Origin of the sequence: Limnospira sp. PMC 289.06 (assembly GCF_032350395.1) — a bacterium.
Taxonomy (GTDB): Bacteria; Cyanobacteriota; Cyanobacteriia; order Cyanobacteriales; family Microcoleaceae; genus Limnospira; species Limnospira platensis.
On sequence record NZ_JARPLC010000033.1, the window covers coordinates 1 to 43,855 of the forward strand.

General features: G+C 44.4%; 29 protein-coding genes, 1 tRNA gene, 1 pseudogene and 1 riboswitch. Of the genes and pseudogenes, 17 read left to right on the forward strand and 14 right to left on the reverse strand.

Annotation, left to right across the window (positions count from 1 at the left end):
- Nucleotides 1-131 precede the first annotated feature (131 nt).
- Both P5674_RS09495 and P5674_RS09500 read right to left on the reverse strand, forming a co-directional pair.
- Nucleotides 132-204: transfer RNA gene (locus P5674_RS09495), tRNA-Phe, on the reverse strand.
- A gap of 104 nt (nucleotides 205-308) precedes the next feature.
- On the reverse strand, nucleotides 309-2,075 hold the full coding sequence (locus P5674_RS09500) for a fibronectin type III domain-containing protein (protein WP_006617812.1): 1,767 nt from the start codon (nucleotides 2,073-2,075) through the stop codon (nucleotides 309-311).
- Between the two features lie 203 nt (nucleotides 2,076-2,278).
- Here P5674_RS09500 and P5674_RS09505 point away from each other — a divergent pair, with 203 nt between their 5' ends.
- From P5674_RS09505 to P5674_RS09520, 4 genes are all read left to right on the forward strand, one after another.
- Entirely contained in the window at nucleotides 2,279-4,102 is a 1,824-nt protein-coding gene (locus tag P5674_RS09505) for an aspartate kinase (RefSeq protein ID WP_315669957.1), read from the forward strand.
- A gap of 206 nt (nucleotides 4,103-4,308) precedes the next feature.
- On the forward strand, nucleotides 4,309-5,397 hold the full coding sequence (locus tag P5674_RS09510) for a permease (protein ID WP_006620470.1): 1,089 nt from the start codon (nucleotides 4,309-4,311) through the stop codon (nucleotides 5,395-5,397).
- Between the two features lie 11 nt (nucleotides 5,398-5,408).
- Nucleotides 5,409-6,212: a TIGR03943 family putative permease subunit gene (locus P5674_RS09515; protein ID WP_315669958.1), complete on the forward strand. Its 804-nt coding sequence runs from the start codon at nucleotides 5,409-5,411 to the stop codon at nucleotides 6,210-6,212.
- Nucleotides 6,213-6,249: 37 nt separating this feature from the next.
- Nucleotides 6,250-7,002 carry a DUF4079 domain-containing protein gene (locus tag P5674_RS09520; protein WP_315669963.1) on the forward strand — a complete coding sequence of 251 codons (753 nt, stop codon included), beginning with the start codon at nucleotides 6,250-6,252 and terminating at the stop codon, nucleotides 7,000-7,002.
- Here P5674_RS09520 and P5674_RS09525 read toward each other — a convergent pair.
- Nucleotides 6,944-8,176 (reverse strand): HEAT repeat domain-containing protein, encoded by a 1,233-nt coding sequence (locus tag P5674_RS09525; RefSeq protein ID WP_315669959.1) that lies wholly within the window; start codon nucleotides 8,174-8,176, stop codon nucleotides 6,944-6,946. The two genes, P5674_RS09520 and P5674_RS09525, sit on opposite strands and share 59 nt — an antisense overlap.
- Nucleotides 8,177-8,201: 25 nt before the next feature.
- Nucleotides 8,202-8,987 (reverse strand): uroporphyrinogen-III C-methyltransferase, encoded by a 786-nt coding sequence (gene cobA, locus P5674_RS09530; RefSeq protein ID WP_315669960.1) that lies wholly within the window; start codon nucleotides 8,985-8,987, stop codon nucleotides 8,202-8,204.
- 271 nt (nucleotides 8,988-9,258) lie between these two features.
- Here cobA and P5674_RS09535 point away from each other — a divergent pair, with 271 nt between their 5' ends.
- The 5 genes from P5674_RS09535 (at nucleotide 9,259) to P5674_RS09555 (ending at nucleotide 14,504) form a co-directional block, all read left to right on the forward strand.
- On the forward strand, nucleotides 9,259-10,815 hold the full coding sequence (locus P5674_RS09535; protein ID WP_014275660.1) for a ferredoxin--nitrite reductase: 1,557 nt from the start codon (nucleotides 9,259-9,261) through the stop codon (nucleotides 10,813-10,815).
- A 124-nt stretch (nucleotides 10,816-10,939) separates the two neighbouring features.
- Nucleotides 10,940-11,605 carry a Uma2 family endonuclease gene (locus tag P5674_RS09540; RefSeq protein WP_006617803.1) on the forward strand — a complete coding sequence of 222 codons (666 nt, stop codon included), beginning with the start codon at nucleotides 10,940-10,942 and terminating at the stop codon, nucleotides 11,603-11,605.
- A gap of 16 nt (nucleotides 11,606-11,621) precedes the next feature.
- Complete coding sequence (locus tag P5674_RS09545) at nucleotides 11,622-13,121, forward strand: dihydrolipoyl dehydrogenase family protein (protein WP_286167423.1); 1,500 nt, start codon at nucleotides 11,622-11,624, stop codon at nucleotides 13,119-13,121.
- Nucleotides 13,122-13,145: 24 nt separating this feature from the next.
- A complete protein-coding gene (locus P5674_RS09550) occupies nucleotides 13,146-13,796 on the forward strand; it encodes an HAD family hydrolase (RefSeq protein ID WP_006618184.1) in 651 nt (216 codons plus the stop codon).
- 315 nt (nucleotides 13,797-14,111) lie between these two features.
- Nucleotides 14,112-14,504: a response regulator transcription factor gene (locus tag P5674_RS09555; RefSeq protein WP_006618183.1), complete on the forward strand. Its 393-nt coding sequence runs from the start codon at nucleotides 14,112-14,114 to the stop codon at nucleotides 14,502-14,504.
- Here the strand turns inward: P5674_RS09555 and cheB are convergent.
- From cheB to P5674_RS09605, 10 genes are all read right to left on the reverse strand, one after another.
- Nucleotides 14,494-15,636: a chemotaxis-specific protein-glutamate methyltransferase CheB gene (gene cheB / locus P5674_RS09560; RefSeq protein ID WP_014275663.1), complete on the reverse strand. Its 1,143-nt coding sequence runs from the start codon at nucleotides 15,634-15,636 to the stop codon at nucleotides 14,494-14,496. The two genes, P5674_RS09555 and cheB, sit on opposite strands and share 11 nt — an antisense overlap.
- 96 nt (nucleotides 15,637-15,732) lie before the next feature.
- A complete protein-coding gene (locus P5674_RS09565; protein WP_006618181.1) occupies nucleotides 15,733-18,297 on the reverse strand; it encodes a hybrid sensor histidine kinase/response regulator in 2,565 nt (854 codons plus the stop codon).
- A 28-nt stretch (nucleotides 18,298-18,325) separates the two neighbouring features.
- On the reverse strand, nucleotides 18,326-19,732 hold the full coding sequence (locus P5674_RS09570) for a methyl-accepting chemotaxis protein (protein ID WP_006618180.1): 1,407 nt from the start codon (nucleotides 19,730-19,732) through the stop codon (nucleotides 18,326-18,328).
- Between the two features lie 70 nt (nucleotides 19,733-19,802).
- Nucleotides 19,803-21,257 carry a HAMP domain-containing methyl-accepting chemotaxis protein gene (locus P5674_RS09575; RefSeq protein WP_014275664.1) on the reverse strand — a complete coding sequence of 485 codons (1,455 nt, stop codon included), beginning with the start codon at nucleotides 21,255-21,257 and terminating at the stop codon, nucleotides 19,803-19,805.
- 159 nt (nucleotides 21,258-21,416) lie between these two features.
- Entirely contained in the window at nucleotides 21,417-22,529 is a 1,113-nt protein-coding gene (locus P5674_RS09580) for a chemotaxis protein CheW (protein WP_006618178.1), read from the reverse strand.
- A 19-nt stretch (nucleotides 22,530-22,548) separates the two neighbouring features.
- Nucleotides 22,549-24,111, reverse strand: coding sequence for a CheR family methyltransferase (locus tag P5674_RS09585; RefSeq protein ID WP_006618177.1), 1,563 nt, complete (start codon nucleotides 24,109-24,111; stop codon nucleotides 22,549-22,551).
- Between the two features lie 178 nt (nucleotides 24,112-24,289).
- Complete coding sequence (locus tag P5674_RS09590; RefSeq protein WP_006618176.1) at nucleotides 24,290-26,068, reverse strand: R3H domain-containing nucleic acid-binding protein; 1,779 nt, start codon at nucleotides 26,066-26,068, stop codon at nucleotides 24,290-24,292.
- A gap of 70 nt (nucleotides 26,069-26,138) precedes the next feature.
- Nucleotides 26,139-27,248, reverse strand: a complete 1,110-nt coding sequence (gene ldpA, locus P5674_RS09595) for a circadian clock protein LdpA (RefSeq protein WP_006618175.1) — start codon at nucleotides 27,246-27,248, stop codon at nucleotides 26,139-26,141.
- Between the two features lie 39 nt (nucleotides 27,249-27,287).
- A complete protein-coding gene (locus tag P5674_RS09600) occupies nucleotides 27,288-27,764 on the reverse strand; it encodes an NAD(P)H-quinone oxidoreductase subunit N (RefSeq protein WP_006618174.1) in 477 nt (158 codons plus the stop codon).
- Nucleotides 27,765-28,106: 342 nt separating this feature from the next.
- Nucleotides 28,107-31,118 (reverse strand): UPF0182 family protein, encoded by a 3,012-nt coding sequence (locus P5674_RS09605; RefSeq protein ID WP_014275666.1) that lies wholly within the window; start codon nucleotides 31,116-31,118, stop codon nucleotides 28,107-28,109.
- Between the two features lie 468 nt (nucleotides 31,119-31,586).
- A riboswitch (Glutamine riboswitch) is annotated at nucleotides 31,587-31,678 on the forward strand.
- Nucleotides 31,679-31,718: 40 nt separating this feature from the next.
- Here P5674_RS09605 and P5674_RS09610 point away from each other — a divergent pair.
- From P5674_RS09610 to P5674_RS09645, 8 genes and pseudogenes are all read left to right on the forward strand, one after another.
- Nucleotides 31,719-32,075, forward strand: a complete 357-nt coding sequence (locus P5674_RS09610) for a DUF4278 domain-containing protein (RefSeq protein WP_006618160.1) — start codon at nucleotides 31,719-31,721, stop codon at nucleotides 32,073-32,075.
- 202 nt (nucleotides 32,076-32,277) lie between these two features.
- On the forward strand, nucleotides 32,278-33,123 hold the full coding sequence (locus tag P5674_RS09615; protein WP_006618159.1) for an ABC transporter permease: 846 nt from the start codon (nucleotides 32,278-32,280) through the stop codon (nucleotides 33,121-33,123).
- Nucleotides 33,124-33,197: 74 nt separating this feature from the next.
- Nucleotides 33,198-34,616 carry an ABC transporter ATP-binding protein gene (locus P5674_RS09620; RefSeq protein ID WP_006618158.1) on the forward strand — a complete coding sequence of 473 codons (1,419 nt, stop codon included), beginning with the start codon at nucleotides 33,198-33,200 and terminating at the stop codon, nucleotides 34,614-34,616.
- Between the two features lie 12 nt (nucleotides 34,617-34,628).
- Nucleotides 34,629-36,203 (forward strand): methyltransferase, encoded by a 1,575-nt coding sequence (locus tag P5674_RS09625; protein ID WP_315669961.1) that lies wholly within the window; start codon nucleotides 34,629-34,631, stop codon nucleotides 36,201-36,203.
- 32 nt (nucleotides 36,204-36,235) lie between these two features.
- Nucleotides 36,236-42,511, forward strand: a complete 6,276-nt coding sequence (locus P5674_RS09630) for a glycosyltransferase (RefSeq protein WP_315669962.1) — start codon at nucleotides 36,236-36,238, stop codon at nucleotides 42,509-42,511.
- A 160-nt stretch (nucleotides 42,512-42,671) separates the two neighbouring features.
- Entirely contained in the window at nucleotides 42,672-43,151 is a 480-nt protein-coding gene (locus P5674_RS09635; protein WP_006618155.1) for a flavin reductase family protein, read from the forward strand.
- Nucleotides 43,152-43,161: 10 nt separating this feature from the next.
- Complete coding sequence (locus P5674_RS09640) at nucleotides 43,162-43,515, forward strand: phenylpyruvate tautomerase MIF-related protein (protein ID WP_006618154.1); 354 nt, start codon at nucleotides 43,162-43,164, stop codon at nucleotides 43,513-43,515.
- A gap of 98 nt (nucleotides 43,516-43,613) precedes the next feature.
- Nucleotides 43,614-43,802 (forward strand): annotated as a pseudogene (locus P5674_RS09645) (phenylpyruvate tautomerase MIF-related protein); the annotation flags it as partial.
- Nucleotides 43,803-43,855: the final 53 nt, after the last annotated feature.

Consider the following 43,855-nt stretch of genomic DNA (forward strand, 5'->3'; position numbering starts at 1 on the left):
GTAATCATCCTATTGACAGAATTATTTTCCTATGCTAGGACTAGATTGTGAGTAATATCTGAGTAACTCAATAGGATATAGGGGTTGAGTAATAACCCGCTATCGCTGTCAGGATAAGGTTTTTCCCAAAATGCCAGGAGGCGGACTTGAACCGCCGACACGAGGATTTTCAGTCCTCTGCTCTACCGACTGAGCTATCCCGGCTTATTCCCACGATTAACTATCGTATCAGCAGTCAATCGATTTTGTCAACCCCTGGCGCGGAATTTTTTTGATAGTGAACTCAAAAGCCGATGTATATGGGTTGATCAGCTATTGTGGGTTAATAGGGGAAACTCATCAAATTTGATCACTTGACTATTAGGCTGTTCTGTGTTGAACAGATAGCTGCTCACAGTGGCCGTGCCCGTGTCCAAAATACTAAAAACTGTAATATCGTTACTAGCGATATAGGGTTGAGGTGCGCCATCTCTATCGGAAACGGGACTAAGGTTAGGAATGATAGGTTGGAGTCCGTTGGGGTCTCCGAATGGGGTATATACTTCGGTGAAAGCTGGGGGAACAAATCGGCGATTATTTCCCCAAGCCGCACCATAACTATTTCCGACATTGGAAGATTCTAAAAAGTTAATTCCCGTGGGTCCCAGAAATCGGTTCCACAGGTGGGAGTGTCCGTAATACACCAGTTGAACTCCGGCGGCTTCTAATAATGGCATAACATCCCTAATTAAATAATCAGATGATTTGGGATATTCATAGCGAATCATAATAATATTGCCGTTATTATCAACATCCTTAATTTGCACGGGTTCCGTATAGGCGGGAACTATATTATCCCCTAAAGTGTGGGGAGGATGATGGAACATAACGATTTTATATTTAGCCTGTTGAAATTCCGGGCTATTGAGTTCCTGTTTTAACCAGATATATTGTTGGCTTCCTGCGGAAATAGGCTCAAATAAATGTTGGCCATAGCCCCAATTTTCGGGACGTTCAAAGTCTGCGTCTCTCTCTCGATAACGTCCTCTGGCGTGGGAGTCTAACCGATAAACCCGCCAAACATTGGTCGCGGATAAAACTACTAAGCGGATATCTCCAAAGGTGATAGCATAATAATTGTGGTGGGGATTGGGGAGAGTAAATATTTGGTTATAGGTATCTGAGTTAAAGCTGTGGTCTCGGAGCCATTGTTGCTGAATTTCGGGGTCATTATTAGGGTTAATGGTGGCAGCATTTTGTTGATAAAGCTGTTGGGCGGCAAATTGAGGGTAACTATTATTAAACTGGTTGTTTAAGCTGTCGGTTTCGGAAAAAGCCCCCATCATTTCATGATTACCAATAGCGGGGAATAAGGGGAAATTTTGAATTAAAGCGCCGCCTTTATAAGTAGTGGTGACACCATTTGTTTCGAGTTGATAATGGGCGCGACCTTGCAGACAGGGAAAAAAGGCTCCGCCGCGATTATCGTCGAACCATTCGGAAGCGCGATCGGGAATATTGACTAAATCACCAGCCATAAAAACAGCATCAATATCGACAGTTTCAGCTACTTTTTGAAGATTGGCGGCGGTCATGGGTTTAAGTTGGTGGTCGGAGGTGAGGAGGATTTTTAAGGCTGTTCCGGGTTGGGGTAAACTAGCTAGGCTGAATACTTGGCTACTGATTTTGATGCCGTTGTCTGTGGTACTGTGAACTTGGTAGGGAACCCGTTGGCCTGGGGTTAAGTCTGTGATGGTGGCTTCGTGTCGCCAGATCGGTCTGGGAATGGGTTGGGTGTAGATGCGGTTGTTTTGGGTTTGGACTCCTACCCAGGAATTTTGGTCTTCGCGAGTGCGAGTGAGTTGGGAGGTGCTGGCGATCGCATTTTGTTGGAGGTTACTGCCATAATTGACTTGATGCTGAGAACCAGAAAACTCGGTAAACCACACCACCCGGACTGAGTTTTCCGTGGGTAGTTGTAAAAAAGGATCGCTGAGGAGACGAGGTTGTAAGCCTTGAGAAACCATAATCAAAATCGAGATTACACTAGACAGTAACAAGCCAAAAATCCAGAAATACCGGGTAGCAGAAATCATGGGTGGAGGGGCGATCGCCAGGACTACAAACCGATTATCAGAAACCTATAACTTAAACGGTATCAGAAAAGCCGGGAATTTTTCCCGAATGTTTCCGATACAATATGGGGGATGTCACGCCCTCGGTCTGGTGGACATGGGCAACGGCCTGCAATCTGTCGTCGGTGTAACCTATTGTTGAGTTTCCTTATGGTGGAATTACTATGCTGATTGTTCAAAAATATGGTGGTACTTCTGTTGGGTCAGTAGATCGCATTCAAGCGGTAGCCCGTCGGGTGGCGAAAACCGCCGAAGATCATTCTGTGGTGGTGGTGGTTTCGGCTATGGGAAAAACTACTGATGGTTTGGTGAAACTAGCCCAGGAAATTTCTAGCCATCCCTCTCGCCGGGAAATGGATATGTTGTTATCTACTGGCGAACAGGTGACGATCGCTTTAATGAGTATGGCACTACAGGAAATGGGACAACCAGCCATTTCCATGACCGGGGCGCAGGTGGGAATTGTCACAGAGGCTGAACATAGCCGCGCCCGGATTTTAAATATCCAAACTGAACGTCTAACTCGTCACCTAAAAGAAGGCAAGGTGGTAGTAGTGGCCGGTTTCCAGGGAATTAGCGATCGCGAAGAATTGGAAATTACCACCCTAGGACGAGGAGGGTCGGATACTTCTGCAGTCGCTTTAGCCGCAGCATTACAAGCCGATCGATGCGAAATTTATACCGATGTACCTGGAATTTTAACTACAGACCCCCGCATTGTTCCTAAAGCACAGTTGATGGATGAAATAACCTGTGATGAAATGCTGGAACTTGCTAGTTTGGGGGCAAAAGTTCTCCATCCCCGGGCCGTGGAAATTGCCCGAAATTATGGGATTCCTTTAGTAGTGCGATCGAGTTGGACTGATGATCCTGGTACACGGGTGACTTCCCCACCACCAGAGGTGCGACCTGTGGAAGGGTTGGAACTGGTGCGACCTGTGGATGGGGTAGAATTCGATCGCGATCAGGCGGCGGTTTCCTTATTGCGTATTCCCGATCGCCCCGGAATTGCAGCCCGTTTATTCGGGGGAATTGCCCTCCAGAAGCTGAATGTGGATTTGATTATTCAGTCGATCCATGAGGCGAATATTAATGATATTACCTTTACCGTCACTCATAACTGCTATAAACGGGCGATCGCTGTAGCTGACGCAATTTTACCAACTTTGGGACGCAACAATGACCCCGAAATTGGAGAACCGGAAGTGCGAGGCTATGATAGCCCTATTGCTAAAGTTAGCATTGTTGGGGCCGGGATGATTGGTCGCCCCAAAGTCGCTTCCCAAATGTTCCGCACTTTGGCGGAAGCCGGAATTAATATTCAGATGATTTCCACCTCCGAGGTTAAGGTTAGTTGTGTGATTGATGCCAATGAGTGCGATCGGGCGGTGGCTGCCCTCTGTCAAACCTTTGATGTGCTAACCCGTAACACCAAAAATATTCCAACTGTTGATCGACCTCATCTTCCGCCAGTGCGAGGGGTCGCCCTAGACCGTAACCAAGCCCGTTTGGCGATCCGCCATGTTCCCGATCGCCCCGGAATGGCTGCCGAGTTGTTTACTCTGCTGGCACATCACAATATTAGCGTTGATATGATTATCCAATCGCAGCGCTGTCACCAGGTTAATGATATTCTCACCCGTGATATTGCTTTTACTGTCGCTCAAGGTGATGCAGAAGAGGCTAAACTCGTGATTAAAAAGGCGATCGCTAAATGGGGTTATGGAGAAGTTACCCTGAATTCAGCGATCGCTAAAGTTAGCGCCGTAGGGGCTGGAATGGTCGATCACCCCGGAGTCGCCGCCCGTATGTTTGAAGCCCTCGCCGCCGAAAATATCAACATCTCCATGATTGCCACTTCCGAAATTAAAATCAGTTGTGTAGTCGATGAAAAAGATGGCATCAAAGCCGTCCAGGCGATTCATGATGCCTTTGGTTTGTCCGGCGATGAGGTCGTGACTATTCCCACCCCCGCCGCTGCCTTGTAGAGTCAATAAACCCCCTAGGGCGGGTTGATTAATCTGCTCATCTATACCAGGTGATGATTAATCAGGGAACCCGCCCCCTCCAGACCATTACTCGTGGACAATCGCCAACTGATCAATAATAACTACCATCGGAAGGTGTACAATGTAGCCGTTAACCAGAGAGTGTGTAGTGCGAAAGTAGTGTCAACCATTCAAATTGAGACAGGATGCCATCAATAATAGTTAGCAAACTGAACGCTGTTTTCACCCTGTTTCTCAGCCTGTTAGTGGAGGCTATGCCCTTCCTGTTACTGGGTGTCATGTTGTCCAGTCTACTGCTGTGGTTAGTGGATGAACGCAAACTTCTATACTACGTTCCAACTAACCCTTTCCTGGGGGCGATTTTTGGCAGTCTGTTCGGGTTTATGTTTCCCGTGTGTGAGTGTGGAAATGTTCCCGTTGCCCGTCGCCTCTTGAGTCAAGGAGTACCTGCCTCAGCAGCGATCGGCTTTTTATTTGCTGCCCCCACCATTAATCCTATTGTGATTTGGTCAACTTGGGTAGCCTTCCGGGGACAACCAGAAGTCGTCGTTTTACGGATTTTATTTTCCCTGATAATTGCCATAACATTAGGCTTGGTTTTTAGCGCCCAAAAAGACCTGCGGCCGTTTCTACAAAAAGCCCTCGCCCGTTTAGTTCCTCAACCTGACTTCACCGAAAAAGCCGTCGATGAGATGCCCAAATCTTCCCTACTAACATCGGGAACTTATATTATGGGTCAGTCAGCCACACCCGTGCGTTTGCAGTCCATGCCTATGTGGAAAGCTGAGGGAAAAGGCGTTCAAGCCGTGGCTACTATGCCTCAAACAAGTGTCAGTTTCTCCTCTATTTTTATCCGCCCCACCCGCGACCGGGTTGGTTTAATGATTGAAAGTGGGGTGCAGGAGTTTCGAGAATTGGGGGGAATGTTGGTAGTCGGAAGTGCGATCGCTGCTATTATTCAAACAGTAATACCCCGCGAAATTATCCTCAGCCTAGGTTACGGTCCCATTTCCTCCATTCTGGCTATGTTATTACTAGCCGGAGTAGTTTCTATTTGTTCCACAGTTGACGCATTTTTTGCCCTCTCTTTTGCCGCCACTTTTACCACTGGTTCTTTACTAGCATTTTTAGTATTCGGACCCATGATTGATATTAAAACCGTCGGCTTGATGATGTCGATTTTCCAAACTCGCGCCATCATTTATCTGATGATTCTCGCTGCCCAGCTTACCTTTTTGCTAACCTTGGCTGTCAATCTCAATCTGAACTATTAATCTCAGCGCCTATGAACCGTGTTAGACCTCCATTAAATGGATTACCATCTCGTTTACAACTGTGGTTGCAGTCTCCTTGGGTGGACGCTATAGCTATATTAGCTTGGGGATTCCTCCTCCTCAGATATTGGCTGGCTGGACGACTTTATATCCTCATTCATCCTAACTATTTCCCCCTCGCTATCGGTGGCGGTTTTCTGTTATTAGTCTTTGGAGGATTTCGGATTTGGGAACTCTCCCAGAATTACCAAAAACCTCAAGCGCAGATAGACCAACAATCCCTACAACATATTAGTTTATTTCCCAAAGGTTGGAGTACCGCCCTACTATTAATTTCTCTCCTGTTAGGTCTTTTCATTACCCCCCGAAATCTGGGTAGTTATGTCGCCTTACAACGGGGTATCATGGACTCTTTACCCGCTACACAAATTCAGCCCCAACAATTTCGTACCGCTTCTCGACCAGAAGAGCGATCGCTGATAGAATGGATTAGGCTACTTAATGTCAATCCCGAACCGGAGACATATAGAGGTCAAAGAGTCAATGTCACCGGGTTTGTCGTTTATCCCCCTAACCTTCCCCAAAATTTTATCTTTATTACCCGGTTTGTAATCACCTGCTGTGCTGCTGATGCTTACCCCATTGCGCTTCCTGTCATGCTTCCTGATACTAACCGGGGGGCATATCCCCAAGACAGTTGGCTACAGGTTGAGGGTGAAATGACTACCGAAGTTCTCAATAATCAACGGAGGTTAACTATCAAAGCTGACAAATTAACCCCAATTCCAGAACCTCGAAATCCCTATGAATATTGATGCTTGATAATTGCAAATTTTTTTGGGAGACTTGGAAATGCAGCTAATCGATTTCATGAGTTTGATTCATCCGTTTCTAGCCGTAGTTGTCGTATTTCCCATAATTGGAATTTCTACCCACATGGCTTGGCAAACTCGTCAGCGTCGCCTACAAACACTAGAAAAAGGCAGCACAAGTCGCATTCCCCCAATGGTAGGTCGGGAACACTTAAAAATGGGACGTTTACTAACTGGTGCCGTCGTAGGAGTGACCCTGATTGCTTTAGCGTATTCCATTGGATTTAAAGGAGTATTTAAGGAACTTTCTAATGAGAATATGTTTGAGGCGATTTTTATAGTTTTAATCTTTATCGGGACCATCGCCTCCTTAGTTTTTCTGTACCGTGCTAATGCTAATCAACCCCTGTGGCGGGGTGTTTTTGCCACCTTAACCGGGGCAGGATTAGTAATTTTGGGGGCACAAGATGGCGTTTTTCGCCGAGGTTATGAGTGGCACTTCTCCCATTACTATTATGGCATTACTTCCGCTTTATTGATGATTTTTGCCTTGGCAATTGTTCCCGATATTTACAAATCCTACAAATGGCGCATGGCTCATACCATACTTAATTGTATAGCCTTATTGCTATTTATAGGACAGGGATTTACCGGGTCTCGCGATTTGTTGGAAATACCCCTGAGTTGGCAACTAGACCATCTGAGAAAGTGCGATTGGGGCGCGCAAACTTGCCCTAATAATTCCCAGTCTCGCGCACCGGAAGAGTTGATAATTCAGGCTGTGTCGAAATAGTCTCTAATTGTCGCATAGCGGCGATCGCATGAAATTTTACACTATCATTAACATCGGTTTTGAGGAATTGCAGAATCTCCATAGTTTTCACATCTCCTAACTGACCTAAAGCATAAGCTAACGCTTGTTTAATCCGTATTTGGCTGAGGCTAGGATGTCCTGACCTGAATAAATCTAGCAATATTTGGCTTGCCTGATTTTTGAGATCCGCAGTTTTTAGGCGACCTAATAACTGGATAGTTTCTAGGGTAACTGCTTCATTAAAATCTGAGAGACATTCAGCGATGCAGTCTAAGGCTGCTGACCTTTCCATCCAAATTAACGCTTTAACACAGGCAATTTGTAAAGGAATTGGGGTCAGGTAAGATTTTAAAAGTATCGATAGGCTTTCAATAGCTGTATCCGTTTTTAAGCGCCCCATAGCCATTGCTGCTTGCTGACAAACAGTGACGTTAATATCATAAAGTAATGGGTCTATCGACTCTACCAAGCGCCATTGTGTCGCTATATCTGACCGAAATCCTAAACTGATTACGGCTTCCGATCGCACTATGGCTGCATGGTCTTCTAGGGCATTAATTAAAGCCGGAATTACCCGATCATCCCGAAAACTTCCCAAGGTTTCAATGGCGATCGCCCTCACCTGGGGGTCGGGGTCTTTAACAACAGTTAACAGGGGAGAAATTACCCCCGAAATGCGAATTTGAGATAAAGCACGCACACCCATCAGACGGGTTTCGGGGTCTTCTAAAAGAGTGGTTAAACTTGCCACCGCCTCCGGTCCTAAATTAGCTAACGCACTAGCGGCGATCGCTATTAATTCATCATCAGCATCGCTACTGAGGAAATTCACCAAACAGGCGATCGCTTCTGGGGTATGAAAATCCCCTAAAATTCGCCCCGCAAACCATCTATATTCTGGATCTGCTGTTTCATCCTCGAAAATTTCAATTAATGGGAAACAGGCTGATTTCCCCAATTTCGGCAACAGTTTAGCCACATCCCAACGGGTGTGAAAATCTCCATATTGTAAAGCTGTTAAAGCTAAAGCGATCGCCTCTTCCAACCCCTCATTTTCCCCACTCACACAAAACTGTTGTAGACCGTAAACCACCTGGGGCCAATCCCGATTATCACTAGCCACCTTAGCTAGGTTAATAAATTCATTCATCATATTATCAAATCCTTATCAAATTCCATTATTTAGTTATGATTTTCACAGGTACAGGACGACATCCATACAGAACATCATTTAAGCCCACCACCTCACCAATAACAGCAATAGCTGGCGCTTCAAAACCCGTATTTTCCACCTGTTCAATAATAGTGTTTAAAGTGCCCCGTAATTCCTCCTGGTGCGGACAAGTTCCCCAACGAATTAAAGCTATCGGAGTTTCCATGCTTAAACCACCAGCCGCCAAAGCCTCAATAATATTACCCAAATTTTGAACCCCCATATAAATCACAATAGTTTCAGAACCCTTAGCAATAGCCTCCCACTTCACCTCTGGGCGATACTTTCCCGCCGCTTCATGACCTGTTACAAAAGTCACAGAAGAACTATAATTCCGGTGAGTTAAAGGAATCCCCGCATAAGCTGGCGCGGCAATACCAGAAGTCACACCCGGAACCACCTCTACCGGAACTCCTGCCGCAATTAAAGCCTCCATTTCCTCCCCACCGCGACCAAAAACAAACGGATCGCCACCTTTTAATCGCACAACTACCCCATAATTTTGGGCTTGATCAATCATTAATTGTGTCGTTTCCTCTTGGGGTAAAGAATGGCGACCCCGACGCTTTCCGGCATGGATTTTTTCAGCCTTTGGGTTAATCATTGCTAAAATTTCTTCACTCACCAAAGCATCATAAATAACCACATCCGCTGACTCAATCAAAACTTTACCTTTTAATGTCAGCAAACCCGGATCGCCAGGCCCCGCACCCACTAAATAAACCTTGCCAATAGCTGATTTTGTTTCCATAATTGCACCTCGTTAATTAATTACTAAATAATTCCCAGACATTAGATAAGTTTAAACTTGCCATCATCATCAGGTTGATGAACCCAAATTATGGTGAATTTCCCCGGAATTTGGTATTCCAAAATACTAAAACCTCGCAAGTATGCGTTTTTTACATATTATATATGCAATAATTGCAAAATTAGAGGTTTTATGTATCTTCAACTACAAATTATCACTGATTCTGAATTTAATCTACAAATCATTGTTAACCTCAGTTATAGATAAAATCATGGTTGTCGCCTCTGAACCCAAAGTCAAACTCAATAAAATCGAAAAAGCTAAAGCTGATAAAGATGGATTAGCCGTTAAAGACGAGTTAGAATATTTTGCCAAAATCGGTTGGGAAGCCATGGATAAAACCGATTTAGAAATGCGTCTTAAATGGCTGGGCGTGTTTTTCCGACCTGTTACTCCCGGTAAATTTATGTTGAGATTACGCATTGCCAATGGTACTCTCAACAGCGCACAAATGCGGGTATTAGCCGAAATTGTCCAACGCTATGGAGATGATGGGAGCGCCGATATTACTACCCGCCAAAATATCCAATTACGCGGTATTCGTTTGGAAGACCTCCCGGATATTTTTAGTAAATTGAAAGCTGTAGGAATGACCAGCATTCAATCGGGTATGGATAATGTTCGTAACCTGACAGGTTCTCCCATTGCTGGTATTGACCCAGATGAATTGTTCGATACCCGAGAATTGTTGCAAAAATTGGAGAGGGTAATTACCAATCAAGGTGAGGGTAATTATGCTTTTTCTAACCTTCCCCGTAAGTTCAATATTGCTATTGAAGGGGGACGAGATAATTCCATTCATGCTGAGATTAATGATTTGGCTTTTGTGCCGGCTTATCGGGATGATGTCTTAGGATTTAATGTCCTAGTAGGTGGGTATTTATCGGCACAACGTCAGGTGGAAGCTGTGCCGATTAATGTTTGGGTTCCTGCTAACGATGATGTGATTAAACTTTCGATCGCTATCTTAACAGTTTACACCCAAAATGGTCTCACTGAAGGATTGCGGGAAAATCGCCAACGGGCACGTTTGATGTGGTTGGTGGATACATGGGGGGTAGAACGCTTCCGGGCTGAGGTGCAGGAAGAATTTGGTCAAACTCTCGCAACGGCTGCCTTAAAGGATGAAATAACCCAGGATAAGAAAGATTATTTGGGTGTTCACCCCCAGAAACAACAGGGATATAAGTTTGTTGGGTTGCACGTTCCGGTGGGGCGTTTATCGGCAGACCAAATGTTTGAAGTAGCCCGTTTGGCGGAGGTTTATGGCCAGGGAGAAATTCGCCTGACGGTTGAGCAAAATTTGATTATTCCTTATATTTCTGAGGATAAATTAGAGGCGTTTTTGGCGGAACCTTTGTTAGAGGTTTTCTCGATTAATCCAGCCCCTTTGACTCGATCGCTTGTGTCTTGCACGGGAAATAATTATTGCAATTTTGCTTTGATTGAAACTAAACAAAGGGCTTTAAAATTAGCCAGAGAACTTGATGAGGAGTTGGAAATAAGCGATCGCGTTCGTATTCACTGGACTGGCTGCCCTAACTCTTGCGGACAGCCCCAAGTGGCTGATATCGGTTTCATCGGTACTAAAGCCCGTAAAGATGGTAAAACAGTGGAAGCTGTTGATATCTATACCGGAGGAAAAGTCGGTCATGAAGCTGAGTTAGGAAGTCGTATAGAAAAGGGTGTGGCTTGCGATGACCTCAAGCCAATTATCCGGGATTTATTAATTCAAAAGTTTGGCGCACGTCCTAAGCAAAATCACTAAATATATCAGCACCATGCACAATATAGCTAGGCGTGGTGCTGCCTATTTCGCCCTACTGACCCTACAGCCACAGCTATGATATAATGAATCAAAGAAATATCATCATAGCCATGATGACAAGTCTATGACAAGCACTCAAGACAAAATCACGGTCATTTATCCCGAATCTGATGGCAATCCTATGTCAGATAATACTAAACAATTTCGCTGGATTGTTGTTATTAAAGAAAACCTAGAAATCTTGTTTAATGATGACCCTAATGTGTTTGTGGCTGGAGACTTACTCTGGTATCCTCAGCAGGGTGATAATAAAATACGTCAAGCCCCTGATACGATGGTAGTATTTGGGCGACCTAAAGGCGATCGCGGTTCCTATCAACAATGGGAAGAAGGTAACATACCACCACAAGTGGTTTTTGAAATTCTTTCACCGGGAAATCGCTTGAAAGAAATGGCGAGAAAATTTAAGTTTTATGAACAATATGGGGTTGAAGAATACTATATTTTTGACCCCGATCGCCTAGATTTCAACGGTTGGCTGCGTAGTAGTGATGGGACTCTTGAAGTGATCGACGAACCGGAAAATTGGATGAGTCCCCGCTTAGGTATCCGGTTTGAATTGAAAGACGGAAACTTTATGATTTATCGCCCAGACGGTGAAAAATTCCTCACGTCCACAGAATTGGCGGCGCAGGTGCAAACTGAACGCCAAAGGGCTGAAGCGGCCGAGGACAGGGTGCGGGAATTAGAAGAACGTTTGCGACAACTAGAAGGCGATCGCCATAATTAACATAATTAATCTATATTTGGGTAAAATCTGGAAATATGATCAAAATTCCGTCTTATCCAAAATGCTCGATTATGATATAGTTATCATTGGTGGCACTTTAGCCGGACGTAAAGCCGCTATAAAAGCCTCTAAAATGCAGGGTCGGGTAGCACTATTGGAACCTGACCCACCCCCTGTTCCTGGTCAAATTATTGGGGCTAACAGACACCACCCCCTTTTACAGATAGCTAAGGTAGCTAAACAAATGCGCCAGGTGTCACAATTCGGCATCGGTTGGGAAACTGCCGATCGCATTGTGCCCGAAAATATTTTAATACAGTGGGACTCTAGTTGTCAATGGAGTGAATATATCACCACTAACCTAGAAAGTATTTATTCTCCGGCGGCGATCGCTTCTTTGGGGGTAGATATGATTTTTGGGGTGGGGGAATTTATTACAGAACCTCGGCTGGCTTTGAAGGTCAATAATCGAATTTTGCGATCGCGTACTTTTTTACTGGCTATGGGTTCTCAACCCCAAATTCCCGACATCGAAGGATTGACTCTTACCGGATATTTCACCGCCGACACTCTTCATAAAATCACCAAAATTCCTAATCATGTTGCCCTCATTGGCGGCGACCCTAGCGCTGTGGAATTAGCCCAAATATTTAGGCGTTTGGGAAGTGATGTTACCCTCATAGTTCGCAGTAACCACATACTACCGAGAGAAGAACCCCCCACCGCTTTTTTGCTGCAATCTTTGTTAGAAGCTGAAGGGGTGCAGGTACTTACTAAAACCCCTGTAATTCAGGCTAAACAAATTGATGATACCAAATGGATACAGGCCGGAAATAAGGCGATCGAAGTTGATGAAATTATCCTAGGTATCGGTCGTCAGCCTAATTTGTGTGGCTTGAATTTGGATGATATCGGAGTTAAATTTATTGGCGGTTATTTGCAGCTAAACTCTCGCAGACAAACCACTAATCGTCGAGTTTATGCTTGTGGAGAATTGGCGGGGGGTTATCCTCTGCCTCATGTGGCTGAATATGAAGCCCAAATCGCCATCAAAAATGCCCTATATTTTCCGGGATTTCGGGTTAATTATAATCATGTTCCTTGGGTGATTTTTACTGACCCACCTTTGGCTAGGGTCGGCTTGACTGAAACTCAGGCGCGACGCCGCTATAGAGACCAGGTACAAGTTAGCCGCCAGATGTTTAAACAGGTTCCTAAAACTCAAATTTTGGGGGAAATTATGGGTTTTTGTGAGTTGGTCGGACATTCTGATGGTCGGCTTTTGGGGGCTACTATTTTCGGGGTTGGCGCTGATGAGATGATTAATTTTTTGGCGATCGCTATTCAAAAAGGTATTACCATCAATGCGATCGCTAATTTTACCCCCCCCTGGCCAACTCTCACCGGCATAATTTCCCCAACCGCCGCCGCTTGGGTTCATCAACGACATCGACACCAAAAACTTTGGTATAATATCCTAGAAAATATCTTTCACTGGCGCAGGTCTAATAATTAATTCCCCAGATATTGGATTTACATGATGCTGAAAGCGATTATTTTTGACTTAGATGGGACTTTGGCTAATACCGACCCTATTCATTATCAGACTTGGGTTGATGTCCTCAAAAATTATGATCTGGAAATTAACCCGGATTTTTATAAGGCTAAAATTAGCGGACGTTTAAACCCTGATATTGTTCGGGATATTCTCCCGCAACTTTCCCCCGAAGAAGGGCGGATTTTGGCTGACCAAAAAGAAGCGGAATTTCGTCAAATTGCCGGGAATTTAAAACCTCTACCCGGCTTAATCAAGTTGTTGGCTTGGATTGAAAAACAGGGACTGCAAACTGCTATTGTTACCAATGCGCCTAGGGAAAATGCGGCGTTTATGTTGAAGGCTTTAAACTTGGTTGATTATTTCCAGACCCTTATTGTCGCTGAAGATGTCGGGGTGGGTAAGCCTGACCCGAAACCCTACCAGGTCTGTTTACAACAGTTGCATATATCCCCTCAAGATGCGATCGTTTTTGAGGATTCTACCTCTGGAATTAGATCCGCCGTCGCTGCTGGAATTACTACTATTGGTGTCGCTTCCACCCATGACCCCCACATCTTAAAAAATGTCGGCGCAACTTATGTCATTGAGGATTTTCATAATCCCCAGTTATGGCATGATTTGGGGGAATTGTAAATAGTTGTAAATAATGGTTGACTTTGTGGTTGACTTGACTTATGCTTTTATTATAATGGAATTTTTGTGACAGTCAGAATTTGCAAGAAAGCCAATTGTTAAAGATGGTAGTTCAGTTATACCAAAATCAGGAGCAATAGTCAACCTTTTTTGTGGGGGAATTTTTCAGATTTAATTTTTTTTTAATATATAGTTAGCAGTTTCCAGGTAAGCGATCGCTTCAGGGATAGTTTAAACACAGCACAACGATCTAAACTAATAGTATAGCTCAATCGTGAGTCGGGGCCAGCCGCGTCACGGAGGGAAAGATAATCAATGTCTGTTAATCAAAGTAGTCAACAAGCAACCGTCCTAGCAGTAGATGACAGTACAGTTATGCAGGGCTTAGTCAAACAAGCCCTATCTAATACTTATAACGTTTTAGTGGCTGATAATGCCGTCGATGCCTTATCAGTGATATATCATAACAAAGTTTCCGTGCTACTGCTAGATGTATCGATGCCGGGAATAGATGGATTAGAACTATGTCGGACAATTCGGAGTATTCCGCAATTTCAGGCATTGCCAATTATTATGCTAACAGCGCGAGATGGAGCCTTTGACAAAGTACAGGGGCGACTAGCCGGGGCCACAGAATACCTAACCAAGCCTTTTGATGCCGAGAAATTGTGCGAGGTAATTGGTTCAGTATTGAACGTTAAGACTTGATGGTGGAATTAATCATATTTAAAATCAAGGGAGCGATCGCCTCCACCGGGAGAATATGACTCGCCGCCCCCAGAGCGATCGCTTCTCGGGGCATCCCAAAAACCACACAGCTTTCCTCATTTTGAGCGATAGTGATGCCGCCCCATTGTGCAATTTCCAGCATTCCATCAGCCCCATCCCGACCCATACCCGTTAATAATACCCCCAGAGTGTGACTACCGTAAAAATTAGCCACAGATTTCATCGTCACAGTAATTGAAGGCCGATGTCCTCCCAAAGCCGGATTAGAAGAATACAAAAACCGACCATTGCGATCGATTTCGAGATGTTTTCCCTCCGGAGCAAAATAGACATTTCCCCGTTCAGGTAAATCTCCTGCCTGAGCAATTTTAACCGATATAGAACACTGACAATCCAACCAATTGACCAATCCCCTTAAAAACCCCTCACTAATATGTTGAACACAGATAATCGGAACCGGTAACTTAGGGGAAAACTGAGTCAGAACCGTATGGAGAGCCTGGGGTCCTCCCGTAGAAGCACCAATTACTACCACCCTAGTAACAGATTGAGAGCGATGTTGTGGAGTCTTTATCTGAGAGGAAAAAGAAGTTTTCTGAGGAGTAGGAACCGCCACAGGACTATTAACTCTGCTCCCCAGATGTGATGATGGACTCGCCGCCGGCGAAGCCGCCTTAACAGTAGCCCCCCGTCGATGCTTAGTAAATACCTTGACCCCAGCCAGAACCCTAATTTTATGAATTAATTCCATACCGGCTTGCTGATAGTCAGAAGCCAGCCCAGTTTTCGGCTTAGGAAAAACATCAACCGCCCCCGCATTGAGAAGTTGAAATACATTGTAAGTATCCTCAGCTTGGACAGATGCACTAATTACCAGAATTGGCTTAGGGAAATTAGCCATCACCTCTCCAGTAAATTCCAAGCCATCCATGTGAGGCATATGTAAATCCGTGCAAATCACATCCGGCTGCAATTGAGGAATCAAAGACAAAGCCTCCAAACCGCTGCGAGCAGTACCCACAACCAGAATATCGTTGCATTGAGCCAAAATGCGTTTGAGAATAATCAGAGCAACTGGGGAATCTTCCACCAGCAAAACCCGAATCGCCATATTTATTTCGCGTGTGCTAAAATACCAGGTAGGTCTAGCGGTTACGGGGATTGTATAATCACCAGCCCGACCCATAAATCAACTCCTGTAATGCAGTCAAACTAATCGGCTGAGAGTTTGCAGGAGGACATCCTGGTTAAATGAGCCTTTAGTGATGTAGGCATTAGCTCCCGCTTCAGCACCCCTGCGTTTATCGTCATCAGAAGCAAGAGATGTCACCAGAATAATTGGTAACTCGCTGTATTCTTGATGTTCGCGGATTTTAGCAGTTAATCCCAAACCATCTAAATTAGGCATTTGGATGTCGGAGATTACCGCATCAAAGGAGCGAGTTTTGAGTTTGTTTAATCCATCTAGTCCATCGACTGCTGTAACCACCTCATAACCTGCTGCTTCTAAAATACGCTTTTCTTGAGTGCGGGTGGCAATAGAGTCCTCAACTAATAGAATAACAGATGGGCGATCGCTTTCTAAATCCAACTCATCCGAATCAGAAAGATTAATAGGAGTCGAGGACTTCCAATTTTTCCGCACCGAGCGAATCATATCCTGGGGATTAAGCACCATACACACTTCCCCAGTCCCCAAAATAGTCGCCCCAGCCACATTCCTGACTCGTCGCAGGAGTTGGCTTTGAGGTTTGAGGACAACATCTTGTTCATCAATCAGGCTATCAACGAATAAGCCTAGGCGATTTTCCCCCATCCTCAGAATTATACAAGATTTAGCCTTCGATTGGTGAGATTGATTGGAATTAACCTCATTATTCATTTCCGTAGGTATGAGATTTTCCCTCAGCCGGACCGATACCATATCCCTTGGTGTTTCTCGTTGAGACCCCTCTCCCTTAGACTTACCCCGGTGATTGTTCCAACCGATGATAGCATTACGGCTAGATTTCACTTCCAGCAAGTCCACTAAACACATCACCGACACAGGTTGGTCATCAAACAGAATCGTATCTCGACCCTCAATGGCAAAAATATCCGTATCATCCACCAATAGCGTAGTTTGCACATACTCTACAGGAATCGCATAGGAAATGCTATCAACCGCCACAATCAACACATGGGCTGTAGCCAGCGTAGTTCCCAATTGAATGCGGAAAGTAGAGCCCCTTCCCGAAGTCGAATCAACATTAATCGTCCCCTTCAGGTGTTCCACATTAGTGCGAACCACATCCATACCCACACCCCGCCCCGAAACCTCCGTCACCGATTTCCGGGTAGAAAAACCGGGAGTAAAAATCAGGGCTTGAATTTGTTGGATAGTCATTCCCACCAATTCTTCTGGCTGACAAATTCCCCGTTTAATCGCCGTTTGTTTAATTTGCTCAATATCTAAACCTCGGCCATCATCGCTAACCTCAATCACCACACTGGTAGCCGTTTGATATCCCCGTAACCGGATAGTAGCCTGGGGTGGTTTGGCTCTCGTCGCACGTTCGGCCGCAGTTTCTATGCCATGATCAATAGCATTACGCAGAATGTGCATTAGGGGGTCTTTCATCTCCTCTAGGATGCGTTTGTCCGCCCTAGTTTCGCCCCCCTCAATTATCAATTGTACCTGTTTTTTCTGTTCCCTCGCTAAATCTCGCACCATGCGCGGAAATAGGTTAAATATCGTCGATAGGGGTAACAGTCGCAGGGTACGGACTCCCTCTTCTAGTTCGTCAGAAATTAAATCCAGACGAGCCATATCTTCATATATGGAAGTTCTTAGCTGATTGACTAATGTGCTAAGAATCTCTAGGCGATCGCCTGTTCTTTGGTGGTAACTTTGTAATTGTCCCATAGTACCCCTACCATGAGATAAACCCTCCCTAGCTTCCAGGTCATGGAGAGCAAACCTATTGATAAAAGCATCCCGACTCCACTCCTCTAATAGGTTAGTTATTTCCTCAATTTCTGCTAACCTATGAGCAATGCGAATTTTGGTTACCGTCAACTCTCCCGTTTGAGTCATCAGAGCATCTAAGTTTCGCGTAGCCACCCGAATTGTCTCAATTTTATAGGTCGAAATAGGCGTAACCGTAGGACTAGAAGGCGCTGGCTTTTCTAATTCAACAGTAGGACTATCCCCTGGTTCCGCGTTCTCTGGGTGATGCTCACCCTCCGTTACACTATCTTCTGGGGTCTCAGTTTCTTGGGTTTCTGGGGTGCTTTCCGCCTCCTCCTGGTCACCTTCTTCCGTCGTTGGTGCTGTCAGGTTCTCATCAGAAGACTTATCAGAATCAGCTACAGCAGGGGTTCCCACCTCTGTGGGTCGCGCAATTTCCCCTTCAGCCCTAGCCCCCATTAAATTCGCTAACACATAAAAAGCGTTAATCCCCGAAGGTTCCCCAGTAACCGCTTCTTTTACCAGTTTCCGAATTGCATCCAGTCCATGGGCCATGCGATCGCTCATTTGATGGGAAAACGTATCCTCTCCCCTATTTATAGCCCCTAACAGGTGTTCGAGTTGGTGAGCCAGCGTAGAAACATCCTTAACCCCCAGCATTCCCGCATCTCCCTTTAAACTGTGCGCTTCCCGCAGCAGTTCATCTATTTTCGTCCTATCATTAGGGTTTTGTTCTAGGTACAAAAAACCATCATCAAGTTTTTGTAAATGTTCCTCACTGGCAATTTTAAAGACTTCCCGCAATTCATCATCTTCAATCATGGTAATTTCTCCTAGCCATCAACCATTCCTAAACCAGATTTTTTAACCCGATCGCCGTATTATTAAGTTGTTCAGTACCAGAACGACTTTGAGCTAGACCGTTAGCCGTTTCTTGAGCAGCAGTATTTAGGCTATTCATCGCATCAATTACCTGCTCTACCGCCATCGCCTGTTGTTTAGTATTCAGAGAAATTTGCTGAATATTCACCGCCACATCATTAATAGAAGCGATAATTTTTTCCACAGCCTTAGTCCCCTCTTCCGTTACTATCACAGTCGAATTAGTCGAATTTTGAATATCCGTAATTAGAGAGCCAATTTTTTCCGCCGACTTGCGACTCTGATCTGCTAATTTGCGGATTTCACTAGCCACCACCCCAAAACCCTTACCATGTTCCCCCGCTCTCACCGCTTCCACCGAAGCATTCAAAGCCAGCATATTAGTTTGATTAGCTAAATCACTAACCAAATTAGTAATATTATATATCTGGCCGAGGTTTTCACTCAAACGCAGGATTTGAGCCTGAACCTGTGACATTTTTTCCCGCAAACTCGGACTACCATCATAAGTATCTTCTTGGCGGTTATTTCCCGCCAAAGCCAGCACCTGACGCGCTCCCGAAGACGCAGCAGAAGCCTGTTCAGCACACTGACGGGAGGAAGCCCCCAACTCATCCATACTCGTGGTAGTTTCATTCACAGAAGCAGCCTGCTGAACAGCCACACGTTCCTGTTCTTCAATAGTAGTAGAAATCTCCGTAGCTGCTAGGGCGATGTTATTGGCTTCCTGGGTAATTTTTTGGACAATAGTAGCAATAATCCAACTTCCTAAAATAATCGAAATGATAATCGCTATACCAATACTAACCCATACCGATACTAAAAGATTATTCAGAGCCTGGGTTTGGCTTGCTACGTTCAACCCCACCAGTTCCTGTTCCCGACTATTCATCTGATTAACTAACTTAGAAACATTCTCAGCAATTCTCACTCCTATGCCATTTGCTATCCAGGCTTGACGAGCTGCTTCAGGTTCGCCGTTGGCTATGATTTGAATGATATCGCTATGAAATTCGTCTAAATCATTATACTGTTTCCTAATTTCCTCCATGGTTTTAAGTTGCTGTTCATCAGTCATAATTTGGCTTAACAAACTGATGCTTTCATTTACACTATTTTTGGCTTCATTCCAGCTATTTATAGATGTAGGATTGTTATCAATCAGATAGCCTCTCAGGGTTCTGGACATAGCCTGAAGATTTATGGAGACATTAGCAACATCTCGAGCTATTTGACGAGACAACTCGAGTTGCTGCGATTCTATTTGCACCCGACCTACGTTAACTGAAACCACCGTAGCACTCACAATCATCAGGAATATCGGAATAGTATATCCTCCAATAACCCAGTATCTTAGCTTTTTAAACATCAGCATTTTTCCTGACTCCTAAATTTTCTATAATTTTCCCTGAATATCCATGGTTTTATGACCCCCAAAATTATCCCTAAATAATGGATTCCAGTTCTTCGGCTATATGTTTGAGCTGTTCCATGCCTCTTTTGGTTTGTCCGATACCATTGGCGGTTTCGTTTGCCCCCTGTTTGAGGGAATTCATGGCTTCCAAAACTTGGTTAATAGCCAGGGTTTGTTGCTTAATATTGAGAGAGATTTGTTGATTATTCACAACCACATCATTCACCGATTCTTTCACACCTAAAAAGGCTTGGGCAGTTCTTTGCGCCACATCAACATTGGAGCGAACTGTTTTAGTCCCCTCTTCTGTGACCATCACTGTGGAATTAATCGCTGTCTGAATATCCGAAACTAAAGTACCGATTTTTTGGGCGGATTTCTGACTCTCATCAGCCAGTTTGCGAATTTCGGTAGCAACCACCCCAAATCCGCGACCATGTTCTCCGGCTCGTACCGCTTCAACAGCCGCATTCAGGGCTAACATATTGGTTTGATTAGCCAAATCAGCGACTAATTGGGAGATATTACCAATTTGATTGGTCTGTTCACTGAGGCGGAGAATTTGTTGGGCTATTCCCTCCACTTTATCTTGGAGGTTTGCCATACCTTCTAAGGTGCTATTAACTGCGGTTTGACCACTTTCGGACATGGATAAAGCCTTTTTAGCTCCGGTGACAGCCGCTTCTGCTTGTTGGGTAGCTGCTTGGGAGGAGGCTCCTAATTCATCCATGGTGGAGGTGGTTTCACTAACTGCTGCGGCTTGTTCTGTGGCAATGCGTTCGTGTTCTTCTGTGGCGACAGCAATTTCTGTGGAACTATCGGAAATGGCTCTAATAGTTTGTTTAAAGGTATTAGCAATAGACTGGCTTAAAAAGTAACCTAGGGGAGAGGCGATTACTATGGCAAGTAAGATTAATAATCCAAATAATAACAGGGTTTCATTTAAGACGGCACGAGCTTTCTCCCTTTCCGCTGAAGCTACCCGCAGTTGTAAATCAATTAACCTCTGAAGCCTCTCGGTAAGGGGGTCTATGACATCATATAACGCTCCATCAAAGGCGGCTAAGTCCTCGGGATTTCCTGTTTGTAGTGTTTGTTGCAGTTCGGTAATGCGATTCTGGGCAGGAACAAATAATCGGTCAATTTCGTTGGCGATTTCTCTCTCTTCTAATGTTAATTGGGTATTTTTATAACTTTCCCAGTTGGTGCTAATTGTTTCTATGGAACGATTAAGAGTATTTAATGCGGCACTGGTGGTGATTAGGCCACTGTTGGCTTTATTGACAGCATCAATTATCTGAATAGCATAGGCATCGGAGATATTTTTGATTTGCTGAAGGGGGACGACCCGATCATCATAGATAGTGCCAATGCGCGAATCTATGCGCCAGAATGAAAAAACCGAATAGCTACTTATAGCTAGGATGACTGTGGCGGGTATCAGGAAGAAACCGCAGTAAAGTTTGGTGGTTAATCGTTTCATCATGTTAGTAAAAATATGCGCTCATTGGCATTGGTGTCTAGAATAGGCGAGGGTTGGCAACGTTTGCTAGTCTGAAAAAAAAGGTTAAATCGTGATTATAACTACTATTTTACTTGGGAATATGCCAAAGGATAGAGTTTTTATAATTAGTTAACAATTGGTTTATATTTCTTCATTAACTACCAGGGTTTCTTGGACTAGGATTTTCTCGAGGTCTAATAAACTCATCATCCGGTTTTGTGCTTCGGGATTTTGGCGATCGCGATAAATTGCTGTCCCCCGTAAATATTCATCTTGGGTAGAATGAACAGCGGCGGGAACTGGCTTAATTGCGGAGGGGTTTAGATAGGTGACATCAAAAATATCATTAACAATAATTCCCGCGACTACTTCACCCACTTGGACGATCGCCGCCTTTTTGGAACTACCGTTAATATCCATTGGTAAACCCAAAATTCCCCTAATATCAACTAAGGTGACAATCTCACCCCGCAGGTTCATATTACCAACAATATGAGGGGGGGTGCAGGGAATGGGGGTAACATTATGAATATCGGTAAATTCCCGAATAATGGGGAGATTTACGCCAAAGTATTCACCATTTAAACCAATCACAACCAAGGACATCAACCCGGATAACTCATCTTTCTCGGTCTTGCGCCTCAAATTATCGGCACGTTCCCGAAAAATCTGCCTTTCTTGTGGTGTTGAGTCGGGACAAAAAACGGGAATTTTACGGTTTCTGGTGACTGGATAATCATGGTCATCTCGATGATCATTCTTGCTATCTGAGATCAGGGCGCTGCTGTCAGAGATAATCTTATCCCGTAAGGATTCAGGAGCTAAGATCATAATAATCTGATCTTCAATTTCGGCATATCCAGCGATCGCATGATCATGAGTTCTCGATCTCGACTGAGGTGGTAGGTTTACCATCACGCTATAGGGGAGATTCCTGGTAATATCTTCGGTAGCAATCATCTGCACTTCGCAAACTTCATTTACCAAAATTCCTAACTTTTCCTCACCTAATCTTAGCACAATAATTACATCATCAATTACATAAGAATTCGCTGCATTTTCCAGTCCAAAATGAATATTTAAGTCAATGATTGATAAGAATTCACTGCGTAAATTCAGAATCCCTACTAATTCGGGGGCGGCTTCGACAATGGGGTTGAGTTCAGGTAAGGAGAAAATCTCTTGCACTAACAAGCCATCTACACCATAAGTCAATCCTCCCAACTTAAACATGAGATAAGGTTTGATTTCCATGATGACAGTACCTTATTTATTAATACAGAATCAGATTTAATTTTTGTTGGAGATAAGCCGTTAATTCTCCGGCGGAAATTTTCCCCAAATAGGGAACAGGACTCTGGTCAGAAATTGTATTTAACAGGGATAGTGCTGTTAAGTAAAGTTTTTTGGCTTTCAACAAATTTCCTTCCCTTTCATGGACAGTCGCCAACTCCATATGAGCGCAAATTGACGAGGCAGAAACATCTGATAAATAGATGATTCTTTTGGCAAAAATTTTCGCCGTTTCCCAGTCGCCTTTTTCCTGGGAAATGTGCAACAAAATATAATAAGGATCAATGGACAAGGAATTGATTTCTAAGGCTTTTTGGCAATTCACAATCGCCGCATCATGCTGTCCGCTATTAGCATGAATTTGCGCCATTAGATAATGAGCATCAAAATTGTGGGGATGATTAGCCACAAATTCTTGAACTTTTTTGAGGGCTTCATTATAGGCTTTTTGGTTGATTAGCTTTTGGGCTTCTTCCAGGCTTTGACTAATGGCGATCGCCTGTTCTGATGCGGTGGGTATCGAGGCAACTGGTGGCGGTACAATAGATAAAGTTGAGAGATGATTCCGTTGGTGATTTTGACCATGATTTGCCGGAGGTTGAGAAGGGGAGGATAAACGGCTACCGTTGGGGGTATAATAGGGCGTATTTAGTAACGGGGATAAAGGCTGGCTTTGATGGTTTAGGGAGTCATTGGGGGAGGATACAGACAGATTTCGGGTCGGTTTTTCCCGTTGATAAATCACCGACTCTGGAAAAATGTGGGATTTAAACTCATCTAGCAATAATCCCTGAATTTCTGCATGGGCTGTCATCAGATAGCCACCGGGTCTCAGTACCTGATAAAATTTTCTCAGAACTTGTACAATATAGGGCTTCTCGAAATAAACAAAAACATTTCTACATAAAATCAAATCTATTTTACCCAGACTGGCGATCGCATTGGTACAATTATCACTCACCAAGTTAAGTTTCAGGAACCTAACCAAACTTTTAGCGGCGGGATTAACTAACCAATTCTGTCCTTGGGGATAGAAATATTGACGTTGCACCTCCGGGTCAACCATGCGAAAAGACCAATGGCTATATACGCCATCTCTAGCCCGTTGAAGGGCTACTTCATTAACATCAGTGCCGATAATCTCAATTAACCAATTTGGCCAGTCTGGGAGCAACTGTTGCACTAAAATGGCTAAAGAGTAGGCTTCTTCCCCGGTGGAACATCCAGCACTCCACAAACGCAGAGTCTTAGAGGATTTTCGGGCGGCGATCAACTCGGGTAGTATGACCTCACGCAATAACTTAAACTGACCGCGATCGCGAAAAAAGTAGGTTTCGGTGGTGGTCAACAAGGGCATTAATTCCGACCATTCGGTTTTACTCTCGGTATTAGCCGCCGTTAGTAAATTATAGTATTCATTCAAACTGGAAAGATGCAGTTGCTGAACCCGCCGCCAAATTTTTTGCGAGAATGTCCCATAATCCTGGGGCCGAATATGTAGCCCGGTCATGGTAGTAATTAGTTGAATAAGCTGTTGAATCATTGACCATCAAGTTAAGTTATTTGCCCACACAACAGGCTCAAAGGCAAGAGGGAACAGTGGAGAGTTAATTATTCCCGTTTAAACTTGGTAAAGTTGAAAGGGAAAATGACTATATTTTGAGCAGCTATTATAAACCGAGGCAACCCGAACAGGCTGCCCCTAGGTAATGATGTATTTGCTATGCTGGATAAATCCTGATCCGGCGGTTGGGTTCTTCGCCGAAACTGTTAGATTTCAGGCGATAGTGTTCGACCAGTTCATGCTGCATTTTTCGCACTTTTGGGGAACGAGGTAAAAGTTCGACAGGTTGACCCTTGGGAATGACAATTTCCTCTACCGCTAGTCTGGCTTCCTCTAAGGCTTCGAGTTCATCAGAGGAATTCCCCGAAGCAAACAGACTGAGATCAGGAACTTCTGGAGTGCTAGGATCTGACCTGTGTAGTAACCGATGCAGAGCCTTAGCAATCTGAGGGGGACTGCCAGATTTAACGGTGTGAATGGGTATATGGCGGTTCTTTGCCATTTGTCGCAGCTTGGACTGATTGCGAATATGCGATCGCAAAGCCAAGACCACATCAGCACCATCAATATCCTTAGTCACCACCACAGGCAACATCAGGGTGCGAATCACCTGCTCAATCTGATAGCGAGCGATCGCATAAGGATAGATATGCAGAGGCAAATCATCCTCATTAAATCCATTATCCCCCAGATCTAAACTATTGTCATCCCCGAATCCTGGACTCTCAAAAGAGGCATTTAGCAACTGTTCAAATTCCTGGGTGGCGGGTTGATTTTCCGGCACAGACCCAGAGCGAACAGTAGTGCTAGTGGGAAGTGGCATCATTTTCCCCGAAGCCCGCAGACCCCCCAAACCGGGTGCAGACAAAGGGGGTAAGGGTCGGGATGAACCAGTGGATGAACCAGCAGGCACAGCATTACGAGCGGCGGGGGTGCTATAACGTTCTTGGGTAACAGTCACTTCACCGCGATCGTTCATTTGTCTGACCTGTAAAGTCGGCTGCATTCCCCGCAGCAAACCATCAACGGTAGTTGATACAGACTCATGCACCACCCAACGTTCCCGTTCCAACATTTCTATGGCAATATCAAAAGTTGGGGGAGCCTTACGTTCCAAAACGGTTTTTTGGGAACCCCGCCGCCGTGCCTCATCATCCCCCAAAGTCACCGCTTGAATTCCGCCAATCAGATCTGCTAAAGTGGGGTTCTTCATCAGGTTTTCAATGCGGTTCCCGTGGGCGGTTCCGATTAATTGCACACCCCGCTCGGAAATCGTGCGGGCGGCGAGGGCTTCCAATTCTGTGCCGATTTCGTCAATGACAATCACTTCCGGCATATGGTTTTCCACCGCCTCGATCATCACCTGATGTTGCAGTTCTGGACTGGCTACCTGCATACGTCTGGCTCGTCCAATGGCTGGGTGTGGAATATCTCCATCCCCGGCAATTTCGTTAGATGTATCGATAATTACGACCCGTTTATGGAGTTCATCAGCTAGGACGCGGGCAATTTCTCGCAGGGCAGTAGTTTTGCCGACACCAGGACGACCTAGCATTAAAATTGAGCCTCCGGTTTCTACCAAGTCTCGGATCATGCCGATTTTGCCAAAAACGGCGCGACCGACTCGACAGGTTAAGCCGATAACTTTCCCGGTGCGGTTGCGAATGGCGCTAATCCGGTGTAAGGTTTTTTCAATGCCGGCTCGGTTGTCACCGCTAAACTCACCAATGCGGGATATGCAATGGCTCAGGTCATCCCAGGTAACAGGCTGTTGGGATAGGTATTCGGCATTGCTGGGAAAACGAGCCTCTGGGAGACGACCCAAATCCATGACTATTTCAATCAAACATTCGCGTTCTGGGTGGTTGATCAGGTTTTTTCGGACTGTTGGGGGAACAATATCAAGCAATCTGTTAAGGTCGTCTGTGATCTGCATACTTCTCAGGTTGAAGTGTTCAATCAATAGGGTGGGTGAGAACTGGTTGAGGGATTTGAGTACGGAAACCTCAAAATCCTTTGATTTGGGAAACCAGGGAACTTGCTAGGTTAACGGCTTTCCATAGTAGGTCTGGTTGGGTTTCTAATTGAGTGATTTTTGACATTTCTAGGGGGTCAGATTCCTGATTAGGAGATTCTAGGGATTCTAAAATGGGGGAAAGTAAGGTGCGAGCATAGCTACCATAGGCGACTCCGGCGACTTTTGGGGAAGTGGAGTTTTTCTCGGTTCCCTCATCGGGGAGAAGTTTTAGCGATCGCAGTTTGGCTACAGTATAATCGTTTGTGCCTCCTGCTAGTTGCACATATCCTGGTAGTTGGGCGGATAAGACCTTTTGGCTCAGTTGAATGCTGGCTCTGGTGGTGCCACTACCTATGTCGCCACTCATGGGTCTACCGTCGGTTTGCCAAATTAAGGCGGTGGTTGAGGGTAGGGGAGTGATTAGCTGATGGAGACTCCGCAAATAATCGATTAGATCGGGGCTGTTGGGACAGCTAATGGCGATCGCTTTGAGTTGGTGTATCCAGGGCTGAATATGATGCCACAGGCGACGGAAGTCGGCTTCGCGATCGCTTTGGGTATGGATTTCGATGGCATCTACTCCGGTTTGAAACACCAGCGGCGCAACGGCTTCTGGGCTAAATACATAGGACCGAGCCCCGATCAAATTTGATGGACAAACGGGTATACACCGACCACAGCCATAGCATAGTTCATCTATAACGCCAGCTTGTAGGTCGCTAAAGGCGATCGCCCCGGCCGGACAAATGCTTTCACAGGGACGGGGACAATTGGTTGGACAGGCTGTAGCTTCAAATTCGGCTTTCCGAAAATGGGGATCTTCTCCGTCGTTGAGGCTGACCATTAACCACGGTCTCCCTCCATAGCCAAAACCTCGGCGACGGGCGCTATCTCCTAAGTCAGCAGCTATGGCGATCGCTTCGAGGGTAGCTTTAATCACCGCCGGGTCCGCCGCCACATCAATGCAGTCCGCCCCCGCTAGGGTATAAGCTAAGGCTAGATGGCGAACTGATGGCAGGTGCTGGTAACTGGCTCCGCAAATGAGTTTGAACCAGCGACCTGTTTTCAGTGATGTTAGGGGGGAATCAATAGTGATCACATTTTCTATGTTTACATAGCTGCAGGAAATGGTTGGCGCTTACGCAACGGCGATCGCATTTTTTAAAGGTTTCCAGCTAAATTGGCGATCGCCTCCCATCTCTATAGCAATTTTAACCCGAGGTTCGAGGCTCGGTAAGCGACTGAGAAAATCCACCTCTTGGCTTGACAAAATCTGCCCTTCTATGATCCATAATACTAATCCCTTCGAGTTGGGGGGCAGATTTTCTAACTGATAGTTGACCACCGGAGGAATATAATAAATGTCTCCCACCGCCGCATCATTACCGCTGCTTTTTTTCCCTAGGTGAGCTGGTCGGACACCATGAACCCCCAACAAGTACGCCGCCAAGTCACCTAATCCCCTTGCCGATAAGCTATAGGTAGTATAACCGGCTATTCTGAGACGGCGGCGGTAACGTCCCTCAAATCCTCCCTCCAAGGGAACATAAAGGGCTAAAGCTCCTTCCGACTCCAAATCTCGAATTAGTTTCCCACCCGTTGTAATCAGTGCCATAGGTTCAATTACTGTCTGTTTGCTCAACTGTTACCTTAAATTTACCAGATTTAGGCGATCGGGCAACCTTCCGGCCACACAATTGATCATTGTAGGGGCGGGTTCTTCTATAACCTCGCCTCCCCAACCGGCAATTAATAATTAATAATTAATAATTAATAATTAATAATTATCAACCTCGCGTCCCTACCCCGCAATTCATTATTTATTACGGCTTTTTCAGTAATCATGCAATAGGCTGTCAAAGTCCCTCTCCCCCCCTGGGATCCAGATTGAGGGTGAGGGTAATATTTAGCACGATTTCTGAAGCTGTATTCATTGTTAATTATTCATTGTTCAATATCAATTGGGAACTATAATGGCGGGTTCAATGGGGTCAGCATCAAAAACAGCTTGCAGAGATTCATCTAAAGTCGGACGCATGACAATTCGATTTTCATAGGCAACAATGACCCTGACTAGAGTAGGTAAACTATTATCAGTCGCCTCGAGATAAATGGGTTCTACATACAACAAAGACTGTTCAATGGGAATTACTAATAAATTACCCTGAAGCACGCGGGAGCCTTGACGATTCCACAGTGAGATCTGCTCAGATATTCGGGGTTCTTGGTTAATTAGTGCCTCTACCTGTTCAGGTCCAAATACTAATCGCTGCTTAGGAAACTGATATAATAACAGTTTGCCATATTGGGGAGAGTCTGATCGCGCCGCTAACCAAGCAATTAAATTGAGGCGACTAGCGGGAGTAAATGGCTGCAACAGAATAAACTCCGCCATAGCTTCTGTGGGTAGTTTCATAATCAAATAATAAGGCGCAACTCGTTGAGTTTGACCGCCATAAATTTCGGTAGGAATGCGCCAGACATCTTCCCGGTTATAGAACACCCTAGGATCCTGCATATGGTAAGTTAATAGGCGTTCTGATTGCACCGTAAATAAATCTTGGGGGTATCGAATATGCTGATACAAAGATTGGGGCATATTTTCGATGGGTTCAAATAAATCGGGGAAAATTTGGCGCAAAGTGATTAACAGCGGGTCTCTGGGTTCACTGAGATAGTAGAATTTAATGGAGCCATTATAGGCATCAATTACGACTTTAACTGAGTTGCGAATGTAGTTAAATTCGCCATCTTCCGGGTCGGAATAGGGGTAGCGACTGCTGGTGGTGTAAGCATCTAAAATCCAATAGAGATATTTGCCATCCTGTGCATTTTCGGGAACCACATCTTGACCTAGGCTGCTATCTGCGGCTACCAAATAAGGGTTTTTATCATATCGTAAAAAAGGAGCGATCGCTTTAACTCGCTGTGGAATTTGACGACGAAATAGGACTTTAGTTTCCGGCAAAAAGTTCCGGGTAAAAATCATTTGCCAGTTTTTTAAATACTTAGCAAATAGTAACCGCCGCCATAGGGAGTTAATCAGGATACCCCCATCACCGCTATAGGTATTATAGACATTTTCATCACCGGAGGGAAAGTCAAACTCCAAAACCTTAGTACCAGTCATGACATTGGTATTAGTGAGTTGACCGTAATAAATGCGAGGCTTTCCGATAGGGATACTATCTTCAACGCGAGGATCAACTTCTAAGGTAGTATCTGAGTTAAACCGAGGCGCAGGACCGATATTTTTAATAAAATATTTGGGTAGTCCTCCTTCAGCTACTTTGTTAACTGGCGATAGGGTAAATCCATAACCGTGGGTATAGACGAGGTGTTGATTAATCCAAGTTTGCGCTTTTTCGGGGACTAGCTGATAGTCTAATTCCCGTCCTGCAATAATCACCTGTTGTTTTTGAGTACGATTATCTGGTGTTTGTTCTTCTTCTGGTTTCAGCAAAGTATAGCGGTCAATTGCAGCATCCAGAAATTCATAATAAGGTCGAATTTGCTGGAGTTGACGATTAGTTTGTAATAGGGGTCGCTGGTCCCACAGCCGAATATTGTCAATGGTGAGAGAATTTCTTTCGAGGTCAGCAAGGCTGAGTTCAGCGTCTGGGTCAAAGGTTTCAATCTCAATATTGTCGAGATTAAAACCCTGTTGGGTAAATTGAATATTGCGTTCCATAAAGGGCAATTCTCGCTCTAATTCGTTAGGCTGAACTATGACCCTTTGCACAATCTCCGGTAACCAAACATTGGCACAAAATCCCATTAAAATATATACAGATAAAATTGCCCTCAAAGAATAGCTATCCGCGAATAATTTGGCATAGCGTTTAGGCTGCGATCGCCGACGACGCAAGCCCATATTTTTCAAGAAAAACTCGACATAAGGTTTAATAACTTCTACGGAAAAGAAGGCCTGCCAGAATAGAAACAGTGCAAATAATATACTAATGAAAAACATCAGGTAATAAGCTGGTTCAGCTACGTTAACATCGGTATAGCCAGCCCCAAATACGACCCCGCGTTCTGAATATAATAACTCATATCGATTTAACCAATATCGCAGAGCCATAGATAGCATGAAGACACCAGCCAACCCATGTAAGTGGCGCTGCTGAAACCGAGAAAATCCGGGAAATTTTCCTTGGTTAAAGCTATCACCGGAGAGGAGATAAATTAAGGAGCAGGAAATTAGGGTTAACAGAAATAGACCGAATAGCCAAAATTCTACTAAGTCAATGGCGGAGAGGATAAAAATATAAAAACCAATATCTTTGTTAAAGAGACCTTCTGTAATCTGAAAATCGGTGGGGTAGAAAAATCCCAGTACATTAATCCAGTGACTGGAAAGAACCCAACCAAAACCGAGGCTAAAAAATACAGCGATCGCACTGAGAGAAAGTTGTGGTTTAATTATCACTGCTATAGTCAGAGCCAAACTCATGGCAATTTGCCACCATTGGATAGGTTGCTGAGTGATCATTTCCCAAACTACGGCAAAATCAAACCGACGGGGTAGCAAAGGAACAACCAAATCCTGCTCTAGGCTGATGTTGAAATCTGTAATAAACTCATAGCCATAGTGGAGTATCATCACCACCATGAACATAGTTGGCCCAATTACCAGAAAAGACAGCCATGGCAAATTTAAGGCTGGGGGCGGACTAGGGGGAGGCGGTGAAAATAGGGCATCCTCAAATCGATGGTAAGATTTAATGGCGGCACGAGTGCGAAATTTGTCAGCAATAGCCAAATTGAAGAATAGAAAGGCTGCACTCAAACCCACCCCTAGGACCCATAATCCTACTTGGGTTAGCAGTCGTCGCCTGAATACGGATAAATAGCCAACTTCATCAAACCATAGGTATTCGGCGATGACCCAGGTGATCATATCAAATATCAACCATGCGCCGAACAGGAACAGAAGCGCTTTTAGGATCCAGTTTTTGGATATCATGGAATGGAGTAGGTTAAATTTGTACTGTTGACCATTTTAGTGTCTGGAGTCGATCGCGTCGAAGGCGATCGCTTTTTGGGGTCAAAACCATAATTGGCCCTAATTTATGGAGGTAGCAACACGGTTTCACTCAGAACCGTTTACAATCCTAATCGCTGGTAAATTTATCGGGAGGGATACCTTAAATATGGATATCAAGTTAATTTTAGTCGGGTTAAGCGTGGTGTTTAGCATCGCCTGCATATTCTTCGGCACACAAAACGGCTTCTACGACAGCGACGACTATCATGGTAACGGTTCCGCTCATTAGGAACCCACCACCTCTCAAACCCCTCGGAGACAAGGCTGGCCTTGTCTCTACCCCTTTTGGGGGTATTTAGCAAAATTATTAAAATTTTCTAAAGAAATCCCATAGACCCTTGACATTTATTTGGGAAACGGTAACAATAGATACAGAAACAAAAACAAATCGTTCATCTCTTTTCGCTCTAAGGGTTTTCGAGCCCATAAGTTCAGAGGAGGGGAGACGGAAGTAGGGAGTAATCCCGAAGGAACGCGCCTCACTAAGTTAACCAATTTTGAACAAGAGAGGCGAAAATCATGGGACTTACATATCGCGGCGTTAGCTACAGCCAAAATACCGAATCCGTTGAAACCACAGTTGGCCAAGTAGGTGGCAAGTATCGTGGTCAAGACTGGCGCTTCCGTAACTTGAAAAAAGCACCTGTGCTGCAACCTAGCCATAACCTGACTTATCGTGGAGTGAAATATTCCAATAACCCGGAAGCAGTGGCGACACCTTCTCAAACTCCGCTGTCAGTAGCCGATCGCTCTCGGGAGTTAATCCTCAAGCAGCAACGGTCAACCTGGAAACGGGAAAAATCAATGTTTAACCGTCTGGCTGATCAGGTTGGGTTAGATAGCAACAGCGCCGAAATCTATAACCCGGCTTGGTAAATAATATCTGATTAGCCATCAATAAATACGTTAATGCACCCCTGTTGGGGTGTTTTTTTTGGCGATCGACTACCCTATTAACGCCCTGGGACTAGCAATCAAGACACCGAATGTGGCACACTTGTCCTCAAACCATTGTCTCTAATAAGATATTTGGCTGTGGTGTGTGTAGTGGACGAGGGACAAAAAATTGCTTAGGTCAATGAAAGGTGTTGTACACAGAGTTTGGGGGGGGAGATATCCAGTTGTCTATAGTCAATGGCGCACAAAACTCAACCTACTCGCTACCCTTGTACAACGGGACCTAGAGGCGCGATACAAAGGGTCTATTCTGGGAAACCTCTGGCCTTTACTCAATCAGTTGGCGCAACTGCTCATCTATACCTATGTTTTCTCTATTGTTTTGCAGGTTAAACTCAGCATTACAGGAATGCCAGAGGACAGTAAACTGACTTTTGGACTGTGGCTGTTTGCTGGTCTAATTCCTTGGTTTGCATTTATCAATGGCTTGACCCAGGCGGCTACTTCTGTGATTGGACAAACTAATCTGGTCAAAAAAGTGGTCTTTCCCCTGGGACTGTTACCACTGGTGCCAATTTTGTCGGCTTTTATTGAAAGTACCTTTGGTTTAGCGGTGTTGATTGTATTTGTGGGCTTCTCCTATCAAGGCCTTCACCAAACCCTCTGGCTACTACCGATGATTTGGGTCCCACAACTGCTGTTAACTGCTGGCTTAGGATATTTAACGGCGGCGCTGACAGTCTTTCTGCGAGACATCCCACAAACTTTGGGGGTGATTCTCAATTTGTGGTTTTATGTAACGCCAATTGTTTACCCAGCCAGCAAAATCCCTGAAGGGTGGCGGGTGTGGGTGTTTTGGCTGAACCCGGTTACGGCGATCGCTGAAAGTTATCGAGATCTAGTCCTAGTGGGAACTGTCCAACATGGGGGAGAATTAGCCGTGGCTACAGCCGTATCCATTGTGATTTTCTCTATCGGCTTAGGAGTCTATCGGCGCTTACGTCCTGCCTTTGCTGATGTGCTTTAGACCAGATATTTACTGTTCGGAGTTTTCACTGTTCGCCACCTTACCATTGATAGCCTAATCCTCAATCAGAATCCATGACTGATATTGCAATTTCCGTCAATCAAGTTTCCAAATGTTTTAAGCGGTATAAACATCCCGTAGATCGCCTCAAAGAGATGTTTTGGCCTAGAACCAGTCTGGCTGAAAATTTTTGGGCCCTACAAGATATCAACCTACAAGTTTTTCGGGGTCAAACTCTCGGAATTGTCGGCAGAAATGGGTCAGGGAAAAGCACCCTCCTACAAATTATTGCGGGAACTTTAACCCCCACTAATGGCGAAGTTAAAGTTAATGGTCGTGTGTCCGCTTTGCTAGAGTTAGGTAGTGGATTTAATCCTGAATTTACCGGAAGACAAAATGTTTTCTTTAATGGTCAGTTGTTGGGATTGACACCTGAAGAAATTGCTACCAAATTTGATGATATTGCCGCCTTCGCTGATATCGGCGATTTTATCGATCAACCTGTCAAAACCTATTCCAGTGGGATGTATATTCGCTTGGGTTTTGCTGTGGCTACTAGCGTTGACCCTGATATCTTGATTGTTGATGAAGCCCTATCTGTGGGAGATGAAGCCTTTCAACGTAAGTGTTTTAGCCGCATTCACGAAATCCAAGACCGGGGCGGTACTATTCTATTTGTATCCCATTCGGCACCCTCAATTATTCAGTTATGCGATTCGGCGGTACTCATGGATAAGGGGGAAATGTTATTAGAACATACCCCGAAAATGATTGTTTCTAAATATCAAAAAATGATCTATGCTGATGCAGATGCCGCCGCCCAAGTTCGCGCCGAAATTAAGCAGATTAAAGCCTCATTGCCTCCTCAACCTCAAGTCCATAAAGTAATTAGCATCTCTCAACAAAATGGTAATCATAGTCAGCCTCAGAGTCAGGGGATGATTAAACATAATCCTGATTATCGAGACTATTACGACCCGAATTTAGTCCCTGACCAATTGATTCGTTATCCTAGTCGGGGTGCAACTATCCAAGACCCCCATATTAGAACTTTAAAAGGGAAGCGAGTTAATCATTTGGTCGCTCGTCAAACCTATACTTATAACTACGAGGTTGAGTTTATTAAGTCCGCCTCCCATGTCCGCTTTGGAATGTTGGTTAAAACTGTTAGTGGCTATGAATTGGCGGGGGCTTCTTTTTTGGCAACCTCTCAGTTAATTAAATATATTGATGCTGGAACTAAAATTATGTTAGAATTTCAGTTTAAATGCCTCCTGGCTCCTGATGTGTATTTCTTGAATGCTGGTGTATCCGGTATCGTCGAGGGGGAATTTACCTATTTAGATAGGTGCGTTGATGTGGCTATGTTTAGGGTTCAACCCTGCGAAGAGTCCTGTGGTACGGGTGTTGTTGATCTGTTGGTTGAACCACAACTAACTATTACCTCTGGTAAGGTTAATTGGGAAAATTTAGACGGTGTATCCGTGGGATAAATGACATCTGCCATGAAAACTAATATTTTTGTTCATGATAATCCCCTGGTGGATGTTTTGATTCAGACCTTGGCTCGATCGCCTGAAACTTTTCAACCAGAAATTATGGCGATCGATGAAATGTACTCCTATGTATTTAATCAACTCGAAGATAAAAACTCCCATCGTGCTTTAACCTATTACTATACTATGGGCCGCGCGATTTTGGACACAGTAAAACAGTTGGTTGATTGGCATTTTGGCGGATTTGAGGCGGTGGATTCATTCTTGGATTTTGCCTGTGGATATGGTCGGTTCACTCGCTTTTTAATCCAAGAAATACCACCAGAAAAAATCTGGGTTTCTGATATCTATAAAAAGGCGGTTAAATTCCAAAGCGAATACTTTGGAGTACAGGGAATATATTCCACCTCTTTACCTGAAGATTATCAAGTTGATCGCAGTTTTGATGTGATTATGGCTAGTTCGTTTTTTAGCGATATGCCAGCCACTACTTTTGAAGGCTGGATGCAAAAAATTTATGATTTGAAATCAAGGCGGGGTTTACTATTATTTAGCGTCTTGGATATGGAATTATTAGACCCCCATATCCGTAGGTCGGAAACGGGGTTAGTATTTAGTCCAGATAGTGAAAGTCAATCTCTCGATAAACAAGAGTATGGCACTACCTGGGTGACGGAAGAATATGTGCGGCGAATACTTGACCAAATTAGTGATGGTAATGCTGAAATTACCCGCATTCCTAAAGGCTTAAACCGCTATCAAGACCTTTATGCGGTAAGCGATCGCTCTGTAGCATCCCCTAATCCTCTGGCATTCTATCATCATCCAGAAGGCAAAATTGACTACTGCTATATTCAACCTAACGGAGAAGTTCGCCTCAGTGGATGGGCTATTGATTTTAACCCTGGGGTAACTTTAGAGATTCAATTGTGGTCCGACTCTCGCCTTATTGGTGTCTATCCCTGTTCTGAGGAACGACCCGATATTGTCGCCCACTACCAACAGCCAGATTTTTTGCTCTCCGGCTGGTCCTGTGTCCTCTCTAGTGACCAGATTTCGCCCCAGGATATATTAATCATCAAAATTGTCTCTAGCAAGGGCTTACAGGCGATTATAGAAGGCGATCGCTTAGTGGCTATCTCCAGCCGCAGAAATTGGGACATTCAACTATCTACTACACGCCAGCAACTTACCCAAACTCAGGCACAGTTGACAGCCACCGTAGACCAATATCAATCCCAAATAACCCAATATCAATCCCAAATAGACCAATATCAATCCCAAATAGCCCAATATCAATCCCAAATAGATCAATATAAGCAGCAAATAGCCCAATATCAATCCCAGATAGACCAATATCAGGCGCGAAAGTTCGAGACGGAAGCTGAAATTGGCCGATATCAGACAGAATATCTCGCCCAAAAAAGCGAATGGGAGCATCTACAGCCCCAAATGCAGATAATGAGTCATCAGCTTGATACCCTGGAAAATCGTATTCAGGCAATGGAGAGTAGCAAGTTTTGGAAACTGCGGACAAAATGGTTTAAACTAAAGCGTGTTCTCGGCTTGCCTGTAAATGAATAGCCGCATCGATCTGAATTAGTTAAGTAAAATCTATGGACATAGCAGCAGAGGGTCAATCACCAATTTTAATTATCACGGGAATGCACCGTTCTGGCACTTCCTTGACGGCTTCTTTGCTCCAGGAGTATGGTGTCAATATTGGTCAAAATTTGGTGGGTTCCAATTATGGAAATATCAAGGGTCATTTTGAAAATATTGATTTTGTGGAATTTCATAAAGAGATTTTGCGCGATAATGGCATTGATGAATTGGGCTGCGTGGCGGAAGATAAGATATCATTAACACCGACTCAACGGGAACAGGCACAACAGCTAATTGCCCAAAATCAAGACCCATTATCTCCCTGGGGATGGAAAGATCCGAGGACGACTCTGCTGTTGGATTTTTGGGGGGAACTGATACCAGAAGCTAAGTTTATTTTTGTTTATAGAACTCCCTGGGAAGTGGTGGACTCTCTTTATCGTAGGTCTACAGATGAAGCCTTAATTACTTCCCCAGAAATGGCGGTTAAAATGTGGATTTTTTATAATAACAAGCTGCTAAACTTTTATAAAAATAATTCCCAAAGATGCTTAATTTCCAATGTTTATAAGGTGGGAAATTATCCCAAAGATTTTATAAAGGCAATAAATGAAAATTTAGGCTTAGGGCTAAAAATTGATGATAACCGCAGCAATTTTGACGAAAGTCTGTTAATCAATGAAATTATTAAAAGTAGGAAGCCAGGATTAATTGGCTATTACTTCCCAGAAGCATTGAGCCTATATCAAGAACTAGAAGAAGCGGCGAAAAATCTGGGGAGTGGTTTAAATAATTTTGAGCGGGAAGCTGTGCAACAAAAGCCGAGTCCTAGTTGGGCGTTTAAAGATTGGTCAAATATTCGGCAACTGGAAAAAGAATGCGGTATTTTAGAAGCTGATGTTAAGCTGTGGCAAGACCATTTTCATGATGCTGTAGATAGGTTGGTTAGTAAGGAAACTGAACTAGGTAGAACTCAACTAAAACTTAATGGTTTAGAGATTAAACAACAAGATGCGATCGCCAAATTAGTTACCACCGAAGAACAATTAGGAAAAACCCAAGGGGAACTAGAAGCAAGCACCCTAGAATTGCGGGGAATGACAGCCCACGCCCACAACCTAGAAGTGGGTTTGCAAGAAGCCACAACTAAACTGGTAGCCACGGAACAAGAACTCGGAAAAACCCAGGGGGAACTGCAAAAAATCCAAGATAAATATCAAGATTTTGATATCAAATATCAAGATGTCTTGAGTAAATTAATTAATACGGAAACCGAACTGGGAACGACGGAATTTAAACTACATAACGCCCAGTTAAAAATTAGCAGTTTAGAAACCGAATTAGGACAGACTCAATTTCGACTACAAACTAGCCAAGTACAATTTAAGCAAGCCTTTGCTAAACTCCGAGAACTAGAAGAGGAACTCGGACAGACCCAAATGGCGCGGAACTTGGCGGAAGGGGAATTGGCTGCGATTAAAGCCTCTAAATTCTGGAAAATTCGCAGTAAATATGCTACGGCGAAAAGGCAAGCCAGACGCACCCTCAAACCTCGGTTTTTATCTTCTATTGATAACCCGACTAATTGGGAATTGCTGGGGTGTCGGGATAGTTATATGCAAGTTCAGGGCTGGTGTTTACATACCGGTAAGCTCAATTTAGAGGCTGTTCGCGCCCGTATTAATGATGAAATATTCGAGGGAACCTATAATATAGAACGCCTGGACGTGGGGAATATATATGATTACGTCCCCGGTAGTTCTAACTGTGGTTTTCGGGTACAAATTCCCCTAATTTCCGGTAATAATAGACTGCAATTAGAAGTTAAAGACACTAGGGGAAAATGGCATCAGTTCGGAGAATATCCCCTGCGAGTTTCACCCCTACAAGCTGCATTTGATGTACCTAATACAAATATAGTCCCAGTGGGAGAAACTCTATTTGCGGGTTGGTGTTGTCACCCTCAATACCAAATTACTAAACTATTCCTACGTTATGGACAGCAAACTGTAGAATGTGCCTATGGACTTCCACGGGGTGACGTGGGGGAAATTTTCTCTGACTGGGTAGGTAGTTCTAATAGTGGTTGGGAAGTGTTGATTAATTTACCTCCGGGAACTTGGAATATTTCCCTTGAGGCACAATTGGAAAATGGGGAAACAGTAGCCTTAGAAAAACAACAGCCCCTCACTGTTAACCGCGTTAACCCTCTCAATAAAGTTGCCGGTAAGACTAAACAGTTAATTAAACTTAGCGCGGCTATTCGACAACGGGCGGCTGAACGTAAACAACGTCTTGGTCGTTTAATTCCCATGCCTTGGGAAATTCCTACCATTATACGGCGAATGTCGGAAATGTACGACCAAACCAGCGAAATTCCTGGGGAAGTATTGTTACCAACAGGGTTTGAAATTCCGGCGACTATTGACCCTTATGATGCTTGGTTAAAAGCTAACGTCTGGACAGAAAGGGCGGCTGATATTTTGCGTAACCGTTTGGCGGCGGTTCCGGCGACAGCTTTGCCGAAAATTTCGGTAGTGATGCCAGTTTATAACCCTCCTATAGAGTTTTTACAACAAGCGATCGCCAGTGTTTGTAGTCAAGTATACAGCCATTGGGAACTCTGTATAGCTGATGATTGTAGCAGCGACCCAGAAGTTGCTAAAACCCTAAATCAACTAGCCGAAACCGAACCCCGTATCAGGCTACATTTCCGGTCAGAAAATGGCAATATTAGCGCCGCCACCAATAGCGCCGCCTCACTCGCTACCGGAGACTTTATCCTATTTCTGGATAATGACGACGAACTCACCCCCGACGCTTTAGCAGAAATTGCCCTCTACCTAGTCACCAACCCAGAAACAGATATTCTTTATAGTGATGATGACAAAATAGACACCCAAGGTAAACGGTTTGCGCCCCAATTTAAACCGGACTGGTCGCCGGAATTACTACTATCTTATATGTACATGGGTCACGCCTTAGTAGTGCGTCATTCCCTCTTCCAAGAATTAGGAGGGTTTCGCATTGGTTATGAAGGTTCCCAAGACTATGATTTTGCCCTACGAGCAACGGAAAAAGCTCGCCAAATTGGTCATATTCCCCTAGTATTATATCATTGGCGTACTGCGCCCGGTTCCACTGCTGTTTCTGGTGCCGCCAAACCTGCTAGTTTCCAGGCGGGTCAGAATGCCATAATTGATGCGATCGCCCGCCGTCAAAGCGCCGCTACTGTTCATCAACCCCAATGGGCGGTTAAATTAAATCTAGGTATATTTAGCCATACTTTCCCCCATAGCGGACCTTCCGTAGCTATTATAATTCCCACCAAAAATCAATTAAAGCTGTTGCAAGCCTGTATTAATTCCCTGGCAAAAACCAGCTATCAAAACTATCAAATTGTAGTCATTGATAACCAAAGTGATGACCCCCAAACCTTGGCATATTTAGCCAGTTTTTCAGACTTACCAAAATGTAGGGTTCTGAAAATTTCTAATCCCGAAACTGGGTTTAGTTTTGCCCACATTAATAATCGCGCCGCTGAACAGGTAGAAGCTGATTATTTGCTATTCCTCAATAATGACACCGAAATAATTAATCCAGACTGGTTATCTCAAATGATGGGTTATGGTCAATTTGAGGCGGTGGGGGCTGTGGGTGCGCGGTTGATTTTCCCCAATGATACTATTCAACACGCCGGAATTATTCATGGGTTACATCATGGGTTAGCAGGTCATGCTTTTAAACTGACTCACCGAGATGATTTTGGTTATTTAGCCTATTCTAAAGTAGTCAAAAATTACTCAGCCGTCACCGCCGCTTGTTTACTAACTCCTAGGGCGCTATTTTGGGAAATGGGTGGTTTTAATGAGACTGATTTTGCTGTAGCCTATAATGACGCAGACTATGGCTATCGACTATCTGAGGCGGGATATCGTTGTGTTTATTGTCCTGATGCTGAGTTAATTCACAGGGAAGGAACCAGTCGCGGTTTTGGGGATAACCCCAAAGAGGTCGCCACCTTCCGCCGTCGGTATGCTAATCAAATAGACCCGTTTTATAGCCCCCATTTATCTCTGGCTAATGAGTGGTTCCAAATACAACCCCGGCGCTATTTTGGGCATAACTTAACTGTCAAAATTCAGCCTAAAGTTCTGATGTGTAGCAATGCCTTAGAATACACAGGAGCGCCTTTACATCAGCTAGAAATAGCCATAAAATTGGCGGGAGATGGGGATATAGAACCGGTCATCTTTAGTGTGACTGATGGACCCCTGCGACAAGTATATGAACAGCAGGGAATTAAAGTAATAGTCCGAGAACATCCCTTAACTGGTGTTTACGATAGACAGGGTTATGGTCAGGCTATTTCGGCTTTAGCTGAGGAGTTACGCCTTGATAGTTATGACCTGGTTTATGCGAATACTTTAGAGAATTTCTTTATGGTAGCCGCCGCCGAAAATATGGGGGTTCCCTGTGTGTGGAATGTCCATGAAAGTGAACCGTGGCAGACCTATTTTAATCGCTTTGGGGGTGAAATTGCTGCCCAGGCTTTGGAGTGTTTCCACTTCCCCTATCGGGTGATTTTTGTGGCTGATGCTACCCGTAACCAATATTTGCCACTGAATAGCCACCATAATTTTATCACTATTCATAATGGCTTGGATGTCGATCGCCTTTTAACACAGGCAGAAAAATGGACGAGGAAATCAGCCCGCGAAACCTTGGATATTGACCCCGGAGAAATCGCGATTTTATTATTAGGAACAGTATGCGATCGCAAAGGTCAACAAGACCTAGTGAAAGCCCTACCCTTACTACCCCCCCAATGGCATTCTCGCATCCGTTGTTTAATTGTAGGCGATCGACCCAGCCTGTATAGCAGTCAATTAGCCAACCTAGTTAATCAACTACCAGAGTCCTTGCGTAATCGCGCTTCTATAGTCTCAGAAACCCCCGATACAGCCCTTTATTATCGGGCGGCGGATATCTTCATTTGCACCTCCCGCATCGAAAGTTATCCCCGCGTAATTTTAGAAGCCATGGGTTTTGATTTACCAATTATCACCACCCCTGTATTTGGCATTCCTGAACAAGTGCGCTGTGAAATTAACGCCCTATTTTATACACCCAATCAACCCGATGAGTTAGCCAAATGTATCACCGAACTACTCGAAAATGAGCGTAAAAGGCAGCAATTCGCCCAAAATGCCAAATATGTCCTAGACTCCCTCAATCGCTTTGAGGAGATGACAGCAGCCTATGGTGAGATTTTCCAAGAAGCCTATTTAATGAATCCTCATCCTCATCCTCAGTTATCCCAGGAAGCCCCCGAATTAGAAGTTGTAGAAACAGAAACCATCCCCGAAACCCCAGTGCCACCAGAAACTGTTACCATAGAAGCCCCCCAGGATAAAAACTATTGGGAAACCAACCCCACTGCAGCCATAGCTAGTCAGTGGGTATCCAACCCCATTGTAGCTAATACCATTTATAAGCGAATGTCTGGTGGTCAGAGTCAAAAATATTGGCTACGATGGCTAATTGAAGACTATTTTACCCAGCGAAATTTCGACCAATTAATCTCCCTAGGTTGTGGTATCGGCAACCATGAAATCGTCATGGCACAAGAAAGGTTTGCCAACCATATTGATGCCTTTGATTTCTCCGAAGCATCCCTAAATATTGCCCGCCAAACTGCGGCCAATGTGGGAGTTAATATCAACTTTTATCAGGACGATTTCAATACCTTTACTCTTGATAAAGGCAAAAAATACGATATTGCCTTCTGTTCGGGATCCTTACATCACGTCAAAGAAATCGAGAGATTTTTAGGCATAGTTCACGGCTGCCTTCACCCCGATGGCTACTTTATCATCAATGAATATGTAGGGGATAATTACTGCATTTATAGCCCCCATCAGGTGCAAATAATTAACCGCCTGTATAAATGCTTTGGGGAAATCTTGCGTTCTGGAATTCAAGAAAACTTTATCAATCCCACCATTCATCAAGTCTTCGCCACCGACCCATCCGAAGCCGTGCGTTCTAAGCTAATTTTACCATTCATCGAATACTACTTTAATATCGAGGTATACAATCCCTTTGGCGGTGCTATTCTGCATCCTCTGTATCCCCTGTTAGAACATACGCAACTGTTACCCGGCGACCCCAAATCAGAAGCATTAGTTAGGCTATTATTAGAATTTGAAGAAATCCTGATGGAAATACCCGGAGGTTTAGCGTCAGATTTCTGTTTATGTGTTTTACGCCCCAAACAGTTCTAAAATCATCCGACTCCGTGTGGGAACTTCCCTCTCCCGGAAACCCCAAAACCAGATATCTGCTCCTTGTTCAACATCCCCGCTAAATTTTTCGCCCTCATTCCGTTTCTCATAACCAAAATAACGGTAAACTAAAAACTACAAGACCTAGACTGAAAAACCCATGCTAGACGAACAAGCAAAAACAACTATTCTCCGAACAATGCCCCACGCCCTATATATTTGTGGAGTCAAAGAAGGAGACGAAATCAATGGTTTTACCGCCAGTTGGGTGATGCAGTCATCCTTTAAACCTCCCCTAGTGGTAAACTGCGTTCGCAATGACTCCCGGTCCCACGCCATGATTAAAGCCAGCGGTGTGTTCGCCCTGACTTTTTTAGAATTGGGACAAAAAGACATTGCCCAAAAATTCTTTAAGCCGCAGCGTTTAGTCGGTAGCAAATTCGAGGACCTGGAATTTTACCTAGGAGAAACAGGCTGCCCGATTCTCTCAGATTCTCTAGGCTACATCGAGTGTAATGTAGTTGGTAGCGTGGAAAAAGGTGACCACTCGGTTTTCGTCGGGGAAGTAATCGCGGCCGGAGTTCACCGAGAAGGGGAAATTCTCTCCTTAGCGAGTACAGGATGGAATTACGGAGGTTAAAACAGGATTTATGCCACTGATTAAAGTCAAAACATCGATTTCTCAACCGGAAAAATCCCAAGTTGAAAGTTTACTCAAGGATTTGTCAGCATCCCTGGCTAAACATCTAAGTAAACCCGAATCCTATGTGATGACTGCTTTTGAACCTGATGTTCCTATGACCTTTGGTGGTACTACAGACCCGGTCTGCTATATGGAAATCAAAAGTATTGGTAACATCACTCCAACGACTACTAAAGCTATGAGTCAGGATTTCTGCCAAAAAATTAATCAGGCTTTAGGTGTCCCCAGCGATCGCATATATATTGAGTTTGCTGATGCACCCCGGACTATGTGGGGCTGGAATGGTGGCACATTCGACTAGGTGACTTAACAGATCCTTAACAGTTGACATCAGACCTGCTGTGAAATTAACGGCAATTGGCAACCCTCTCCCACCGGGAGGGGGAATCAGTTTTAATTATGCCACTGATTAAAGTCAAAACATCGATTTCTCAACCGGAAAAATCCCAAGTTGAAAGTTTACTCAAGGATTTGTCAGCATCCCTGGCTAAACATCTAAGTAAACCCGAATCCTATGTGATGACTGCTTTTGAACCTGATGTTCCTATGACCTTTGGCGGTACCACGGACCCGGTCTGCTATATGGAAGCGTTTACCGTTGTCTTGGAATTGTAGAAGTCCAGATTGGTGTCAAGGGACTG

Coding starts and splice junctions, on each gene's coding strand:
- P5674_RS09500 (WP_006617812.1), bottom strand. CDS start 2,075: ATGATTTCTGCTACCCGGTATTTCTGGATTTTTGGCTTGTTACTGTCT.
- P5674_RS09505 (WP_315669957.1), top strand. CDS start 2,279: ATGCTGATTGTTCAAAAATATGGTGGTACTTCTGTTGGGTCAGTAGAT.
- P5674_RS09510 (WP_006620470.1), top strand. CDS start 4,309: ATGCCATCAATAATAGTTAGCAAACTGAACGCTGTTTTCACCCTGTTT.
- P5674_RS09515 (WP_315669958.1), top strand. CDS start 5,409: ATGAACCGTGTTAGACCTCCATTAAATGGATTACCATCTCGTTTACAA.
- P5674_RS09520 (WP_315669963.1), top strand. CDS start 6,250: ATGCAGCTAATCGATTTCATGAGTTTGATTCATCCGTTTCTAGCCGTA.
- P5674_RS09525 (WP_315669959.1), bottom strand. CDS start 8,176: ATGATGAATGAATTTATTAACCTAGCTAAGGTGGCTAGTGATAATCGG.
- cobA (WP_315669960.1), bottom strand. CDS start 8,987: ATGGAAACAAAATCAGCTATTGGCAAGGTTTATTTAGTGGGTGCGGGG.
- P5674_RS09535 (WP_014275660.1), top strand. CDS start 9,259: ATGGTTGTCGCCTCTGAACCCAAAGTCAAACTCAATAAAATCGAAAAA.
- P5674_RS09540 (WP_006617803.1), top strand. CDS start 10,940: ATGACAAGCACTCAAGACAAAATCACGGTCATTTATCCCGAATCTGAT.
- P5674_RS09550 (WP_006618184.1), top strand. CDS start 13,146: ATGCTGAAAGCGATTATTTTTGACTTAGATGGGACTTTGGCTAATACC.
- P5674_RS09555 (WP_006618183.1), top strand. CDS start 14,112: ATGTCTGTTAATCAAAGTAGTCAACAAGCAACCGTCCTAGCAGTAGAT.
- cheB (WP_014275663.1), bottom strand. CDS start 15,636: ATGGCGATTCGGGTTTTGCTGGTGGAAGATTCCCCAGTTGCTCTGATT.
- P5674_RS09565 (WP_006618181.1), bottom strand. CDS start 18,297: ATGATTGAAGATGATGAATTGCGGGAAGTCTTTAAAATTGCCAGTGAG.
- P5674_RS09570 (WP_006618180.1), bottom strand. CDS start 19,732: ATGCTGATGTTTAAAAAGCTAAGATACTGGGTTATTGGAGGATATACT.
- P5674_RS09575 (WP_014275664.1), bottom strand. CDS start 21,257: ATGATGAAACGATTAACCACCAAACTTTACTGCGGTTTCTTCCTGATA.
- P5674_RS09580 (WP_006618178.1), bottom strand. CDS start 22,529: ATGGAAATCAAACCTTATCTCATGTTTAAGTTGGGAGGATTGACTTAT.
- P5674_RS09585 (WP_006618177.1), bottom strand. CDS start 24,111: ATGATTCAACAGCTTATTCAACTAATTACTACCATGACCGGGCTACAT.
- P5674_RS09590 (WP_006618176.1), bottom strand. CDS start 26,068: ATGCAGATCACAGACGACCTTAACAGATTGCTTGATATTGTTCCCCCA.
- P5674_RS09600 (WP_006618174.1), bottom strand. CDS start 27,764: ATGGCACTGATTACAACGGGTGGGAAACTAATTCGAGATTTGGAGTCG.
- P5674_RS09605 (WP_014275666.1), bottom strand. CDS start 31,118: ATGATATCCAAAAACTGGATCCTAAAAGCGCTTCTGTTCCTGTTCGGC.
- P5674_RS09610 (WP_006618160.1), top strand. CDS start 31,719: ATGGGACTTACATATCGCGGCGTTAGCTACAGCCAAAATACCGAATCC.
- P5674_RS09615 (WP_006618159.1), top strand. CDS start 32,278: ATGAAAGGTGTTGTACACAGAGTTTGGGGGGGGAGATATCCAGTTGTC.
- P5674_RS09620 (WP_006618158.1), top strand. CDS start 33,198: ATGACTGATATTGCAATTTCCGTCAATCAAGTTTCCAAATGTTTTAAG.
- P5674_RS09625 (WP_315669961.1), top strand. CDS start 34,629: ATGAAAACTAATATTTTTGTTCATGATAATCCCCTGGTGGATGTTTTG.
- P5674_RS09630 (WP_315669962.1), top strand. CDS start 36,236: ATGGACATAGCAGCAGAGGGTCAATCACCAATTTTAATTATCACGGGA.
- P5674_RS09635 (WP_006618155.1), top strand. CDS start 42,672: ATGCTAGACGAACAAGCAAAAACAACTATTCTCCGAACAATGCCCCAC.
- P5674_RS09640 (WP_006618154.1), top strand. CDS start 43,162: ATGCCACTGATTAAAGTCAAAACATCGATTTCTCAACCGGAAAAATCC.